This is a genomic window from Pseudomonas lini (assembly GCF_001042905.1).
Taxonomy (GTDB): Bacteria; Pseudomonadota; Gammaproteobacteria; order Pseudomonadales; family Pseudomonadaceae; genus Aquipseudomonas; species Aquipseudomonas lini.
In genome coordinates, this window is the sequence record NZ_JYLB01000011.1 from 1 (window position 1) to 54,978 (window position 54,978).

A 54,978-nucleotide genomic window follows, 5' to 3' on the forward strand; every position below is an offset into this window, starting at 1 on the left:
CGTTACACGCTGCTGTCAACACCTCTTTTTCTCCGCTTTCGACCGAGATGATCGAACCGTCAATAAGGCGAAAACACACTGCCTTACCAACTCCTTCTGGCTTCGATGAACTGAAGCGTAACCGCTGTCGAAAACTGCGTAACTCTTTGTTTACCAAGGAGTTTTCCGTTTCGACTGCGCCGGAAGTGGGGCGAATTATAGACTTCCAGAATCTGCCGTCAACCCCTGATTACGCTTTTCTATCAATAACTTGCGGAAAGCCGGAAAACTGCGCATCCCCTCTATATAGGAGAGCAAAAACAGCCCTCCTATATAGAAGGAATACTCAGAGCACTCCAGACGCCTTGAACCCAGCAACGACGCTGGCATCCAGACCCAACACCCGCTGCAGAACCTCCAGCGTGTGCTCACCCAACAAAGGAGGCGCACTATGGTACTCCACCGGAGTCTCGGACAGACGTATCGGGCTCGCAACCTGCGGCACCATCCCGGCCAAGGCATGAGGCAGCTCAATGGCCAACCCCCGCGCCTGAACCTGAGGATCGGCAAACATCTGAGCCAGATCATTGATCGGTCCGCATGGCACGCCTGCCTGCTCCAGCTGCGCCACCCATTCGGCAGTAGTCTTGAACACGGTCGCCTGGCGGATAAGCGGAATCAATACTGCTCGGTTAGCCACCCGCAATTTGTTGGTCGCAAAACGTGGATCATCCGCCCACTGCGGCTGACCAGCCACCTGCGCAAACTTGCGGAACTGCCCATCGTTACCCACGGTGAGGATGAAATCGCCATCGGCCGTAGGAAAGTCCTGATAAGGCACGATATTCGGGTGAGCGTTGCCCAGGCGTTTAGGCGCAACGCCTGTAGTCAGGTAGTTCATCGCCTGATTGGCCAGACACGCCACCTGAACATCCAGCAATGCCATGTCTATATGCTGACCGCCACCGCCCTGGTCCCGATGAGCCAAGGCCGCCAGGATCGCTACCGTTGAGTAGAGACCGGTCAAAATATCTGTCAGCGCCACGCCGACTTTCACCGGGCCCGCGCCTTCATCTCCTTCGGGACGACCGGTCAGGCTCATCAGGCCGCCCAAGCCCTGGATCATGAAGTCGTAACCCGCACGCTTGGCATACGGACCTGTCTGACCGAATCCAGTGATCGAGCAATAGATCAGCTTCGGATTAATCGCCTTGAGCGATTCATAGTCCAGCCCGTAAGCCGCCAGACCACCGACCTTGAAGTTTTCAATGAGGATGTCCGACTTCGCCGCCAGCTCACGCACGAGCTGCTGCCCCTCTGGCCGCGTGAAGTCGATGGTCACTGATTGCTTATTGCGATTGGCGGACAAGTAATAGGCCGCCTCGCTGGTGTTCTCGCCATAGGCGTCTTTAAGGAACGGAGGCCCCCAGGCGCGCGTGTCATCGCCATTGCCCGGGCGCTCGACCTTGATGACTTCGGCGCCAAGGTCCGCCAGGATCTGCCCGGCCCAAGGCCCGGCAAGCACCCGCGACAAATCCAGTACCCGTAGATGCGAAAGCGCGCCCATGGCCGTACTCCTATTAATAGAACGCCTGGATGCCGGTCTGCGCGCGACCGAGGATCAGCGCGTGGACGTCATGCGTACCTTCATAGGTATTCACCACTTCCAGGTTGACGAGGTGCCGAGCGACACCGAACTCATCGGAGATGCCGTTGCCACCCAGCATGTCGCGCGCCATGCGGGCGATATCGAGGGATTTGCCACAGGAGTTGCGCTTCATCATCGAAGTAATCTCGACGGCAGCAGTGCCTTCATCCTTCATACGACCCAGACGCAGGCAGCCTTGCAGCGCCATGGTGATTTCAGTCTGCATGTCAGCCAGCTTCTTCTGGATCAACTGTGTGGCCGCCAATGGACGACCAAACTGCTTACGATCCAGGGTGTACTGGCGAGCGGTGTGCCAGCAGAACTCGGCAGCGCCCAGTGCGCCCCAGGAAATGCCGTAACGCGCTGAGTTAAGGCAGGTAAAAGGGCCTTTCAAGCCACGGACATCCGGGAAAATGTTCTCTTCAGGGACAAACACGTTGTCCATGACGATCTCGCCGGTGATGGATGCACGCAGACCAACCTTACCGTGAATCGCCGGAGCGCTAAGGCCTTTCCAGCCCTTCTCCAGAACAAAACCACGAATATCGCCCGCGTCGTCCTTGCCCCAAACCACGAACACATCGGCGATCGGGCTGTTGGTGATCCACATTTTGCTGCCGGTGAGGCTGTAGCCGCCTTCCACTTTGCGTGCACGAGTAATCATCGCGCCCGGGTCGGAACCGTGGTCAGGCTCGGTCAGACCGAAGCAACCGATCCATTCACCCGAGGCCAGTTTCGGCAGGTATTTCTGCTTTTGTGCTTCGGTACCGAATTCGTTGATCGGCACCATGACCAGCGAGGACTGCACGCTCATCATCGAGCGATAGCCAGAGTCGACACGCTCGACCTCACGGGCAATCAGACCGTAATTGACGTAGTTAAGGCCGCTGCCACCGTATTGCTCAGGAATGGTCGCACCCAACAGACCCACTTCACCCATCTCGCGGAAGATCGCCGGGTCGGTCTTCTCATGACGGAAAGCTTCGAGAACACGCGGCGCGAGCTTCTGCTGAGCGAATTGCTGAGCGGTGTCGCGAATCATGCGTTCTTCTTCACTGAGCTGTTGATCCAGCAGCAGGGGATCGATCCAGTTGAAGCTAGCTTTACCGCCCATGAGTGAGTCCTCTCGAATCGGGTCAAATAACGTGGAGTGATCCTAGGCCGGGTTTGGCTTCACGACAAACGAGGATTTTGCATACTGTTGTGCTAATTTCTCACTCCGTAACGTCGCAAAATGGCTTATATGCGATGTATTAGTGAGGTTGACGTACATGCGCAGGAAGATCCCCAGCACTACCGCCCTGATCAGCTTTGAGGCGGCAGCGCGCCATGAGAGCTTTACCAAGGCCGCCCAGGAACTTTCCCTCACGCAAGGAGCAATTTGCCGACAGATCGCCAGCCTGGAGGAGTTCCTCAGCGTCGAACTATTCCGACGCTCCCGGCGCGGAGTGAAGCTGACGGAGGCCGGGCTTTCCTACAGCCGCCGAGTAGCCACCCAACTCGATGCGGTTGAACGCGACACTTTGTCAGTGATGGGCCAGCAAGGCGCCAACATGATCGAGTTGGCGGTGGTGCCAACCTTCGGCACTCAATGGCTGCTACCGCGACTCAAGGATTTTCAGCAGAAACACCCGGAAGTGACGGTCAACCTTACCAACCGCACGCGCCCCTTCCTGTTCGCCGACACCGACTTCGACGCCGCGATCTATTTCGGCGACGCAGACTGGCCAGGTACCGAATCCCACAGGCTAATGGGCGAAAATCCGATGCCGGTGTGCAGCCCCACGTTACTGGGCAAAAAAACCAATCTGAGCCCTAGTGAAATCGCCGAACTGCCCCTGCTGCAGCAGACCACACGTCCTTATGCCTGGCGCCAGTGGTTCAACTCCCAAAACCTGAATATCCCGCGAGACATGACAGGGCCGCGTTACGAGCTATTCTCCATGCTTGCTCAGGCTGCGATGCACGATATGGGGATCGCGCTGATTCCACCGTTCCTGATTCAGCGCGAATTGGCAGAGAAGCGCCTGGTGATTGCCAACGCCCAGGCACTATCGAGCATTAAGGCCTATTACCTGATGATTCCCGAGCGAAAGATCGAATCTGCGTCTTTAAGGGCATTTCGCGATTGGCTGGTGATTCAGGCACAAGGCTACAGCCTAGAAGGATAAAGGCTTGCACTTATTAGCTGACCCCGTAGTCAGCAAAACAAAAGCACTACAGATATAAGTATTTGTCGCATATTGGCAGACTGTACTGAGGAGTAGCACAAACGTCCTACAAAGGCCTGAATACGTGGCCTTGAGCCTCTATTGGCAGGCAATGACGACTCATTCACCGTGCCGATGTGTAAATTCTTGAATTTTGGACAGAATCCTCACAAGCCACGGCCTACAAGGGATTGCGCCGATCACTGCGACATTCGGTCACGGGGTGACTTGTAGTTAATTTTCCGTCACCCGTCATAATCCCTTGAAGGGCACAAAGTTCGCCTGCAAAATGCCGCGCCCCGCCCTGATTTGGCGGGATCGTGCTGATCGGCCACCCCAGACGCACCATCCGAAGTGCCTGGGTTTACTCAACAAGATCACGCAGGAGATTTGACGTGCACATTGGTGTTCCTCTCGAAACCCAGACGGGTGAAACACGGGTTGCTGCAACCCCGGAAACCATCAAGAAGCTGATCGGCCAGGGTCATAAGGTCACTGTGCAAAGCGGCGCCGGCATTAATGCCAGCGTTGTCGACAGTGCTTATGAAGCGGCAGGCGCAAACATTGGCAGCGCCAATGATGCATTTGGCGCAGAGCTGATTCTCAAGGTGGTCGCCCCCAGCGACAGCGAGCTGACACTGATAAAGAGCGGCACCGTTGTGGTGGGCATGCTCAATCCGTTCAGCAATGAAACCATCGCAAAAATGGCCGAGTGCGGCATTACCGCGTTTGCGCTGGAAGCCGCGCCGCGTACCTCCCGCGCCCAGAGCCTGGATGTGCTGTCGTCCCAGGCCAACATCGCCGGCTATAAAGCCGTGTTGCTGGCCGCTCACCACTATCCACGCTTCATGCCGATGCTGATGACTGCTGCGGGCACCGTGAAAGCGGCGCGCGTGCTGATTCTTGGCGCTGGCGTAGCCGGTTTGCAGGCGATTGCCACGGCGAAACGTCTGGGAGCAGTCATCGAAGCGTCCGACGTGCGTCCTGCCGTGAAGGAACAGATCGAATCCCTGGGTGCGAAATTCGTCGATGTGCCGTACGAAACCGATGAAGAGCGCGAATGCGCCGTCGGTGTCGGCGGTTACGCACGCCCCATGCCGGCCAGCTGGATGCAGCGCCAGGCCTTGGCCGTGCACGAACGCGCCAAGCAGGCTGACATTGTCATCACCACCGCACTGATCCCGGGCCGCAAGGCGCCGACGCTATTGAGCGCCGAAACCGTGGCGCAAATGAAGCCAGGCTCGGTGGTCATCGACCTCGCGGCAGCCCAGGGCGGCAACTGCCCGCTGACCGTGGCCGATCAGGTGGTCGTCGAAAATGGCGTGACCATTTGCGGCCCGACCAATCTGGCCGGCGCAGTCGCGGCCGATGCCTCGGCTCTGTACGCGCGCAACCTGCTGGACTTCCTGAAGCTGGTCTTCAACAAAGAAGGCCAGTTCGAAGTGAACCTCGAAGACGACATCGTCGCCGCGTGCCTGATGTGCCGCGACGGCCAAGTCATCCGCAAAAACGCCTAAGCAGGGATTCAGACGATGGAAGAGCTTATCTCCCCCGGTATCTACAACCTGATCATCTTCGTGCTGGCGATTTATGTCGGTTATCACGTGGTGTGGAACGTTACACCTGCACTGCATACGCCGTTGATGGCGGTGACCAACGCCATTTCGGCGATTGTGATCGTCGGCGCCATGCTGGCGGCAGCTTTGACCGTGACCCCACTGGGCAAGACCATGGGCACCCTGGCGGTGGCTCTGGCGGCAGTGAACGTGTTCGGTGGCTTCCTCGTGACTCGCAGAATGCTTGAGATGTTCAAGAAAAAAGCCCCGAAAGCCGTAAAAGAAGAGGCGCCCAAGTAATGAGCATGAATCTGGTAACGACGCTCTACCTGATCGCGTCGATCTGCTTCATCCAGGCCCTCAAAGGCCTGTCGCACCCAACCACGTCGCGGCGTGGCAATGTCTACGGCATGCTTGGCATGGCGTTGGCGATCCTCACTACCGTGGGCCTCATCTATAAGCTGGGCGCTGAGCTTGCTACTGCCGGCAGCGGTTACGTCATCGTGGGTCTGTTGGTCGGCGGCACTGCCGGCTCGATCATGGCCAAGCGTGTTGAAATGACCAAGATGCCGGAACTGGTCGCCTTCATGCACAGCATGATCGGTATGGCCGCAGTGTTCATCGCGATCGCTGCGGTGGTCGAGCCGCAATCCCTGGGCATCGTCAAGCAACTGGGTGATTCCATTCCTGCCGGTAACCGCATGGAGCTGTTCCTCGGCGCGGCCATCGGTGCAATCACCTTCTCCGGTTCGGTGATCGCGTTCGGCAAGCTGTCGGGCAAGTACAAGTTCCGCCTGTTTCAGGGCGCACCGGTACAGTTCGGCGGTCAGCACAAGCTGAACCTGCTGCTGGGCCTGGCGACACTGGCTCTGGGCATCACCTTCATGCTGACCGGCAACCTTAGCGCTTTCGCCCTGATGCTAGCCCTGGCCTTCGTGCTGGGCGTGCTGATCATCATCCCGATCGGCGGCGCAGACATGCCCGTCGTGGTGTCCATGCTGAACAGTTACTCCGGCTGGGCAGCAGCGGGTATCGGCTTCTCGCTGAACAACTCGATGCTGATTATTGCCGGCTCGCTGGTCGGTTCTTCCGGTGCGATCCTCTCGTACATTATGTGCAAGGCGATGAACCGTTCGTTCTTCAACGTGCTGCTCGGCGGTTTCGGCAACACCGCAGATGCCGCTGGCCCGGCAGGTTCGAAAGAAGCCCGCCCGGTGAAATCCGGTTCGGCTGACGACGCCACCTTCCTGCTGACCAACGCCGACACCGTGATCATCGTTCCGGGCTATGGCCTGGCGGTGGCCCGTGCGCAGCACGCATTGAAAGAGCTGACCGAGAAGCTGACCCACCGTGGTGTGACCGTGAAGTATGCGATTCACCCGGTTGCGGGCCGGATGCCTGGCCACATGAACGTATTGCTGGCCGAGGCCGAAGTGCCTTACGACCAGGTGTTCGAGATGGAAGACATCAACTCCGAGTTCGGTCAGGCCGACGTGGTGCTGGTGCTCGGCGCCAACGACGTGGTTAACCCGGCGGCCAAGAACGATCCGAAATCGCCGATTGCCGGCATGCCTATTCTGGAAGCGTTCAAAGCCAAGACCATCATCGTCAACAAGCGCTCGATGGCCAGCGGCTATGCCGGTCTGGACAACGAACTGTTCTACCTGGACAAGACCATGATGGTTTTCGGCGACGCCAAGAAAGTCATCGAAGACATGGTTAAAGCCGTCGAGTAATACCCTTCGGCAACCTGAACGCCCCGACTCGTCGGGGCGTTTTTGCTTGTGGCTGTTACGGATCCTGTAACGGTGTTTTGTCTGAAAGACCCAGAATAGACGCCTCGAATGCGACCTTGGTAGCGGGACGCAGGCTCATCAAATTCACTAGACTGCGCACCTTGCTTCCGTTGCCCCGAGAAAATAATTATGTACCGTGACCGTATTCGCTTGCCTTCGTTGTTGGACAAGGTGATGAGCGCCGCCGACGCTGCCGCTCTGATTCAGGACGGCATGACCGTCGGCATGAGCGGCTTTACCCGAGCCGGCGAAGCCAAGGCTGTGCCTCATGCACTGGCCGAGCGCGCCAAGGTCACGCCGCTGAAAATTACCCTGATGACCGGTGCCAGCCTGGGCAACGACCTCGACAAACAACTGACTGAAGCCGGCGTACTGTCGCGACGCATGCCGTTCCAGGTGGACAGCACCCTGCGCAAGGCGATCAATGCCGGCGAAGTCATGTTCATCGACCAGCACCTGTCGGAAACCGTGGAGCTATTGCGCAACCAACAACTCAAGCTACCGGACATCGCGGTGATCGAAGCCGTGGCAATTACCGAGCAGGGCCATATCGTGCCGACCACCTCGGTAGGCAACTCGGCCAGCTTCGCGATTTTCGCCAAACACGTGATCGTCGAGATCAACCTGGCGCACAACCCGAATCTCGAAGGTCTGCACGACATCTATATCCCGACCTACCGGCCGACCCGCACGCCTATTCCGCTGGTGAAGGTCGACGACCGCATCGGCAGTACCGCCATCCCGATACCGCCCGAAAAAATCGTCGCGATCGTGATCACTAATCAGTCCGACTCGCCGTCCACTGTCTTGCCGCCTGACAGCGACACACAGGCCATCGCTGATCACCTGATCGATTTCTTCAAACAAGAAGTGGCTGCCGGGCGCATGACCAACAAGCTAGGCCCGCTGCAAGCCGGTATCGGCACTATTGCCAATTCGGTGATGTGCGGCTTGATCGATTCGCCGTTTGAAGACCTGACCATGTACTCCGAAGTGCTGCAGGATTCGACTTTCGACCTGATCGACGCTGGCAAGCTGAGCTTTGCTTCGGGCAGTTCGATCACCCTGTCGAGCCGGCGCAATGCCGATGTGTTCGGGAATCTGGAGCACTATAAGGACAAGCTGGTGCTGCGCCCTCAGGAAATCTCGAACCATCCCGAAGTGGTGCGGCGCTTGGGCATCATTGGCATCAACACTGCCCTGGAGTTCGACCTGTACGGCAACGTCAATTCCACCCACGTCTGCGGCACACGAATGATGAATGGCATCGGCGGCTCCGGCGATTTCGCGCGCAATGCGCACCTGGCCATCTTTGTCACCAAGTCGATTGCCAAGGGTGGCGCGATTTCCAGCGTGGTTCCCATGGTCAGCCACGTCGACCACACAGAACATGACGTCGACATTCTCGTGACCGAAATAGGCCTGGCCGACCTGCGTGGCCTGGCACCGCGTGAGCGCGCGCGGGTCATCATCGACAACTGCGTTCACCCGGACTATCGACCTGCCTTGAATGACTACTTCACTGCCGCTTGCGCAGTCGGCGGGCATACCCCGCACATCCTTCGCGATGCCCTGAGTTGGCACATAAACCTGGAAGAAACCGGGCGCATGCTCGCGGTGTAATTGATACAGATTGCAGCTGACGCAAACACAGTTTCGTCAGCTCGCGGTGATAACACCCAACGCCGCAAAAAACTGTACTGCTGTACCGGTCTTTTCCTACGGTATTTTCCTATCTTTTGCGCTGTATTGAGCAGAAATGCACCGTATTAGTGCAGACAGGTACAGTTGCCTCAATTTCGACCAGTACACTGCCTTTTAACAGTTAACTGGTCTCTCACAATACAGGTGAACTGTATCTACAGAGACTGGCCAAACGAGAGGATCATTGGCATCAGTTAAACCACTACCTAATCCCGCCATAAGCGGAAGGATGTCAACCATGGAACGTACACTCAGTTCCGAACTGTTCTTCGAAGATACTGCTGCAAAAACCCAGGCTTCCATGCCTCTGCGCGTTATCGCCAACCTGATGCTGTGGCAGCGCCGCATCACCAGCCGCCATCAACTGGCTCGTCTGGATTCGCGTCTGCTGGCTGACGCCGGGATTAGCGAAGCACAACGCTACGAAGAGCTGAGCAAGCCGTTCTGGCGCTAAGTTAGCGTCGCTGGCTCTGATCCTCCGGATCCACCGCCAGCACCCCGAATTGAACAAACAAAACCCGTCGTGGGAAACCACGACGGGTTTTGTCGTTTTGGAGCTTTCATTTGGGCCTTACAGAAGAGATAACCGCTAACAGGTACAGTTTATAATTTATACAAAATGAACCAGTACAATTTCATCAGAGTGTGTCTGTGCCCACAGGCGAAAGGGGGTCACCATTGAATCCCGACACGTTGGCAAAAGGACCGCGCCCATGAATAACTTACTAAATGTTTCCATCGTCACACCGCAAGCGAAGCCCCGCTTGGCCAGGCTTCGAGGATTACTGAGAGCGTTTGCCGCTGGAAAGGGCTCGCACCCGACGGTTACTGGGCCAACTCAATGATCAACAGCTCTCGGATCTGGGCATCAGCCATGCCGAGCGCCTCAATGAAGTGGACAAACCGTTCTGGCGCTAACTTTCCCCATTAACAGACGGGGACTGTTCTAACCGAGGTGCACAGGCCTAATATCCAGCTAGAACGTGGCGAACGCTTTACGACAGGCGTCTGATCCTGAGCCACCTCTAAATCGGTCTATCCAAAGGAGCTACCCCATGTCCCGTCTACGTCTGCTCAGCGCTGCCGCCCTGCTTGCCGTTGCTGCCAATTCCCACGCCACCAGTTTTATCGTGACCACCGATTCCATTGTTGGTGGACTGAAGGCGTCCTCTGACGCAACGTCGGATGTCTCGTCTTCCTTTCGCGACGACAAAATCGTCCGTGCTGCTCGTGACGATGCCGCCAGCTTCGTCGCCAGCGAAGGCGCTATTCGTGGTGTGAAACTGGAAAGCGCTCTCGACCATATCCGCCAACAGACTCCACAACTGAATGCGACCGACGCACAGCTGGCCCAGGCCATCCTGACAATCTAAGCGACAGCTCTGACGCGGGACACGCCCGTCGTGTCCCAATGTTTCGGCGCTGGCTCTAGCCCGGGCATTGCGCTAGCCTTGGGACTCGCTTTCAGCTATCGAGTCTCATGCGTTTTCTTTCCAATCTGTCGATCACTGCGGTTTTTCTTGCGGCTTGCTGGTCGGGTTCGGCCCACGCCTTCGATGCTTTCAACCTTTCTACGCAAGGCACCGTGGCCAGTGGTTATGCCTCCAGCATGGTGACCTCCGCGCCCTTCGACCATAAACTGCTGATCGCCGCCCGGGATGACGCTGCCGCGTTCGTTGCCAGCGACGGTCAGCTGCGTGGATCGCAACTGGAGTCCGCCTTGATTTACCTGCGTCGGACCCAGCCAAAACTTCATGCCAGCGACCTTGAACTGGCGCAGGCAATTCTCGTCCAATAGTTATCCCTTGTTCCTCCGGAGTCGTTCCATGCGTAGCCCTCTGATTGCTGCCACCCTTGGCCTGCTGTTGTTGGCCGACGTGGCCCAGGCGCACACCCTGGTAGCCACCAGTAACATCCTCATCAACGCCACCCAGCGCACACTTGATTTCACGTCCGATACCACCACGTCCATCCGTGATTCGAAGATTGTCCGTGAAGCCCAGGACGATGCGGCCAGTTTCGTCGCCAGCGACGGTGAAATCCGCGGTGCGCACCTGGAAGCGGCCTTCGACACCTTGCGCACCCGCGTACCGGAAGCCCGCGACGCCAGTGATCAGGTTCTCGCCGAAGCCATCCTCGCACTGTGAAGTCGCTAGGCGCCTGGCTGTTGGCCGGGGTTGTATTGCTGCTCGGCAATACGGCTCAGGCCGGCCTGCAACTACGGCTCAAGACCGACGGTCTGAGCCCCGCGCAACAGCAGGCCAGTCAGGCACTGCTTGATGAAGCCATGCAGGCGTTACCGCCGCGCTTCATCGAGCAACTGGACCGGCGCATTGATGTCGGCTGGACCGACGACATGCCGAGCGATGCTTACGGTCAGGCGTCGCTGGTGTCCGAGCTGGACCTGAATCGCAATCTGCTCGCCAGCCTCACCAACGGCAGCGCCGCGACCCAAAAAACGTATCGTCCCCACGGTACCGTGCGCCGGGAAATGCTCGCCACGGTGTTGCACGAACTCACCCATATTTATGACCGTGCGCGCCTATGGCCAGCTGCCGAGCGCACACTGATCCAGCGTTGCATGCAACGTAACAGCAGCTCCGGGCTGATCGGTATCCCCGATCAATGCCGTGGTCAGACGGAGCGACGCTGGACCCTCAGCGATGACCCTCGTCTGCTAGATTTGGCCGGCTGGCCGCAATACGTCGGTCGACGCGGCGAGCGCGAACAGCACAACCGGCAGATTGCCCGCAGCCCGGACATCTACGAGACGAGCAGCCCGAAGGAGTTCGTCGCGGTCAACATGGAGTACTTCCTCCTCGACCCAAGCTATGCCTGCCGTCGCCCCGCGCTGTATCGCTACTACAAAGAACATTTCGGCTGGGCTCCTGCCGCAAAAGATACGTGCGGCAAGTCCTTCGCGTTCCTCAATGCGGGTAACGACTTCGCCAAGCAGCCCCTGGGCCAGGTCGATCCGGAGCGGGTTTACGCTGTTGACTATCTACTGGCAGAAGCCAACCAGAACTGGGTCAGCCGCTGGGGTCACAGCATGCTACGACTGGTGATCTGTGCACCGGGTCGGCCTCGCGGGCCGGATTGTCGACTGGATCTGGATCAGCATCTGGTGTTGTCCTACCGCGCCTTCGTCGGTGACCTACAGCTATCGAGCTGGGATGGGCTGGTGGGTAAATACCCGTCGCGCCTGTTTGTCTTGCCGCTGGCCCAAGTGATCGACGAATACACCAAGACCGAACTGCGCAGCCTGGCCTCAGTGCCGCTGAACCTGTCGCAAAGCGAGATCGAAGACGTGGTGGAACACGCCGCGGAAATGCACTGGAGTTACGACGGCAACTATTTTTTCCTGTCCAACAACTGCGCAGTAGAAGGCCTGAAATTACTGCGCAGCAGCACCAACAATGCGCAACTGGTCGGCCTCGACAGCATCATGCCCAACGGTTTGCTGGAAGTGCTCAAGGGCCGCGGACTGGCGGACACCAGCGTATTGGATGATCCCCGTGAAGCACTGCGCCTGGGCTATCGCTTCGACTCCTTCCGCGAGCGTTATCAAGCGATGTTCGAAGTGCTGAAAAAGCATTTGCCGATCAAGCAGGACAAGGTCGAGGACTGGCTGTCCTTGAAAGCTGATGAGCGCCGCAAATGGATTGACCAGGCTGATTTGCGCACCAGCGCAGCGTTGCTGCTGCTGGAGCAGGCCAGTTTCCGTCAGCAGATGGTGCTGGCTCAGGACGAAGTGAAGCAACGCTATCTGGGCGCTCGGGAATTGAAGGATGGCGGCATGGATAAGGCCAATGCGACCTTGCAGGAGATTCTCGCTAACAGCGGCTTCCTCAGTCGGCCGGCCGAACTGCTCGGCACCGGTGGTTATGGTTTGCCACAACCAAACGAGTGGACCCGCCTGGAGTCGGAAAGCAGCCTGCGTCAAAAGCAGCTTCAAGCGCTGACCGGGGATCTCGACAAAGAGGTCAGAGCACTGCTCGAGCCGAGCCGTGCCGCCGAAATGGCCGCCAACGAAGCCAATCTGAAGCAGGTTGGCGAGCATCTGAGGAAGTTACACAAGGCTGCGGGTGGGTTGGAATTGCCCTGAAAGCATAAGATCGTCCGAACGCGGCCCGAACCTTTGGCGGCGCCTGGATCACTTCCCTATGGAGCTGCGGCCGCCGCGATCGCGATCGGCGCGCTGATCGGCGCTAGCATGCAGCAACGGGGTCGCACTGAGCATCAGCACGCCCAGGCTGGCAATCAGACGTTTCGGCATTTTCATCAAGTCTTTCCTCACAGCCATACAGCAAAAAGGGCTTCAGAACGTAGTCCTGAAGCCCTCGGTCTTGCTGTTTAGTCTGTGCCGCGAGGCTCTAATTCCTCTGGATCAGGAACTTTACCTTCAGCTGACCCGCGCTTTACGCACGCCGTTGGACAAGGCCGCGCACAGGCTGAGTACACCCTCCACAGCCTGATCCGGCGTCGAGGCATTGGCGATGTGATCGATCAGCGCCGACCCCACCACCACACCGTCGGCCAGACGCGCGATGGACGCTGCTTGCTCCGGTGTACGGATACCGAAACCGATGCTGATCGGCAGATCGGTATGGCGACGCAGACGGGTGACGGCTTCTTCGACATGTTCCAGAGTCGCCGCGCCCGCACCGGTCACACCCGCCACCGACACGTAGTAAACAAAGCCGGAACTGCCGTTCAATACAGTCGGCAAGCGCACGTCATCAGTCGTCGGAGTGGTCAGACGAATGAAGTCCAGGCCCGCCGCCTGTGCCGGGTCGCACAGCTCGCCGTTATGCTCGGGCGGCATGTCGACCACGATCAAGCCATCGACACCGGCCTCTTTGGCTTCAGCGATGAAACGCGGCACGCCGTACATGTGAATCGGGTTGAAATAACCCATCAGCACCAGCGGAGTCTCGTTATTGCCTTCGCGGAACTCGCGAACCATTTGCAGGGTTTTCGCCAGGTTCTGTTTGGCGCCCAAGGCACGAATGTTGGCCAGTTGAATCGCCGGGCCATCGGCCATTGGATCGGTGAAGGGCATGCCCAACTCGATCACGTCGGCACCCGCTCCCGGCAAGCCTTTGAGGATCGCCAGAGACGTGTCGTAGCTCGGGTCGCCGGCGGTCACGAAGGTCACCAGGGCGGCGCGGTTCTGTTCCTTGAGTTCGGCAAAACGCGTTTGCAGGCGGCTCATCAGTGTTTCTCCTGCTTGGATTGCTCTTGTTGAGAGTGTTCCATGTGGTGCATCACGGTCTGCATGTCTTTGTCGCCACGGCCGGACAGGTTGACCACCATCAGGTGATCTTTCGGCAGCGTCGGTGCGCGTTTGAACACTTCGGCCAGGGCATGGGCGCTTTCCAATGCAGGAATAATCCCTTCCAGACGGCAGCATTTGTGGAACGCGTCGAGGGCTTCATCGTCGGTCACCGAGGTGTACTGGACGCGGCCGATGTCATGCAACCAGGCGTGTTCCGGGCCGATGCCCGGATAGTCGAGGCCGGCGGAAATCGAATGAGCGTCGATGATCTGGCCGTCGTCGTCCTGCAGCAGGAAAGTACGGTTGCCGTGCAGAACACCCGGTACGCCGCCGTTCAGGCTGGCCGCGTGCTTGCCGGTTTCGATGCCATAACCGGCAGCTTCGACGCCGATGATCTCAACGCTCTTGTCATCGAGGAACGGGTGGAACAGGCCCATGGCGTTGGAACCACCGCCAATGCACGCCACCAGGCTGTCGGGCAGACGGCCTTCCTGGGCTTGCAACTGCTCGCGGGTTTCCTTGCCGATCACAGCCTGGAAGTCGCGAACCATGGCGGGATACGGGTGCGGGCCGGCCACGGTGCCGATCAGGTAGAAGGTACTGTCGACGTTGGTCACCCAGTCACGCAGGGCTTCGTTCATCGCATCTTTGAGGGTGCCGGTACCGGCGACCACCGGGATCACTTCGGCGCCCAGCAGCTTCATGCGAAACACGTTGGCTTGCTGACGTTCGATGTCGGTGGTGCCCATGTAGATCACGCAATCGAGGCCGAAACGCGCAGCCACGGTGGCGGTCGCCACGCCGTGCATGCCAGCGCCAGTCTCAGCGATGATGCGCTTCTTGCCCATGCGCCGCGCCAGCAGGATCTGGCCGATGCAGTTGTTGATCTTGTGCGCGCCGGTGTGGTTCAGCTCTTCGCGCTTGAGGTAAATCTTCGCGCCGCCGCAGAACTCTGTCAGACGCTCGGCGAAATACAGTGGGCTTGGACGTCCGACGTAATCTCGCTGGAAGTAGGCCAATTCTTCTTTGAACGCCGGATCTTCCTTGGCCGCTTCGTATTCGCGGGCCAGATCGAGGATCAACGGCATCAGGGTTTCGGCGACGTAACGGCCACCGAACGCGCCGAACAGGCCGTTGGCGTCGGGGCCGTTGCGCAGATTAGTCTGGGTCATGGGTCGCTCCAGTTGTATTCGAGAGGTGACGATGGGGTTCACTCTACCCCTGACATCTCGCACTGAAAACCGATAAGATCGCCACAATCTGTCAGGAAAACTCACATATCCCATGAGCCACGACCTTCCGCCGCTGAACGCCCTTCGCGCCTTCGAAGCCACTGCCCGCCTGAACAGCGTCAGTCAGGCCGCCGAACAGCTGCACGTCACTCATGGTGCGGTCAGCCGACAACTCAAGGTGCTGGAAGAACACCTCGGCGTGAGTCTGTTCATCAAGGATGGACGCGGCCTGAAACTCACAGATGCCGGTGTTCGTTTGCGCGATGTCAGCGGCGAAGCCTTCGAGCGATTGCGCAGCGTTTGCGCCGAACTGACCCAAAGCACCGCCGATGCGCCGTTCGTGCTGGGTTGCTCGGGCAGCCTGCTGGCGCGCTGGTTCATTCCGCGTTTGGGGCGGCTCAATGCAGACCTGCCGGATCTGCGTTTGCACCTGTCGGCTGGCGAAGGCGATCTCGATCCACGGCGGCCCGGCCTGGATGCTTTGTTGGTATTTGCCGAGCCGCCATGGCCGGCGGACATGCAGGTCTACGAATTGGCCAGCGAACGCATTGGCCCGGTCATGAGCCCACGATTCGTCGGCTACGAAAGGCTGCAGAACGCACCGGCAAACGCACTGTTGACCGAACCCTTGCTGCACACCACCTCACGCCCGCAAGCCTGGCCGAGTTGGGCACAGCAAAGCGGCCTCGACTCCAAGGCGCTGAAGTACGGTCAGGGGTTCGAGCATTTGTATTATTTGCTGGAGGCGGCAGTGGCCGGGCTGGGTGTGGCCATCGCTCCTGAGCCGCTGGTGGCCGAGGACTTGAAAGCCGGCCGCCTGGTTGCGCCATGGGGTTTCTGTGAAACCCCGGCGCAACTGGCGTTATGGCTACCCAAGCGCGCCGCGGACGGGCGCGCTCGGCAATTGGCGCAGTGGCTTAAAAACGAACTGCGCCAAGCATCTTAATTACCGCGCTTGCACAGCAGATAGGCCGCGAGCAGGCCCAACGCACCAACGGCGACGCCGGCTGTAGTCCAAGGATGTTCCTGGGCGTAGTCACGCGTCGCGATCCCGGTTTCACGGGTTTTGACCTTGACCTCTTCATAGGCATCGGAGAGCAGATGACGCGAATGCTTCAGCGCGTTCTCGGCGTTGATTTTCAGCGTTTTAAGGGTTTTACGCGACTCGTCCGAGGCGTCGTCCTTCAGGCTTTCCAACGATTTCAGCAGACTCTCGATCTCGGCTTCCATGCTTTGCAATGAGGCTTTGCGTAACGAGGTATTGGCCATGGTGGCTCTCCTGCATTGTTGATGAGTGGCGTGTGTTGGTTGGGACTTCAAGGGTTCGGGAAAGTGCAGTAAATCTGAACTTCCCCCCGGATTAGTCGACAGAAGAAATAAGAAAAATCACTGCTAGGCTGTATTTCACACCCTTAGGAGAACGCCATGACTGATCATCACACCTACAAAAAAGTCGAGCTGGTTGGCTCATCCACCACCAGCATTGAAGATGCGATCAACAACGCCCTGGCCGAAGCCAACAAAAGCCTCAAGTACATGGAATGGTTTGAAGTGACCGAAACCCGTGGGCACATCAAGGACGGCAAAGCGGCACACTTTCAGGTGACGCTCAAAGTCGGATTCCGGATTGCCAGTAGCTGAGCTTAAGCTAGTCTTCTGAACTTGCGCGCCGGCCGAATGCCATAGGGAATGGCAAAGCGCTACGTGGTGAGTGCGTCCGGTCGATAGCTGGATGCCCTCCCCCTATTGATCCGACCAGGGAGTGCAACCCATGAAGAAGTTTATTTTGGCGATAGGTTTGTTGAGCCTTGCGGGAACAGCCTTTGCCCAGGGCAAGTCATGCGACGAGCTGAAAGCCGAAATCGCAGCGAAACTGGATGCCAAGGGCGTTTCCAATTACACACTGGAGATCATCGACAAAGGCGCTGCTGCTGACGGAAAAGTCGTCGGCACCTGTGAAAAAGGCTCCAGGCAAATCGTCTACAAGCAGGGCTGACCGCCCTCGAAAATGAAAAAGCCGACGCAATGGCGTCGGCTTTTTTGTGGGTGCGGTTTGCGCTTCAGCCCTTCATGAGCTGCGCCAGCAACTCATAGGAGTGCAGGCGATCGGCATGTTCGTACAGGTCACAGGTAAAAATCAGCTCATCGGCCTGAGTCTGTTCGATCAGCACTTCCAGCTTGGCGCGGATTTTCTGCGGGCTGCCGACCATGGCCAAGCCCAGGAAATCACCGACCGCTTCTTTCTCATGGGGCAGCCACAGGCCTTCCATGGTCTTCACTGGCGGGCGTTGCACCAGGCTCTGGCCACGCATCAACGCGAGGATTCGCTGATAAACCGAAGTGGCCAGGTAGTCGGCTTGCTCATCGGTGTCTGCAGCCACCAGTGGCACGCCGAGCATCACGTAAGGCTTATCCAATACCGCTGAAGGCTTGAAGTGGTTGCGGTAGACGCGAATTGCCTCATGCATGAAGCGCGGTGCGAAATGTGAGGCGAAGGCGTAGGGCAAACCGCGCTCACCGGCCAACTGCGCACTGAACAGGCTCGAACCCAATAACCAGATCGGAACGTTGGTGCCGGTACCCGGCATGGCAATGATCCGCTGATCCGGCGTGCGTGGGCCGAGGTAGCGCATCAGTTCGGTCACGTCTTCCGGGAAGTCGTCGGCGCTGCCGGAGCGCTCACGACGCAAGGCGCGGGCGGTCATCTGATCGGAGCCGGGGGCGCGCCCCAGGCCCAGGTCGATCCGTCCCGGGTACAGACTTTCAAGGGTACCGAACTGTTCAGCGATCACCAGCGGCGCGTGGTTGGGCAGCATCACGCCACCCGAACCGACACGAATGGTCGAAGTGCCGCCAGCCAAATAGCCCAGCAGCACCGAGGTCGCCGAACTGGCGATCCCGTCCATGTTGTGGTGTTCGGCAACCCAGAAGCGGTTGTAGCCGAATTTTTCGACGTGCTGCGCCAGGTCCAGGGAATTGTGCAGGGACTGGGCCGCACTGCCGTTCTCCCGCACGGGCACCAGATCGAGGGTCGAGAACTTGATATCGGATAGTCGTTTCATAAACCTGCTTCTCCAATGGGTAAGCAGGTTTTTTCACGAACGAAAACCTGCCGAGTCTATAAGCGTGTTCTATGCAATGAGGGCATATACCCGAGTTTCAATAGGAGAGACAAAATTCCTACACGATTAGCGGATCAATCAGATGAGGTGAACTTTGGCTGACGGTCTATCCTCAGAACCCTGGTAACCGAAAACCACGAAGGCGCGACGTTTCGCGCCGGATCTTGAGGAGGCAGACATGGCTATCACAAAGAAAGCATCGGCTCATTGGGAAGGTGATCTGAAAACCGGTATCGGCTCGATTTCCACGGAAACCGGCGTCCTCAGAGAAGCGCCCTACGGCTTCAAGGCCCGTTTCGAAGGGGGTAAAGGCACCAATCCGGAAGAGCTGATCGGCGCGGCTCACGCGGGCTGTTTTTCCATGGCGTTTTCAATGATTCTCGGCGAGGCCAACCTTAAGGCCGACAGTATCGATACCAATGCCGAAGTTACCCTGGACCAGGTAGACGGTGGCTTTGCAATCACAGCGGTAAAACTGATTCTCAAGGCGAAAATCCCCGGGGCGACCCAAGCCCAATTCGAGGAACTGAGCAACAAAGCCAAAGAAGGCTGCCCGGTCTCCAAAGTGTTGAATGCGAAAATCAGCCTGGATGCGACGTTGGTCAGCTGATAATGGGTTGATACGTTAGCGGGTAAAAGATCGCAGCCTTCGCGGGCTCCCTTCCGCAGGTTGCGGTCTTTTTTGCCCTGGAACATAACCTGACAGACAAAATTGTGGTCGAATAAATGACAGCAGCTTCAGCGCATCACCCTGCGCGCTGCCTTAAGGGAGCTTCAACCATGAAACGTTTTGCCTTGGCGGTTATCTGTTGCACGCTGGCCACATCGGCCCTCGCGGCACCGAAATCCTGTGAGGAACTCAAGGCCGAGATCGAAGCCAAGATCCAGGCCAATAACGTCTCGTCCTACACCCTGGAAATCGTCACCAATGACGAAGTGCACGATCAGAACATGGTCGTCGGCTCATGCGAAGGCGGCACCAAGAAAATCATCTACCAAAAAAATGACCGTTAATTCGTCTCACATGACGCAGTTGGTCAGTCGATCCTCGGCAACAATCTCCCGCTTGGCGTTGTACAGCCGGGCGCTGGGGGTGAACGCTATGGAACGCGCTTCCAGCAGGTAACGCTGGCCGGCCTCGAAATGGTCGTAGTTGATGGTCAAGTAGCACAGCCGCTCCAGCGGAGCGTTCATCAAGCCCGAGCCACCACCAAGCACTTCAAAATCGAAACGTACTCTCAGTTCATGGCTTCCCGGGGTGACCTGGAAGTAACGCCCGTCGCTCAGCCGCTGGTTGTCCAGCCGTTCGGCCATCAGTAGTTTCCCGCCGGGGCTCGGCGTAGCGAAGTCGACCCAGGCCATCTGCGGATCGACCGCCGGCAACGGACTCGTGCAACCGACAAAGGCGCCTGCAGCGAGCAACAGCAACAACCTGCGCATGATGAATTTCCCAAGGACTGATCATTCAGCATAGCGTCGATCAAGTACGTTGGCAGCCTGCCGGTGTGCCCTGCCCAATCACTTTTCGCTGTTGATCATAGAGCTTCGCCCACGGCCGAAAGCCGATATAGCCCGCTTGCAGCTGATATCGCTGACCGGCGTTGAAGTCCTTGAATTTCACATTCAGCTGGCAGTCGCGCCACAGCGGCTCGGCGTCGGGGCCAATGTTGGTCGGCTGGACTGCGAACAAGTAGCGAACCGTCAGCTCATGACTGCCCGGCTGTACCTCGAAGTAGCGCTTATCGATGGAAGCCTTGTCATCGACTTCCACCGCTTGCAGCGCGGTGTCTTCCTGCCGTGAATCCAGATCGATCCATGCCTGCGAAGGATCAGGGGTGGGCAGTCCAGCACAACCGGCCAGCATCAGCAGGCCTCCCGTCAGCATCAACTTGCGCATAGCGGAGCTCCAATAGGCGGGATAGTCTTGCGGGCAGACTTTCCAGGGATGATTCATTTTGATCAGGCCGCGTCCAAGCCTTGGGTTACTTGATCGCGTTTTACGCATTTTGTTTCCGGGGATGCTTCTTTTGTTATTTAACGGCTGCACCAGCATCAGCTATTACGGCCAATTGGCCAGTGGTCAGCTGCACTTGCTGCGGGCACGGGAGCCGGTTTCCAGTGTGATTGCCGATCCCGGTCGCGATCAGCAACTGCGCGCGCATTTGGCCCAATCACAAAAGGCCCGGACATTCGCCAGCCAACGTCTGCACCTGCCGGACAACCAGAGCTACCGCCTGTACGCCGACATCGGCCGACCGTTTGTAGTCTGGAACGTCTTTGCCACGCCGGAGTTTTCGCTGAAGCCGCAGAACCATTGTTTCCCCATCGCTGGCTGCGTCGCCTATCGCGGGTATTACAGCCAGAGCGCTGCCCGCGGTGAGGCCGCGTTGCAACGATTGCAAGGTATGGACGTGTCGATTGGCGGCGTCGAGGCCTATTCGACGCTCGGTTGGTTCAACGACCCGATCATGAGCTCGATGATGGGTTGGGGCGACGAACGGTTGGCCACGCTGATTTTCCACGAACTCGCCCATCAACGTTTTTATGTGAAAGACGACACCGAGTTCAACGAGTCCTTCGCCACCTTCGTCGAGCAGGAAGGCACTCGCCAATGGCGCGCATTCCGAGGCATGCCGCCGGACAACGGAGCTTTGGAGCAGCAACGCGACCAGTTCATCCAATTGATTCTGGACGCCCGCAAGAGGCTGGAACGGCTTTACGCCCTGCCGCTGCCTGCCGGGCAAATGCGCGAGCGAAAAGCGGCAGAGTTCGAACAATTGCGCCGTGAGTACCGGACGTTACGCGACAGCCAATGGGCCGGGAACAAACGCTACGATGCCTGGATCAACACCCCGATGAACAATGCTCGACTGCTCCCGTTTGGTTTGTATGACCAGTGGGTGCCGGCGTTTGCCGTGCTGTTCGGGCAGGTCGATGGGGATTGGGTGAGGTTTTATGCGGCGGTGGAGAAATTGGGCGCGTTACCGGTTGAGGAGCGTAAGGTGGCGTTGAAGGTGTTGGCGGGATCAAAGAGCCCCGGCGGCTGAGCGGGCCTCTTCGCGGGCAAGCCTCGCTCCTACAGGGGCCTTCGATCATCTGTAGGAGCGAGGCTTGCCCGCGAAGGCGTCTTTGAATGTCACAACCAAATTGCATCCCACAACGGATAATCCCCAATCTTCCCCACCAGCCCCGCTCGCAACGGATTGGCGACGATATATCGAGCAACTGCCTGCAAGTCTTCTTCCTTGCGAATGGCGCGATCATGATAGCCATGCTGCCAAACCGGACCTTGACGTCGAATCGAGCGATTGACTGTCACCGCAACCCGGGATTTGGTACGGGCCATCAATGTGGATAGTTGAGTGTTCTTTAACTCAATCAGCCAATGAAAATGATCGGGCATTACAACCCAGGCTAACGATGTTGCAAACTCTTCTCGCTCAGCCGTCCGAAAAGCATCGACCACCAGACGCCCATTCTTGAAGTTGCCAAACAACGGTTCTCGATTCAATACCACCGCAGTCAGCAGGTAAATCTGCCCTGCCTCCGAATATCGCCCGGTACGTAATCGATGAGCATGTTTTAGCTCCGGCATCGATGATCCTCCTTGATCGTGGCCTCAGTCTTTGAGGCTAGGACGATTAGAAGGGATTGGTATGAGAACAGTTGCTCAGGATGTGTCTGGGGACGCCTTCGCGGGCAAGCCTCGCTCCTACAGGGGCCAGGGACCTTCGATCATCTGTAGGAGCGAGGCTTGCCCGCGAAGGCAATTCAACTAACGCTGCAAAAATGCCTGATGCATCTCCTCCAGCGTTTCAAAGTGATACGCCGGTGCTTCGGCGCTCAACTCTTCCCGGCTGCCAAACCCGTATCCCACCGCTGCCGCATCCAGCCCATTGCTGCGAGCGCCGATCAGATCGTGTTTACGGTCACCGATCATCAGCGTATTGGCCGGGTCCAGGCCTTCTTCGCTCATCAAGTGCGCAATCAGCTCGACCTTGTTGGTCCGCGTACCATCCAGCTCGCTGCCGTAAATCACTTTGAAATGCCTGGCGAAGTCGAAGTGACGGGCGATTTCCCGGGCGAAAACCCACGGCTTGGAAGTCGCGATGTACAGCTGTCGCCCTTGCCCACCGAGGGTTTCCAGCAATGGCATGACGCCATCGAACACGCGATTTTCATACAGGCCGGTGACTTTGAAACGCTCGCGATAGAAGTTCACCGCTTCCCACGCCTTGGGCTCGTCGAAGTCGTAGAACTGCATGAACGCCTGCAACAACGGTGGGCCGATGAAGTGCTCGAGCCTGGTCAGGTCCGGTTCATCGATGCCCAGTTTGCTCAGGGCGAACTGGATGGAACGGGTGATGCCTTCGCGCGGGTCAGTCAGCGTGCCATCGAGGTCGAACAGTACGGTTTGATAATGCATGAAAATTCCTGAGCAATAGCGAGACGCTTTTCGTTATGAAAAGGCTTAGAGCTGGTCGTAGCCTTCGGCCAGATGCAGATCCTTGAGCTTCACGTAGTTCGCCGCGCTATAGGTGAAAAAGGCTTTTTCCTTGTCAGTCAGCGGACGGATCTGTTTCACCGGGCTACCGACGTAGAGGAATCCGCTTTCCAGGCGCTTGCCCGGGGGTACCAGGCTGCCAGCGCCGATGATCACATCGTCCTCGACCACCGCACCGTCCATGACGATGCTGCCCATGCCGATCAGAATCCGGCTGCCCACGGCGCAACCATGAAGCATGACTTTATGCGCGATGGTCACATCGTCACCGATCAGCAGCGGGAAGCCATCGGGGTTGAAGGGTCCGGCGTGGGTAATGTGCAACACGCAGCCGTCCTGCACGCTGGTGCGTGCACCGATTCGGATGCGATGCATGTCGCCGCGGATCACTGTCAGCGGCCAGACGGAGCTGTCTTCGCCGATTTCGACGTCGCCGATCACCACTGCCGAGCCGTCGACAAAGGCGCCTTTGCTCAACAGCGGCGTGTGGTTCTGATACTTGCGGAGGGTCACGATAGGCTCTCTCTCTTTTGCTGATAGCTGCGGTGAGCGTCGATTGTAATTAAGATGGGGCCATGTTTCTTCCCGCATGTTTTCCAGCCAAGGTGCCAACCGTGAGCGTGAACAACCCTCTTCTGCAGTCCTACGACCTGCCGCCGTTCTCGGCGATCCGTGCCGAACACGTACAACCGGCCATTGAACAGATCCTGGCTGACAACCGCGCCGCCATCGTCGATATCCTCAAAACCCAAGGTACACAACCGACCTGGGCCGGCCTGGTACTGGCGATGGATGAGCTCAACGATCGTCTGGGCGCCGCCTGGAGCCCGGTCAGCCATCTCAATGCCGTGTGCAACAGCGCCGAGTTGCGCGAAGCCTACGAGTCCTGCCTGCCGGCCCTGAGCGCCTACGCCACCGAGCTGGGCCAGAACCGTGAACTGTTCCAGGCCTATGAAGCACTGGCCAACAGCCCTGAAGCCGCCGGTTTCGACGTGGCGCAGAAAACGATCCTGGAACACGCCCTGCGTGACTTCCGTCTGTCGGGTATCGACCTGCCTGCGCCTGAGCAAAAGCGTTACGCCGATGTGCAGAGCAAACTGTCGGAGCTGGGCAGCCGCTTCTCCAATCAATTGCTCGACGCCACCCAGGCCTGGACCAAGCACGTCACCGACGAAGCTGCCCTCGCCGGCCTGACTGAATCGGCCAAGGCGCAAATGGCCGCCGCCGCGCAAGCCAAAGAGCTGGATGGCTGGTTGATCACCCTGGAATTCCCGAGTTACTACGCGGTGATGACCTACGCCCAGGACCGCGCCCTGCGTGAAGAACTCTACGCCGCCTACTGCACCCGTGCGTCGGACCAAGGCCCGAATGCCGGTCAGAATGACAACGGCCCGGTCATGGAAGAAATCCTCGACCTGCGTCAGGAACTGGCAAAACTATTGGGCTTCACCAGCTTCTCGGAGCTGAGCCTGGCCACCAAAATGGCCGAGTCCAATGATCAGGTGCTGAGTTTCCTACGCGACCTGGCCAAACGCAGCAAGCCGTTCGCCGCCCAGGATCTGCAACAGCTCAAGGCCTACGCCGCCGAGCAAGGTTGCCCGGACCTGCAAAGCTGGGACAGTGGTTTCTACGGTGAAAAACTTCGCGAGCAGCGCTACAGCGTCGCCCAGGAAACCCTTCGCGCGTACTTCCCGATCGACAAGGTTTTGGGTGGGCTGTTCAGCATTGTCCAGCGCCTGTACGGCATCGAGATCGCCGAGCTGAAAGGCTTCGATACCTGGCACCCGGACGTTCGCCTGTTCGAAATCAAGGAAAACGGCCAGCACGTCGGCCGGTTCTTCTTCGACCTGTATGCCCGCGCCAACAAGCGCGGCGGTGCCTGGATGGACGGCGCTCGCGATCATCGCCGCACGATCAATGGCGTGCTGCAAAGCCCGGTGGCGAATCTGGTGTGCAACTTCACCCCCGCCGACAGCGGCAAGCCAGCCCTGCTGACCCACGATGAAGTGACCACCCTGTTCCACGAATTCGGTCATGGCCTGCATCACCTGCTGACTCGCGTCGAGCATGCTGGCGTGTCCGGCATCAATGGCGTGGCTTGGGATGCGGTCGAGCTGCCAAGCCAGTTCATGGAAAACTGGTGCTGGGAGCCGGAAGGTCTGGCGCTGATTTCCGGTCACTACGAAACCGGCGAGCCGTTACCCCAGGATTTGCTGGAGAAAATGCTCGCGGCGAAGAACTTCCAGTCCGGCCTGATGATGGTCCGCCAGCTGGAATTCTCGCTGTTCGACTTCGAATTGCACGCCACTCACGGCGACGGTCGTAGCGTGCTGCAAGTGCTCGAAGGTGTGCGCGACGAGGTCTCGGTCATGCGTCCGCCGGCCTACAACCGTTTCCCCAATAGCTTCGCCCACATCTTTGCCGGCGGTTACGCGGCGGGTTACTACAGCTATAAATGGGCTGAAGTATTGTCGGCCGATGCCTTCTCGAAATTCGAAGAAGAGGGCGTGCTCAATGCCGAGACCGGTCGCGCCTTCCGCGAAGCGATCCTGGCACGGGGCGGTTCCCAGGAACCAATGGTGCTGTTCGTCGACTTCCGTGGCCGTGCCCCATCGATTGACGCACTCTTGCGTCACAGCGGCCTGAGTGAGGACGCGGCAGCATGAGTGAGGGACCTGTGATTACCAAAAAACGCTTTATCGCGGGGGCGGTCTGCCCGGCCTGCAGCGAGCCGGACAAGTTGATGATGTGGAGCGAAGATGCCGTTCCGCATCGCGAGTGCGTGGCCTGCGGTTATTCCGACACGCTGAATGAACAAGGTCTATCGGTGCCCAAGGAATTGGGCACGCGGGTCAATACTTCGGCACTCAAGGTGCCGGACGCCAAGGTCCAGGCCGTGCAGTTTTTCCCGAACCCGAAGTTGAAGAAGAAGCCAGACGAGCAACACTGAGTGCTGGAAACAACCTTCCACTGCGCAATGCAGTGGGAGGTATTACTTACTCGACATGGGCCGATTTGAACCAGTTCTTCATCGAGCAACTGGCAAATGGACTCGTGCTGCAATCACCGTTGGCCAGGGCCGTACGAAGTTTGTCGACATCGACCTGCATCATGTAACGCACTCCTTCCTTGAAATGGGTGCTGTCACCAAAGCCGCCTTGGGTCATTTCATTCAGAGCGTCTTCCTTGCTCCAACCCTGCACAACCACCCGGTACATTGCAGCCATCAGGCCGGTGCGATCAGAGCCGTGCTTGCAGTGCATAAGCACAGGACCTTTGGTTTCGGCGGTCTGAATCGTGCGGAGGGCCTTGAGCACATCCGCATCATCCACGTGATTGGTGCGATAAGGCAGCTGTACCTGTGCGATACCTGGCGTGGATAACCAGCGTGAATCCGATTCGGGCAGGAAGTTGATAACGGTTGCGACCTTGAGCCTTTCCAGTAACGGCACCGCTCCCTGATCCGGCAATGCGCTGCGATAGAGCGTCGGGGACATTTGATAGAGGTTGTATTGCACCTCGACTGATTGAGCCCACTCTGCCGGGCGAGGCAAAGCAGTGTCGTCAGCGAATACCGGTGTCAGGTTGAAAAATGCGATCAGCGATAGGCCCATCACAGAGATATAACGCGGTAGGGGCATGCTCGGGACCGTTCAGGGAGAGGCTGGATATTGGCGTCGAGTTTGCGCCCTGAACGGTCAAAGGGCTGTGAGGGAGGTGTCAATGAAACGTGAAACGATTCTGCCGGATTGTCTGACAGCCAATGAGCGTCGAATTCTGGTTCTTCACCATCTTCCAGATCCAGTAATTCAATTCGCCGAACGGCACTAGCCCGCCGACATTCCTCGAGATACTGTATGCACATACAGCAATCAGGATCTCTCCCATGAATGCGCCATTGCCCCCTCGCGGCCGCGGCACCGCCACCAACCCGCATAACCGCTTCGCGCCTAACCGTTCAGTGGCCGAGGACGACGGCTGGTATCAGGAAGCGCCGATAACCCAAGGCACCGAAGTGCGCATTGAGACGGCAAAAACCATCATCACCCGCAACAACTCGCCAGACTTGCCCTTCGATCGTTCGATCAATCCCTATCGCGGCTGCGAGCACGGCTGCATCTATTGCTACGCACGGCCCAGCCACGCCTATTGGGACCTGTCACCGGGGCTGGATTTCGAAACCAAACTGATCGCCAAGACCAACGCCGCCGATGTGCTGGAAGAACAACTGTCCAAGCGCGGCTATCAATGCGCGCCGATCAACCTGGGCTCAAACACTGATCCTTATCAGCCGATCGAACGCGAACACAGAATCACCCGCAAGACACTCGAAGTGCTGCTGCGTTACCGCCATCCGGTGACCATCATCACCAAGGGCTCGCTGATTCTTCGCGATCTGGACTTGCTGGCCGAACTCGCCGAACAAAGGCTGGTGGCGGTGATGATCAGCCTGACCACGCTGGATGATGAACTCAAACGCATCCTCGAACCGCGCGCCGCAGCACCCAAGGCACGACTGCGAGCGATCCGGGTGATGCGCGAAGCCGGGATTCCGGTGGGCGTTTTGTGCTCACCGATGATTCCAATGATCAACGACTGCGAACTCGAAAGCCTGCTGACCGAAGCCCATGCGGCCGGCGCGCAAAGTGCGGCCTACATGATGTTGCGCCTGCCGCTGGAAGTGGCGCCGCTGTTCGAAGAGTGGCTGGCCGCCCACTATCCTCAGCGCGCAGCGCATGTGTTGAGCCTGATCCGCCAAAGCCGTGGTGGCGAACTCTACGACAGCCGGTTCGGTGCCAGAATGCGCGGTGAAGGACCGTTTGCCGATCTGTTGGCGCAGCGCTTCGCCAAAACCATCAAGCGCCTGGGGCTCAATCGTCGGGAAGGTTTCAATCTGGATTGCGAAGCCTTTTGTCCGCCGGGTCGCCAAATGTCGTTGATTTAAGGACAATCGAACCTATGGTTTAGAAGAGAAAACGATACGCCGCGTTTAGGCTGGTCACGTTTTTGGTGACCTGGAACACTCGTTCTAGAGCGTTTTATTCAGTTTGAGTTAAGTTTCAACGGCTACCTTGTTCATCGAGTGACTGATGGGTCTGGCTTTTCGACCTGGATGTTTTTTAAACAGCCACTGGCTTCATATCGGACAAAACGGGAAAATTCCCTGACTCCGCCAAAGAGGATGAATTATGAGTGACAAGGATAAACAGCCGTTGGCTGTGTCGGCTTCAGCCCAACCCGAGGCGGAAACCGCCGATGCAGCGCTGCAGCATATCGTTGACGGCTTTTTGCACTTTCATCACGAGATCTTTCCGCAGCAGGAAGAACTCTTCAAAAAACTCGCCACGGCCCAGCGGCCTCGGGCGATGTTCATCGCGTGTGCCGATTCACGCATTGTTCCCGAACTGATTACCCAAAGCGCCCCTGGCGACTTGTTCGTAACCCGCAACGTCGGCAACGTCGTACCGCCCTATGGGCAAATGAACGGCGGTGTTTCCACGGCTATCGAATATGCAGTGCTGGCCCTCGGCGTGCAGCACATCATTATCTGCGGGCACTCTGACTGTGGCGCGATGCGCGCAGTACTCAACCCGCAGAGCCTGGAAAAGATGCCGACGGTAAAGGCCTGGTTGCGTCATGCCGAAGTGGCGAAAACCATGGTTCAGGACAACTGCCATTGCACTGACGAAAACGAGAGCATGCATATCCTCACCGAGGAGAATGTGATCGCTCAGTTGCAGCATTTGCGCACACACCCGTCGGTGGCCTCGCGCATGGCCAATGGTCAGCTGTTTATCCATGGTTGGGTCTACAACATCGAAACCAGCGAAATCAAAGCTTACGACGCGGATCAGGGTTGTTTCCTGCCGCTCGATGGCAGCCATCCGATTCCGGTGGCGACGCCCAAAGCGCGCTTCTAAATCCTCCGTGTGGTTTAGCCGAGGCTGCTGATCCAGCAGCCTGGCTTTGCCATGCCTGAAGAAAACTTTGGGAGAGTCACCATGCGTGCTACTCAATTAAAAGCTGTTCTGCCACGGGAGCTACTGGCTTCGGTGGTTGTGTTTCTGGTCGCCCTGCCCTTGTGCATGGGTATCGCCATCGCCTCGGGGCTGCCACCGTCCAAAGGACTGATCACTGGCATCATCGGTGGTCTGGTGGTCGGCTGGCTTGCCGGATCACCGCTGCAAGTCAGCGGCCCGGCAGCGGGTCTGGCGGTATTGGTGTTCGAACTGGTGCGCCAGCATGGTATTGCCATGCTCGGGCCGATCCTGCTACTGGCGGGTTTTCTGCAGTTGGTTGCCGGACGTTTGAAGCTGGGGTGCTGGTTTCGGGTCACCGCGCCAGCGGTGGTGTACGGCATGCTCGCCGGGATTGGGGTGCTGATCGTGCTGTCACAAGTGCATGTGATGCTCGATGCCGTTCCCAAGCCGTCGGGGCTGGATAACCTGGCGGCCTTCCCCGCTGCAGTGATTCAGGCTTTGCCGTCGTTTGGCTGGCAAGCGGGTTTGCTCGGGCTGTCGACCATTGCCGTGATGTGGCTGTGGGAAAAATTCCGCCCGCACTCCCTGCGTTTCGTTCCTGGAGCATTACTGGGGGTTGGTCTGGCAACGGTCGCCAGCCTGATGCTCGCCTTGCAGGTCAAACGTGTAGAGGTCCCGGCCAACCTGGCGGAAGCCATCGATTGGCTGCGCCCGGCAGACTTGCTCAATCTCGCCGACCCGACTCTGCTGATCGCTGCCTTCGCCGTGGCCTTTATCGCCAGCGCCGAAACCCTGCTCTCGGCCGCGGCTGTGGACCGCATGCACAGCGGCCAGCGCTCGGACTTCGACCGCGAATTATCGGCGCAAGGCGTGGGCAACATGCTGTGTGGTCTGCTCGGCGCGCTGCCGATGACCGGGGTGATCGTGCGCAGTTCGGCCAACGTCCAGGCCGGCGCCACCACTCGACTGTCGACGGTGTTCCATGGTCTGTGGTTGCTGGCTTTCGTCCTGCTGCTATCGAGCGTGCTGCAAAGCATTCCGGTGGCAAGCCTGGCGGGGGTTCTGGTTTACACCGGTTTCAAACTGGTAGACCTCAAGGCCTTTCGCGGTCTGGGTCGTTATGGCCGGATGCCGATGTTCACCTATGCGGCGACCGCACTGGCAATCATCTTCACTGACCTGCTGACCGGCGTGCTGATCGGCTTCGGCCTGACACTGGCCAAACTGGCCTGGAAGGCTTCGCGCCTGAAAATCAGCCTGATCGATCTGCCGGCGGACGGCGAGATGGAGTTGCGACTGGTGGGGGCGGCGACCTTTCTCAAGGTACCGGCGCTGACCCAAGTGCTGGGGAGCATTCCGGCAGGCGCAACGGTGCATGTGCCGCTCAATAACCTGAGCTATATCGATCACTCATGCCTTGAGTTGCTGGAGGAGTGGGGTCGGGCCAATGCGGCCAAGGGTTCGAAGCTGTTAATTGAAGCACGGGGGTTGAAGCGCAGGCTTGAAGGACGGTTACGTACCACAACCGGAGTAGGCTCAGCCGCTTAAAAACAATGTGGGAGCAACTGTGGCGAGGGGGCTTGCCCCCGTTCGGCTGCGAAGCAGTCGCAAAGCTTTTGGGGCCGCTTCGCGACCCAACGGGGGCAAGCCCCCTCGCCACAGAAGCCCGCTCCCACAGGTGTTCAATTGCTACCGTTGAATCAAGCCGCTGGCTGATCCAGCTCAAGGCCCACGCCCAATTGGCGCGACAGGCACGGCCAGCGCTTCCACGCGGCGCCGGTGTCCGGGCTGTTGAGTTTCTCGCGGTAGGCCTCTACCGACTCCAGCGCGAAACTTTCATCGTTAAGCATCTCGTCCACAGCGTGATGCACTGCCTCATCCAGTTGATTGGCAAACTCTTCGCCAATCAGTTGGTGGGCAATCAGGTTGGCAACAGTCATGTCCAAGGGGATCAATGGCTGGCCAAAATGCTTGATGTACAGGTCGTTGACCTCTTCGACCAACCGATGCGCCAGATAAGCTTCGTCCAGCAGGCCGTCCAGGCCGATATGACCGGCCATGATCGCTGGCGGCTGGAGAAAGAACTGCTCGGCGATTTTCAATACCGGCTTGATCTGCGATTCAATGCCCGCTTCCCTGGCGACTTCATTGGCTGCATCCAGCAGGTCCGGCACTTGTTCTATATACGCGGCCACAAAACGCGTCATTACGCCATTGGCATCGACATCCGGCAATTGGATGGCGGAGTGAAGGTGTGGCAGTTGGGTTTCCAACTGACGAGTCAACAGGCCGGTCTCGGCCTCATGTTGTTGGGCTTTTTGGATCTGCTCGCGCAATGCGGCGGTGTTCATGAAAACTCCAGGAAACGAAGGCAATGAAATAGGGAAGACATAACTTAGCTGGCTTACGAAAAAGGCTAAGACGCATTTGTCATAATTATTTCATCCTTGAGACATCCACGTTATATCGATTTGCCACCACTCGTCTGCATCCTTCTCCATTCGTGACCTGGAACGCAAGTCCAACCTGTTTCAGTCGATTTACGCCATCGCATTGCGAGGTGGCAGTCGCTGTCTATACTCGGTTCTGAATGGAGTTAGCTGATGACGCCCGACTGCATATGCAGCAAGGCTCGGCGATTCAAGTTCGTAGTCTGAAAAAGCCGCTCCCTTGCCGCAGGTGAAAGCCGGCGGGATAAAAAGAACTATAAGGGGAACCCGCAATGATGCGACATCCACATGTCTGGATGGGCCTCCTGTTGTGGTCGATTTTCAGTCAGGCGCAAGCGGCCTGGACTGTGAATATGGCGCCTGGAGCGACTGAAATCAGTCACGCAGTATTCGATCTGCACATGACCATTTTCTGGATCTGTGTAGTGATCGGCATCATCGTCTTCGGCGCCATGTTCTGGTCGATGATGGTCCACCGCCGCTCTACCGGGCAGGTGGCCGCAAAATTTCATGAAAGCACCACCGTCGAAATTCTCTGGACCATCGTGCCCCTGCTTATTCTGGTGGCCATGGCGGTCCCGGCAACCGCCACCCTGATCCAGATGTACGACAACACTGAGCCGGATATCGATATCCAGGTCACCGGTTACCAGTGGAAGTGGCACTACAAATACCTGGGTCAGGACGTCGAATTCTTCAGCAACCTGAGCACTCCCTCCGATCAAATCAACAACAAGGAAACCAAGGGCGAGCATTACCTGCTGGAGGTCGACAAGCCGTTGGTGTTGCCGATCGGTGCCAAGGTGCGCTTTCTGGTGACCTCCGCCGACGTCATCCACTCCTGGTGGGTGCCGGCCTTCGCGGTCAAGCGCGATGCGATTCCGGGCTTCGTCAATGAATCCTGGACCCGTGTCGAAAAACCCGGCATCTACCGTGGCCAGTGCGCCGAGCTGTGCGGCAAGGACCACGGCTTCATGCCGATCGTGGTCGAGGTCAAGGAAAAGGCCGATTACGAAACCTGGCTGGGCGAGCGCAAGGCGGAAGCTGCGCAGCTCAAAGAGCTGACCAGCAAGGAATGGACCCTCGACGAACTCAAGGAGCGCGGCGACAAGGTCTATCACACCACCTGCGTGGCCTGTCACCAGGCCGAAGGTCAGGGTCTGCCGCCGATGTTCCCGGCACTCAAAGGCTCGAAAATCGCCACCGGACCGATCAAGGATCACTTGAGCATCGTCTTCCACGGCAAACCCGGCACCTCGATGGCAGCGTTTGGCAAGCAGCTCTCGGAAGTCGATATCGCAGCGGTCGTGACCTACGAACGTAACGCCTGGGGCAACAATAAAGGCGACATGGTCACCCCTAAAGAAGTGCTGGAGCTGAAACAGGCGGAAAGCAAATGACCCGGTTAATTGCGCATGTAAGGAACCGCTCGGGGCATGACGCCCCGGCCCGCCCAGCCCATCCGTTTGCAGGAGACAGGACATGACTGCTGTAGTCGATGACCATGTTCATACCGGCACCGCCCACGCCCACGGCCCCGCCAAAGGCCTGATGCGCTGGGTGCTGACCACCAACCACAAAGATATCGGCACGCTGTACCTGTGGTTTGCGTTCTCCATGTTCCTGCTGGGCGGCTCGTTCGCCATGGTGATTCGTGCCGAGCTGTTCCAGCCGGGACTACAAATCGTCCAGCCGGAATTCTTCAACCAGATGACCACCATGCATGGCCTGGTAATGGTGTTCGGTGCGGTGATGCCGGCCTTCGTCGGCCTCGCCAACTGGATGATCCCGTTGATGATCGGCGCGCCGGACATGGCCTTGCCGCGGATGAACAACTTCAGCTTCTGGCTGTTGCCGGCAGCGTTCCTGCTGCTGGTATCGACCCTGTTCACCCCCGGCGGCGGGCCGAACTTCGGCTGGACCTTCTATGCCCCGCTGTCGACGACCTACGCGCCGGAAAGCGTGACGTTCTTCATCTTCGCCATCCACTTGATGGGGATCAGTTCGATCATGGGGGCGATCAACGTGATCGCGACCATCCTCAACCTGCGCGCCCCCGGCATGACGCTGATGAAAATGCCACTGTTCGTCTGGACCTGGCTGATCACCGCATTCCTGCTGATCGCGGTGATGCCGGTATTGGCCGGCTGCGTGACCATGATGCTGATGGACATCCACTTCGGCACCAGTTTCTTCAGTGCCGCCGGTGGCGGTGACCCGGTGTTGTTCCAGCACGTGTTCTGGTTCTTCGGGCACCCCGAGGTGTACATCATGATCCTGCCGGCCTTCGGTGCCGTCAGCTCGATCATTCCGGCCTTTTCGCGCAAGCCATTGTTCGGCTACACCTCGATGGTCTACGCCACGGCGAGTATTGCGTTCCTGTCGTTCATCGTCTGGGCGCACCACATGTTCGTGGTCGGCATTCCGCTGGTGGGCGAGTTGTTCTTCATGTACGCCACGCTGCTGATCGCGGTGCCCACCGGGGTCAAGGTGTTCAACTGGGCCAGCACCATGTGGCAAGGCTCGCTGACTTTCGAGACGCCGATGCTGTTCGCCGTGGCGTTCGTCATCCTGTTCTCCATTGGCGGGTTCTCCGGGTTGATGCTGGCGATCGCCCCGGCGGACTTCCAGTACCAGGACACCTACTTCGTGGTCGCGCACTTCCACTATGTGCTGGTGCCGGGAGCGATCTTCGGGATCTTCGCCTCGGCCTACTACTGGATGCCGAAATGGACTGGCCACATGTACGACGAAACCCTCGGCAAGCTGCACTTCTGGCTCTCGTTCATCGGCATGAACCTGGCGTTCTTCCCGATGCACTTCGTGGGCCTGGCGGGCATGCCGCGGCGGATTCCGGACTACAACCTGCAGTTCGCCGACTTCAACATGGTGTCGTCGATCGGCGCGTTCATGTTTGGGGCCACGCAGATCTTCTTCCTGTTCATCGTGATCAAGACCATTCGTGGCGGCGAGCCGGCACCGGCCAAGCCGTGGGATGGCGCCGAAGGCCTGGAATGGAGCATTCCGTCGCCCGCGCCGTATCACACCTTCACTACGCCGCCGGAAGTGAAATGAAACGCCTCGGTCTTGTGGGAATTCCTGTGGGAGCTGGCTTGCCTGCGATGCATGCGGCGCGGTGTGTCAGACATATCGCTATCGCGGGCAAGCCCGCTCCCACAGGGTTCCGCGTAGAGGGCTCGTGCGATGGCTGATTCGATTTCGATGAAAAAACTGGTCACCCGCCTGTTGCTGGTGGTGATAGCAATGTTTGTCTTCGGTTTTGCCCTGGTGCCGATCTACGACGTGATGTGCAAGGCGTTCGGCATCAATGGCAAAACCTCCGGGCAGTATGAAGGCGAGCAAACGGTCGACGCCTCGCGGCAGGTTCGCGTGCAGTTTCTGTCGACCAACGCCGCCGACATGACCTGGGATTTCTATCCCAAGGGCGACGAATTGGTTGCGCATCCGGGGGCGGTGAACGAGATGATTTTTATCGCCCACAACCCGACTGATCGCCCGATGAGCGCTCAGGCGGTGCCGAGCATCGCGCCCAGCAACGCAGCCGCGTACTTCCACAAGACCGAATGTTTCTGCTTTACCCAGCAAGTGCTGCAGCCCGGTCAGCGAATCGAGATGCCGGTACGGTTCATCGTTGACCGCGACATGCCCAAGGAAGTGAAGCACCTGACGCTGTCCTACACGCTGTTCGATATCACCGCGCGTCATCCGCCCGTGGCTGTTGCAGCAAGCACCGGCGGCTAGGCGTTAAAGCGTGCCCGATAAGGAGAACAATAAATGGCAACTCATGAACATTATTACGTTCCAGCCCAGAGCAAATGGCCGATTATCGCCACGTTCGGGATGCTGATCACAGTGTTCGGCCTGGGCACCTGGTTCAACGACCTGAAGGCTGCGCGTCCGGAATCCCATGGTCCATTGATCTTTTTCGTCGGCAGCCTGTTGCTGGCCTACATGCTGTTCGGCTGGTTCGGTACGGTGATCAAGGAAAGTCGCCAAGGGTTGTACAGCGCACAGATGGACCGCTCGTTCCGCTGGGGCATGAGCTGGTTCATTTTCTCGGAGGTGATGTTCTTCATCGCCTTTTTCGGTGCGCTGTTTTATGTGCGCAACATCACGGGCCCGGCACTGGGCGGTGAAGGCACCAAAGGCATCGCTCACATGCTGTGGCCAGCGTTTGAATTCACCTGGCCGCTGCTGAACAATCCGGACCCGAAACTCTTTCCTCCACCCAAGGAAGTCATCAGCCCTTGGGGCCTGCCGCTGCTCAATACCGTGCTGCTGGTGAGTTCCAGTGTCACGGTGACCATTGCTCACCATGCCTTGAAAAAAGGCCACCGCGGCGCACTGAAAATCTGGCTGGCACTGACCGTGTTGCTCGGTTGCGCGTTCCTCGGTTTCCAGGCCGAAGAATACCTGCACGCCTACCACGAGCTGGGCCTGACTCTGGGTTCCGGCATCTACGGCGCGACCTTCTTCATGCTCACCGGTTTCCACGGCGCTCACGTGACCATGGGCACCATCATTCTGTTCGTGATGCTGATGCGGGTCATGCGCGGGCACTTCGATGCCGACCATCAATTCGGCTTCGAGGCGGCGAGCTGGTACTGGCACTTCGTGGATGTGGTGTGGATCGGTCTGTTCGTTTTCGTCTACGTGCTCTGATCCTTGGCTCTCATGACTACCAAGGCACGTGAGACACCAACTGGCCGCTGAAAAAACCCCAGGCGATCAAGCCGACAGTGGTGGCGGCCAGCGCAACACGAACACTCAAGGCGATGACCAGGCGATTCGAGTGGCTGTCGTCCTTGACCAGAAAAAACAGGCCGCTGAACAGGCTGACGACCGTGGCAATCAGCATCAGGACGATGGCTGCTTTGAGCATGGTGACACTCCGGGGGACAGGCGATGCATTTGAGTATAGCTATCGCAACTACCGACTTTCAGGCGACGCCATGAAACGCTTCCGGCCGGGCCTCGTGCCGACTCTGATGGTCGCGATGCTGCTGCCGTTGCTGGTGTCACTCGGGTTCTGGCAGTTGAGCCGGGGCGCGGAGAAAAGCGCGCTGCTGCAAAGCTACGCCGAGCGCCGGGCGGCCGAACCGATGGCCAGCACTGAACTGCAACACACCGAAGATCCGGCCTTCCGCCGGGTTCGCCTGCATGGCCAGTTCGATGCCGAACACAGTCTGCTGCTGGACAATCGTCAGCGCGACGGCAAGGTCGGGGTCGAGCTGCTGCAACCGTTTCAGGACCGGGCAACCGGGCTCTGGCTACTGGTCAATCGCGGCTGGTTGCCGTGGCCGGATCGGCGCACACCGCCGTCATTCACCACACCGACTCAGGCATTGAGCCTCGACGCCTGGGTCTACGTCTCCCCCGGCGCAACGTTCCAGTTGCACGCCGACCCAGACGCCACAACCTGGCCACAACTGGTCACCGCCATTGAACCGGCCAGGCTCTGGGCGGCGCTTGGTCGTGACGGTTTCGCCTACGAATTACGCGCGCAAAGCGGTCCCGCGACCTACCAGGCCGATTGGCCGGTGGTGGCCATGGGGCCGGAAAAACACTTGGCTTATGCCGTGCAGTGGTTCGCCCTGTCGATAGCCCTGCTCGGCCTTTACCTCTATCTCGGCTGGCACAACGCAAAGGAGAAAAATAATGGGAGCGGCCATGAATCCACCCGGCATGTCTGAGGCGAAAACGCCGGTAAATCGTCGGCGCGGGCGCTTGCAGTTGTTACTGATCCTGTTGGGAGTGATCGGTCCGATGATCCTCGCCACCGGCATGTACAAATTGCAGTTCTGGGTGCCGGAGGGCCGCAGTTATCACGGTGAACTGATCGGCAACGGCCAGACCCGCGCCGACATCGGCGTACCGGCGCAAGAAGACCGCTGGCAGTTACTGGTGACGGCGCCCAAGGACTGTTCGGTGGACTGCCAGCAGCTGGTTTATCTGGCGCGGCAGATCCAGATCGGCCTCGGTCGCGATGCCTCCCGCGCCAGCCATGCGCTGGCCATCGCGCAGCCGCTGAACAGCGATTACGCGACTAAACTTCAACGCGAGTACCCGCAGTTGCAGCGCTATTCGCTGGACCCGCCGACCTACATCAAAGGCGCGCAGAGCAATGACACGCCGCACCTGTGGATCATCGACCCTCACGGCAATTTGGTGCTGCGCTACGACCCGACGGTGAAGGGCAAGGACCTGCTCAACGACCTGCGCCATTTGCTGAAACTGTCGAACATCGGATAAGGGCATCGTCATGGCCAAACCTGGATTTCGCCTCGCGCTGTTTGCCACCTTGCTGGCACTGATTGTGGTGTTGCTCGGCGCCTACACACGCCTGACCCATGCAGGCCTCGGCTGTCCGGACTGGCCCGGCTGCTACGGCTTTATCAGCGTGCCGAACAGCGAAGCCCAACTGGCCCATGCCGAACTGCATTTTCCCGATACGCCGGTAGAAGCCCACAAAGGCTGGAACGAGATGCTTCACCGCTACTTCGCCGGCACATTGGGCCTATTGATCACGGTGCTGGCGGGCCGGGCCTGGACCCATCGTCATCACCCGGGGCAGCCGGTGAAATTACCGTTGTTCTTGCTGGTGGTGGTGTTCGCCCAAGCGGCGTTCGGCATGTGGACGGTGACGCTCAAGCTGTGGCCGCAAGTGGTCACCGGGCATTTGCTCGGCGGCTTTGCGACTTTGAGCCTGTTGTTTCTGCTGACCTTGCGCCTGTCCGGCGTGTTGCCGGCGCTGACCGTGCCACGGCGTTTGCAGCACTGGGCGACCGCCGGGTTGTTGCTGGTGATCCTGCAAATTGCCCTGGGTGGCTGGGTCAGTTCCAATTACGCGGCGGTGGCCTGCATCGACTTTCCGACCTGCCACGGGCAATGGCTGCCACCGGCTGATTTCGCCAACGGCTTTCACCTGACCCAACACATCGGCCCCAATTACCTGGGCGGGCAACTGGACAGCGATGCCCGCACCGCGATTCACCTGACTCATCGCATCGGCGCGTTACTGGTCACCCTCGTTCTGCTCGGTCTGGCCTGGCAACTGAAGGTCGTTGGCATGACGCGCCTGGCCGCCATGGTGCTGATCGCCCTGGCCGCACAAATCACCCTGGGCATCAGCAATGTGGTGTTCCACTTGCCACTACCGGTGGCCGTCGCCCACAACGCCGGTGGCGCAGCGCTGTTGCTGACGATGGTGCTGGTCAATTATCACGCACGAACCAGTCTGGTTCGGGTCAAGCATCAGCCCCCAGTGCGTTGGCGTCTCAGCCTGCGTAAACACTCGGCCGGGCCCATAACAATAAAAGGAGAAATGCCATGGCGACCTTGATCGGCGAACGTCACAGTCAGGCAATCTGGCGCGATTACCTGGAGCTGACCAAGCCGAAAGTGGTGGTGCTGATGCTCATCACCTCGTTGGTCGGCATGTTTCTCGCGACGCGCGCCGGGGTGCCGTGGACGGTGCTGGTGTTCGGCAATCTGGGGATTGCCTTGTGTGCCGGCGGTGCGGCAACGGTCAACCATGTGGTGGACCGGCGCATCGATGCTGTCATGGCCCGGACCCACAAGCGGCCCTTGGCCGAAGGTCGGGTTTCTCCAACCGCTGCGCTGACTTTCGCTCTGGTGCTGGCAGTGCTCGGCCAGTCTTTGCTGCTGGCCTTCACCAACCCGTTGACGGCATGGCTGACCCTCGCATCCTTGCTCGGTTATGCGGTGGTTTACACCGGCTTCCTGAAACGCGCGACGCCGCAGAACATCGTCATCGGCGGCCTCGCTGGTGCGGCCCCGCCGCTGCTCGGCTGGACCGCCGCCACCGGTCATGTCAGCGCCGAACCGTTGCTGCTGGTGCTGATCATCTTCGCCTGGACCCCGCCGCACTTCTGGGCACTGGCGATTCATCGCAAAGAGGAATACGCCAAGGCTGACATTCCGATGTTGCCGGTGACCCATGGCGAGCACTACACCAAAGTCCACATCCTGCTTTATACCTTTGCGCTGCTGGCTGTCAGCCTGATGCCCTACGTAATCCACATGAGCGGCGTGCTCTACCTGATTTGTGCCCTCGCACTGGGCGCGAGGTTTCTGCAATGGGCCGTGGTGCTGTACCGTGGCACTCGGCCGCACGCGGCGATCAACACGTTCAAGTACTCTATTTACTACTTGTTCCTGCTGTTTATCGCGCTGCTCGTAGACCACTACTTACTGTTGAACCTATGACTCGAACCCAGAAAACCGTCTTCATTCTCGTCGCCTTGATCGCGCTGATCCTGGGCCTGACCATTAATAAAGTACTGACCGGAAAAAACCAGGGCGACCCGACGGCACTGATCGATGCGGGGATCATCCTGTTGCCCCAAAGCCGTAACCTGCCAGACGTGAAGATGACCGATCAGGACGGTAAACCGGTGGCGGTCAACGAGCTGAAAGGCAAATGGAGCGTGTTGTTCTTCGGCTACACCTTCTGCCCGGACATCTGTCCGACCACCCTCGCCCAGCTGCGGCAGATCAAGAGCGAACTGCCGGCGGATGCTGTGGACAAGTTGCAGGTCGTTCTGGTCAGCGTCGACCCGAACCGCGACACGCCCAAGCAACTCAAGCAGTACCTGGGCTACTTCGATCCTCAGTTCATCGGGCTGACTGCATCCTCGGTCGAAGACATTCAGAAACTGGCCAATGCAGTGAGTATTCCGTTTATTCCGGCGGACACCAGCAAGCCTAATTACACCGTCGACCACAGCGGCAACCTCGCGGTGATCGGGCCGGACGGGACTCAACGCGGATTTATTCGTGCACCGTTGAACAATCAGAAGCTGGTGGCGCAGTTGCCGGTGATGCTCAAGCGCGAATAACCAACACGAAACCCTGTGGGAGCGGGCTTGCCCGCGATGACGGCCCGACATTCAACATCTGTTTTGGAGCTGATGGCCCTATCGCGGGCAAGCCCGCTCCCACAAGGTCGGTGTTTCAGGCAAAAAAATGGGGCGCATTCAATGCGCCCCATTTTTCGTTAAAGCTTCAAATCAGAACGCCGGCAATACCGCGCCTTTGTACTTCTCAAGAATGAAGGCTTTCACTTCCGGGCTGTGCAGGGCAGCAACCAGTTTCTGCATCGCGGCGCTGTTCTTGTCGTCCGGACGGGCAACGAGGATGTTCACGTACGGCGAGTCGCTGCCTTCGATGACCAGCGCATCCTTGGACGGATCAAGCTTGGCTTCCAGCGCGTAGTTGGTGTTGATCAGCGCCAGGTCGACCTGAGTCAGCACGCGCGGGATGGTCGCGGCTTCCAGTTCACGGAATTTCAGGTCCTTGGTGTTCTCGGTGATGTCCTTCACGGTCGACAGGATGTTGTGCGAATCCTTCAACTTGATCAGGCCAGCCTTCGCCAGCAGCAACAGCGCACGACCACCGTTGGTGGCGTCGTTCGGGATCACCACGTTGGCGCCGCCCGGCAGCTCGGTCAACGCTTTGTACTTGCTGGAGTAAGCGCCCAGCGGCTCCAGGTGCACACCGGCAACGCTGACGAGGTTGGTGCCCTTGGCCTTGTTGAACTCATCCAGGTACGGCTGGTGCTGGAAGAAGTTGGCGTCCAGACGCTTCTCGGCCACCTGCACGTTCGGCTGGATGTAGTCGGTGAAGACTTTGACCTTCAGGTCCACGCCTTCTTTGGCCAGGGCCGGTTTAACAAACTCGAGGATTTCCGCGTGAGGCACCGGGGAGGCCGCGACGGTCAGGGTGTCGGCAGCGTGTGCGGAAAAGGCTGCAACAGCAGCGAACGCGACGAGTAGTTTTTTCATTCAGCTAACTCCTTGTGAGGCGCCCGTTTGGCGCCTGCCAGCGAATGGCCGGCTCATGTCTTATTTACGTGAGAAGTGGACAACCAATTTATCGCCAACGGTTTGCAGCACTTGAACCAGCATCAGCAGCAACACCACCGTCACAACCATCACATCCGTCTGGAAACGCTGGTAACCGAAACGGATCGCCAGGTCGCCCAGCCCGCCAGCGCCGACCACACCGGCCATAGCCGTGTAGGACACCAGTGTAATCGCTGTCACCGTTATCGCTGCGAAGATGCCCGGGCGGGCTTCCGGCAGCAAGGCGTTGGTGATGATCTGACGTGTCGTCGCGCCCATGGCCTGGGTCGCTTCGATGATGCCGCGATCCACTTCACGCAAAGCGGTTTCCACCAGTCGTGCGAAAAACGGAGTCGCGCCCACCACCAGCGGTGGAATCGCACCGGCAACACCCAAGGAGGTACCTGTGATCAACACGGTGAACGGAATCATCACGATCAGCAGAATGATGAACGGCAGCGAACGCAGAATGTTCACCACCAGCGACAGCATCGCGTACACACCTTTGGCTTCCAGCAACTGGCGCGGGCTGCACAGGAACAACAACACGCCCAGCGGCAGGCCCAACAGCACGGTGAACAACAGCGAACCGCCGAGCATCAGCAGGGTGTCGCAGGTAGCCAGCCAGATTTCGTACCAGTCGATATTGGAAAAGAAACTCATCAGGACTTCCATCAGCGCAGCACCTCCATGTGGACGTCAGCTGCAGTGAAGTGAGCAAACGCCGCTTCCATATCGCCACCGGTGACGGCCAGGGTCAATTGCCCATAAGGGACGTCTTTGATGCGGTCGATACGACCGGCCAGGATGCTGTAGTCCACCCCCGTTTCCCGGGCGACGGTACCCAGCAATGGCGCGTAGGTCGCTTCGCCCTGGAAGGTCAGACGCACGATACGCCCCGGTACATGGGCGAAGTCGTCGCGCTGTTCGCTTTCGTCGATTTGCTCGTCTTCCTGCACGAAGCGCTTGGTGGTCGGGTGCTTGGGGTGCAGGAACACCTCGGCCACCGGACCCTGCTCGACGATCTTGCCGGCATCCATTACCGCCACCTGATCGCAGACCCGACGGATCACATCCATTTCGTGGGTGATCAGGACGATGGTCAGTTTCAGCTCACGGTTGATCTCGGCCAGCAGTTGCAGGACCGACGCCGTGGTTTGCGGGTCCAGGGCACTGGTGGCTTCATCGCACAGCAGGATTTTCGGTTTGGTTGCCAGGGCGCGGGCGATGCCGACACGCTGCTTCTGACCACCAGACAGTTGCGCCGGGTACTTTTTCGCATGGTCAGACAGGCCGACCCGCGCCAGCAACTCCGCCACACGCCGGTCGATTTCGCTACGGGACAGTTCACCGGCGAGGGTCAACGGCAGCGCGACATTGTCGGCCACGGTTTTGGACGCCAGCAGGTTGAAGTGCTGGAAAATCATCCCGACCTGCTGACGGAAGCGCCGCAGGCTATTGGCGTCCAGCGCGGTGACTTCTTCGCCATCGACGATGATCTTGCCGCCACTGGAGTTCTCCAGGCGATTGATCAGACGCAGCAGGGTACTTTTTCCCGCGCCGGAATGGCCGATCAAGCCAAAGACCTGACCATTCTCAATCGTCAGACTGGTTGGATGCAGGGCGGGAATATCCTTACCGGCGACGCGGTAAGTTTTGTGGACGTTTTGAAACTCGATCACGTAGCGAACCTTGTGGGGCGCGTTAGAAAAGGATCAGCGGTTAGCCGGGCGCGCATTTTAGCCTGTCCGTATAGAGGTTCTTAGCATTTATTTCGCATTCAACCAGCGATTTGGCAATAACGCGATCAAAGGTCAGAAAAAAGGAACGGCGCCAACTCCCCATCGGTCACTGATTAAGCAACTCGAGAATGCCTGGATGCCGTGGCTGGGCAATGGCTCAGAAGCCTTGGCCCGACGGGAATCGCAACGAGGAGTTTACGTCTGATGAGTACTAAAAAGCCTGCCGCCCCCAAAAGCGCACTGGCCGGGACCGATACCCTGGACCGCAGCAACACCAACGCCAAGCTCGACAGCCTGGAAAAATTTCGCTCCGATGCCTCCGAGCAGGCCTTGCGCACCAACCAGGGCGTAAAGGTCGCGGACAATCAGAACACGTTGAAGGGCGGTGCCCGCGGGCCGTCGTTGCTGGAAGATTTCATCATGCGTGAAAAGATCACGCACTTTGACCATGAACGCATTCCCGAGCGCATCGTCCATGCCCGTGGTACCGGCGCCCATGGTTACTTCCAGGCGTATGAAACCCATTCGGTACTGACCAAGGCCGGATTCCTACAAGACCCACTTCAAAAGACTCCGGTTTTTGTGCGCTTTTCCACGGTGCAAGGCCCACGCGGGTCAGGCGATACCGTCCGGGACGTACGAGGTTTCGCGGTGAAGTTTTTCACCGATGAAGGCAACTTCGATCTGGTGGGCAACAACATGCCAGTGTTCTTCATTCAGGATGCGATCAAGTTTCCTGACTTCGTACATGCGGTAAAACCCGAGCCCCACAATGAGATTCCTACCGGCGGTTCGGCCCACGATACGTTCTGGGACTTTGTTTCTCTGGTGCCGGAATCCGCGCACATGGTGATGTGGACCATGTCTGACCGGGCGATCCCCAAAAGCCTGCGCACCATGCAAGGCTTCGGCGTGCACACGTTTCGCATGATCAATGCCGAAGGCAAGGCGCGCTTCGTAAAATTCCACTGGCGCCCCGCCGCCGGTACCTGCTCGCTGGTGTGGGATGAAGCGCAGAAGCTTGCCGGTAAAGACACCGACTTCCACCGTCGTGATCTTTGGGAGTCCATCGAGATGGGGGACTACCCGGAATGGGAATTGGGCGTACAGGTCATCGAGGAGGAAAACGAACATGCCTTCGATTTCGACCTTCTCGATCCAACCAAAATCATTCCCGAGGAAGTCGTGCCGATCACTCCGCTGGGCAAGATGGTGCTCAACCGCAACCCGGACAACTTCTTCGCCGAAACCGAGCAGGTTGCCTTCTGCCCCGGGCATATCGTGCCGGGGATCGACTTCTCCAATGATCCGTTGCTGCAAGGTCGGTTGTTTTCCTACACCGATACGCAGATCAGCCGACTGGGTGGGCCGAATTTTCATGAGATCCCGATCAACCGTCCGGTTTCACCATTCCACAACGGCCAACGAGATGCGCAGCACCGCACCACCATCGACAAGGGACGCGCCTCCTACGAGCCGAACTCTATCGACAGCGGCTGGCCGAAGGAAACCCCACCAGCCGCGCAGAACGGTGGCTTCGAGACTTATCCGGAGCGCATCGACGCTGCGAAAATCCGCCAGCGCAGCGAGTCGTTCGCCGACCACTTCTCTCAGGCGCGGCTGTTCTTTCACAGCATGAGCAAGCACGAACAGGAACACATCATCGCGGCCTACAGCTTCGAGCTGGGCAAGGTCGAACGCGAATTTATTCGTGCGCGGCAGGTGAATGAGATCCTGGCCAATATCGATCTGGAACTGGCCAAACGCGTGGCGCAGAACCTGGGCTTGCCGGTACCGAAGGCCGGAACGGTCGAGGTGCGCAAAACTTCACTCGACCACTCCCCCGCCCTGAGCCAGGCCAACCTGCTGTCGGGGGATATCAAAACCCGAAAAGTGGCCATTTTGGCGGCCAACGGGGTGGATGGCGCAGCGGTTGATGCGATGAAAAAGGCTCTGATGGCCGAAGGCGCGCACGCCAAACTGCTCGGCCCGACCTCGGCCCCCGTGACAACCGCCGATGGCAAAGCGCTGCCGGTGGATGCGTCGATGGAAGGTTTGCCTTCTGTAGCCTTCGACGCGGTGTTCGTGCCGGGTGGCGCGGCCTCGATCAAGGCGCTGAGTACCGATGGAGTAGCGCTGCATTATCTGCTGGAGGCGTACAAGCATTTGAAGGCCATCGCGTTGCATGGCGAAGCGAAGCAGTTGCTGGATGTGTTGAGACTGGAGGCTGATGCCGGGTTGATCGTGGGGACGGATGCCAAGCTGTTCAAGGCGTTTTTTGCCGCGATCGGGCAGCATCGGGTTTGGGAGAGGGAGCCAAAGGCCAAGGCGGTTCCGGCTTAAGGATTTTTATCGAATAGGAGGACGCCTTCGCGGGCAAGCCTCGCTCCTACAGGTTTTTTACGTCGAATCTGTAGGAGAGAGGCTTGCCCGCGAAGCTTTTAGGGCTTACGCGGACTCAAAACCATCTGCGCCGGAATGTTGCGCAAAATCTGCTTTTCCAGCTTCAGATCAAACTCCGAATCCAGCTTCTTCACCCGTTTGGTCAGCAGCGTGGCCAGCCATGGGTAATCCTGGGTGCGCGGCGCCTGAATGCTCACATCGCACTGATAATTCACCACGTCGGCGGCAATGGCATCCAGTTGACGACGAAGCTTGCTCATATCGGTGAGGTTCAACGCCACCGTAGTGCTTTCAGCCGTCGGGTCGATCACTTTGGCCTGAGGTTTGGCTTCAGCCGCCATGAGAGCCGCTTCGGCTTTATCCAGTTCGGCCTTGCGCGCATGGACAATGGCGCTGTTGACGCCACCGGTCAGCGCCGGAGCCTTAGGCATCAATACCCGGGCACGGCTCAGCGCCGTGGCCGCGGCATTCACATCACCTTTCTGCAGCACGATCCGGCTGCGCAGCAAATAAGCTTCGGCCAATTGCCGCTGGTATTGCTCGAGGGATTGATCGTTGGGTGACTCGGCTTGCAAGGCCGCCAATTGCCCTTCGGCGGTGGCCAGTTCGCTGCTGGCCAGGCTTTGTTCCAGCTGTGCGATAGCCGTGGCCCGCGCATCGGGGGCCTCGGTGGCCGCCGGTGGCGTGCTTTGGCAAGCGCCCAGCAGCAGCGAAAATGCGACAAGGAGCAGATAACGGGAGGCGAACAGCTTCATTCCTGCGACTCTCTATTTGCGCAAAAAACGAGCAAGTCTACACCCCTCGACGGGGCAGGACAAAACTCAGCAGAAACAGCGCGGCGGCCGTCACCACAATCGACGGGCCAGCCGGGGTGTCCTTGAACCAGGACAACGCCAGCCCGCCACACACCGCGAGCATGCCCAGCAGGCTCGCGCCCAATGCCATCTGCTCCGGCGAGCGGGCGTGACGCTGTGCCGCAGCCGCCGGAATAATCAGTAACGAAGTAATCAGCAACACGCCGACGATTTTCATCGCCACCGCAATCACCACAGCGATCAGCAACATCAGCGCCAGGCGCAACGCCGCCACGGGCAAACCTTCCACTTTGGCCAGTTCTTCGTGCACCGTGATCGCGAGCAACGGTCGCCACAGCGTGACCAGCAATGCCAGCACCGCCGCGCTACCGCCGAGGATCCAGGCCAGATCGGTCGGACTGATCGCCAGCAGGTCGCCGAACAGATAGGCCATCAGGTCGATCCGTACTTCATGCATGAAGCTTAGTACCACCAGGCCAAGCGAGAGCGTGCTCGGTGCGAGAATTCCCAAAAGCGTGTCGGACGCCAGTGGCTGCCGTTGTTGCAACGTCACCAGCAATACCGCCAGCAACAAGCAACCGACCGTGACGGCAACGGTCGGGCTGACATCCAGCAGAAAACCCAGTGCCACGCCGAGCAATGCGGCATGGGATAGCGTGTCGCCGAAATAGGCCATCCGCCGCCAGACCACGAACGAACCCAACGGGCCCGCGACCAGCGCCAAGGCCAGACCTGCAAGCAGGGCATAGAGCAGAAAATCAGCCATGCTTGCAGCTATCTCCATGAACGTGAGTCGACGGGACCGCGATGACCACCGAGCCATGCAGGTCGTGGGCGTGGTCGTGATGGTGGTGATAAATCGCCAGGCTTTGTGCGTTTTTTCCGAACAGCTCGACGAATGCCGGATCGCCGCTGACCTGCTCGGGATGTCCAGAGCAGCAGACGTGGCGGTTCAGGCACACCACCTGGTCGGTGGTGCTCATCACCAGATGCAAATCGTGAGAGACCATCAAAACGCCGCAACCATGCCGGTCGCGCAAGCGTGTAATCAGGCTATAGAGCTCGGCTTGACCGGCCACATCGACGCCTTGCACCGGCTCATCAAGCACCAGCAGTTCCGGCTCACGCAACAATGCCCGCGCCAGCAGCACTCGCTGCATTTCGCCACCGGAAACACTTTGCACCGGGCTGTCGATGACCTGTTCGGCACCGACTTCCTTGAGGGCCGCCAAGGCCCGAGCGCGATCCACGCCCGGAACCAGACGCAAGAAGCGCAGCACCGACAGCGGCAGGGTCGGATCGACGTGAAGTTTTTGCGGCATGTAACCGACCCGCAACTTCGGCTTGCGCCAGACGCTGCCGCTGTCCGGTTTCAGCAAACCGAGCACCGCGCGCACCAGCGTGGTTTTGCCGGCACCGTTGGGGCCGATCAAAGTGACGATCTGCCCCGGTTCGACGCTTAGCTCGATATTGTCCAGCACGTTTTGCCCGGCAAAGGTGACAGCCACCTGCTCGAGGCGAATCAGCGCGTTGCTCATCAAGCCCCCTGGCAACCCGAGCAGAGACCGATCACTTCAACGGTCTGGGCCTCGACGATAAATCCGACATCTTTGGCGCTATTGATGATCGCGTCGCTGATGGATTTCTGTTCGAGTTCGATGGCGGCGTGGCATTCGCGGCAGATCAGGAACTGGCCTTGGTGAGCGTGTTCCGGGTGATTGCACCCGACGAAGGCGTTCAGCGAAGAGATCCGGTGTACCAGGCCGTTTTCCAGCAGGAAATCCAGCGCGCGGTACACGGTTGGAGGCGCGGCGCGGCGGCCGTCCTGCTCGCTGAGCACCGCCAGAATGTCGTAGGCACCCAATGGTTTGTGGCTTTGCCAGACCAGTTCCAGCACTCGCCGGCGCAATGCGGTCAGGCGCAGCCCCTGACGTGCGCACAAGGCATCGGCCTCAGACAATGCGCTATGCACACAATGAGAGTGGTCGTGGGGACGGCTGGCAATCGGTGTTTTAGGCATGAGCGCGACGAGTTTTGTGAGAGACGTTATTATGTTACCCGTTCTCGCCTCTTCGAGTGGTCATCGTGTCCCGACTTTTTTCCATCTTTGTCGCATTTATCGCAAGTTTTCTGCTGATCGGCTCAGCTCAAGCCGAGGTCAAAGTCCTCACCAGCGTCAAACCCCTGCAGCTGATTGCCGCGGCGGTGCAGGACGGCATAGCAGTTCCGGAAGTCTTGCTGCCGCCCGGCGCCTCGCCCCATAACTATGCCTTGCGCCCTTCCGACGTACGGAAAGTGCAATCGGTGGATCTGCTGTACTGGATCGGCCCGGACATGGAAGGTTTCCTGCCTCGCGTGCTGAAAGGTCGTACGTTGCCCAACGTCGCGGTACAGGATTTGCCTAGCCTGAAACTGCGACATTTCGCCGGAGATAACCACTCCGACGCAGAAGAAGCCGACGAGCATGACCACGATCACCGTCCCGGCAGCCTGGATGCACACTTGTGGTTGTCACCGATCAACGCCCGAGTGATCGCCACCAAAATGGCCACCGATCTGAGCGCTGCCGATCCGGCCAACGCGGCACGCTACCAGAGCAACCTCAAGGCATTCGATGAGCGACTGGATGCTTTGGACCTGCGCCTGAAGACCCGTCTGGCGGGTATCGCGGGCAAGCCTTACTTCGTGTTCCACGAAGCCTTCGACTACTTCGAAGACGCTTACGGCCTCAAGCACACCGGCGTGTTCAGTGTCGCTGCCGAAGTGCAGCCCGGTGCCCAACACGTGGCAGCGATGCGCACGCGGTTGCAGGAAGTCGGCAAGACCTGCGTGTTCAGTGAACCTCCGTTGCGCCCACGCCTGGCAGAAACCCTGGTGGCCGGGTTGCCGGTGAAATTGGCGGAGCTGGATGCATTGGGCGGGTACACGCCAGCGACCGCTCAGGGGTATGAGCAGTTGCTGGAAAAGCTGGGGAATGATTTGGCGGGGTGTCTGGAGTCGTTGTAGTTCCGAAAATTGTGTCGCCCCCAATCGCGGGCAAGCCACGCTCCCACAGAGTTTGTATCGTTCGCCAATATTATGAACGACACAAACCCTGTGGGAGCGTGGCTTGCCCGCGATGCTTTTAGAGGGCGAACGGCAGCGGCGTACTGACCTTCTGCCGCTGCGCCAACCGCAGCTGAAACTCCATCGGATCGTGAATCAACACGTCCTGCCCGGCGAAAGACTCCGCGGCAATCAACCGCGACAACCAGAACCGTACGCACGCCACGCGCAGCATGGTCGGCCATAGCTCGGCTTCGGCAGCGGTAAACGGTCGCAGCGCGGCATAAGCGCCCAGCAATGCCCGCGCCCGAGCGCCATCAAGCTGTCCTTGTTCGTCCGAACACCAATCGTTCAAGGCAATCGCCACGTCATAGAGCATCGGTCCCGAACAGGCGTTGTAGAAGTCGATCAACCCGGTCAGGTGCGTGCCTTCGAACATCGCGTTGTCGCGGAACAGGTCCGCGTGGATGTTGGCTCGCGGCAGTGCCAGAATTTTCGTCTTCTGTTGTGTGATTTCATCCAGCGCCCGTTGCAGCAAATCGCTTTGCTCGGCATTCAGGTGCGAAAGCAACTGCGTGCCCTCCTCCAGCATCCAGTCCAGGCCGCGATCGGTCTTGCGTTTGATCATGTTGGCCTGGGTCGCCAGGTGCAGATGAGCCAGCAACTCGCCGACCTGAGCGCAGTGCTGCGCGTTGGCGTCCTTGATGTGCTTGCCCGCCAGACGTGGCTGCAACAGCGCAGGTTTTCCGGCCAGCTCGCGCAAGGCGACGCCGTCGGTGGTACGCAGTGCATAAGGCACCGGCAGGTTGGCATCGTGCAGCACGTCGAGCAGCTCGATGAAGAACGGCATCTCCTGCACCGGACCACGCTCGACCAGGGTCAGGACAAATTCGCCCTGCTCCAGGCTGATAAAGAAATTGGTGTTTTCGCTACCGGCGGCGATCCCCTGGAAATCAAGCAGGCGGCCAAGCCCGTAAGGGGCGAGAAAGGTTTCCAGCTCGGGCCGAGCCAGGGGGGTGAACACAGACATGGTTAAAACTGCCAGTACGGGCGCCGCGACTGCCGGCGCCGATTTAAGTTAGGAGCGGTTTACCACTCGAATATTTTCCACGACGGAATCAGCATATCCGGCTGGTCCGAGCGAATGAAGTTACCGTCCGAGCCATCAGCGCGCACCAGGAAATACGGTTTACCGACTTTCGGGGTCACCTTGATGGCGTACAAAAAGCCATTTTGCCGATATTCCTGAATGGTTTTATCGCCTTCCGTGCGGATTGTTACATCCGGGTCTGCCGAGGGCGCATCGTCCGCCGCCATGACAGCCAATGGAGTGATTGCAAACAAGCCAGCCAGCAACAAGCGATTTAGTGTGCGCATGATAACCTTGTCCCTTTGTCGTCAACGGTCCCGCTATTCTAGCGCCGGACCCGCCGAAAAGGTTGATCCTGCTCATGAGCCAAGCCCCCCTCGTCCTGGTGGACGGTTCTTCTTATCTGTACCGCGCCTTTCACGCGCTGCCACCGCTGACCACGTCCAAAGGCCTGCCGACCGGTGCGGTCAAAGGCGTATTGAACATGCTCAAGAGTCTGCGCAAGCAGTACCCGGACAGCCCGTTCGCCGTAGTATTCGACGCCAAGGGCGGGACCTTCCGCGACGCGATGTTCGCCGAATACAAGGCCAATCGCCCAAGCATGCCCGACGACATGCGGGTACAGATCGAACCGTTGCACGCCAGCGTCAAAGCCTTGGGCTTTCCATTGCTGTGCGTGGACAACGTCGAAGCGGACGACGTGATTGGCACTCTGGCCCGCAGCAGCGCGGCCGCCGACCGTCCGGTGGTGATCTCCACCGGCGACAAGGACATGGCGCAACTGGTCGACGGGCACATTACCTTGGTCAATACGATGACCGGTAGCGCGCTGGACGTGGAAGGCGTGAAAGAGAAATTCGGCGTCGCACCCGAGCAGATCATCGATTATCTGGCGCTGATGGGCGATTCGTCTGACAACATCCCGGGCGTTCCGGGTATCGGCCCCAAGACTGCTTCTGGCCTGCTGGTCGGCGTGAACGGCGGCCTGACCGAGCTCTATGCGCAGCTCGACATCGTCCCGACCCTGCCGATTCGCGGCGCCAAGACCCTGCCGGCCAAGCTCGAAGAGCATAAGGAGATGGCGTTCCTCTCCTATCAACTGGCAACCATCAAGATCGACGTGCCGCTGGACATCGGTCTCGATGACCTGCAAATGGGCAAGCCGGATCACGACAAGCTCGCCGAGCTCTACACCCTGCTGGAATTCAAAAGCTGGTTCGAAGAGAACCAGCGCGACGCGAAGCGCTCGGGTCAGGAAATTGTCGAGGTCGCCCAGGAATTGCCGGGCGCCGCCGAAGCGAAGTACGAAACCATCCTCGACCAGAAGCGCTTCGAGACCTGGCTGGACAAGCTCGATAAGGCACCGCTGATCGCCTTCGTCACCGAAACCAATGGCACCGATGCTCAACATGCACAACTGGTGGGCCTGGCGTTTTCCGTCGCGGCCAGCGAAGCGGCCTACATTCCGCTGACCCATTCCTACATGGGCGTGCCGGAGCAACTGGATCGCGACACCGTGCTGCTGGCACTGAAGCCGCTGCTGGAAAATCCGAACAAACTGAAAGTCGGCCAGCACGCCAAGTTCGAAACCAATATCCTCGCCAACTGCGCCATCGGTGGCGATCAGAACAACGGGATTATTGTTCGGGGCATTACTTACGACACCATGCTCGAGTCTTACGTCCTGGACTCGACGGCCACCCGCCACGACATGGACAGCCTGGCGCTCAAGTACCTGGGCCAAAGCAAGACCGACATTCAAGGGATCGCAGGCAAAGGCGTCAAACAGCTGACTTTCGACCAGATCTCTCTTGAGCTGGCGGGCCCCTATGCTGCCGAAGATGCCGATGTCACCTTCCAGTTGCACCTGGCTTTGCAGGAAAAACTGGCAGCAACGCCAAGTCTGGGTAAAGTGCTCAACGAGATTGAAATGCCGCTGATGCCGGTTCTGGCCCGTATCGAGCGCCAGGGCGCGCTCGTGGATGCCAACCTGCTGGGTATCCAGAGCGTCGAACTGGGCGAGAAACTGGTCGCCCTTGAGCGTGAGGCGTTCGCCATTGCCGGTGAAGAATTCAACCTGGGTTCGCCGAAGCAGCTGGGCGTGATCCTCTACGAAAAGCTCGGCTTGCCCGTACTCAGCAAAACCGCCAAGGGTCAGGCCTCGACAGCCGAAGCGGTACTGGCCGAGTTGGCCGAACAAGACTACCCGCTGCCCAAGGTGCTGATGCAATACCGCTCGCTGAGCAAGCTCAAGAGCACCTACACCGACCGTTTGCCAGAGCAGATCAACGCTCGCACAGGGCGCATTCATACGTCTTATCAGCAAGCCGTCGCCGCCACCGGACGCTTGTCGTCCATCGACCCGAACCTGCAGAACATCCCAATTCGCACTGCCGAAGGTCGTCGGATTCGTCAGGCATTCGTCGCGCCGAAAGGCTACAAGCTGCTGGCCGCGGACTACTCGCAAATCGAACTGCGGATCATGGCGCATCTGGCCAAGGACGAAGGCTTGCTGCATGCCTTCCGCAACAACCTCGATGTACACCGGGCAACAGCCGCAGAGGTGTTTGGCGTCGAGCTGGACGCAGTCACTAACGATCAGCGTCGTAGCGCGAAAGCCATCAACTTCGGTTTGATCTACGGCATGAGCGCGTTTGGCCTGGCCAAGCAGATCGGCGTTGACCGTAAACAGTCCCAGGCCTACATCGACCGCTATTTCGCCCGTTATCCCGGCGTACTGGAATACATGGAGCGCACGCGCGCCCAGGCCGCTGAGCAAGGTTTCGTCGAAACCATCTTTGGTCGTCGTCTGTACCTGCCGGAAATCAACGCAAAAAACCAGGCCCTGCGCAAAGCTGCCGAGCGCACAGCGATCAACGCCCCGATGCAAGGCACCGCGGCGGATATCATCAAGAAAGCCATGGTAACGGTGGATAACTGGCTGACATCGTCAGGCCTGGACGCCAAAGTCATCCTGCAGGTACACGATGAATTGGTGCTTGAGGTGCGTGAGGACCTGATCGACCAGGTGCGTGAGGAGATTCGCGTACACATGAGCAGCGCCGCACAACTGGATGTACCGCTTCTGGTCGAGGTAGGCGTGGGCAACAACTGGGATGAAGCGCACTGATCGGCCTGAAAGACGCCTGTGCTGCGGCCTTATGCCGCAGCACAAAATAACGAAGGGCTATAGTGCGGAAAATGACATCGATTATTTCCAATGGTTTTTGAAAATAGTCTGAACTAAATCCGTGATCCGCCACTCAGAGATACTGAATGGCTGGTGAAGCCCTTCGATGCTCCTATGTTGTGTTAAGTGTTGGCAGATATCTGGACCCCGCCCTAGCGGTCCGGAGCTTGAACCCCGGAACTTCTCCCTCCCCATATGAAGTCCGGGGTTTTTTTTGCCTGGCTTTTCACCTGCAAAGCCTTACTCGGCAGTCTCGCTACCCTTGTCCGCCAGCTCCATCCAGCCCGCCAGTACAGTGTAGGCGTCTTCCAGGCCCATGCGTTTGGGTGCCGAAAAAAGCTGGATAGTGATCGAATCGCCCCAGCCCTTGCGGATTTCCGCCTGAACCTTGAGCAGCGCGTTTTTCGCCGCGCCATAGGTCAGCTTGTCTGCCTTGGTCAGCAAAATATGCATCGGCATGCCGCTGGCGATGGCCCAATCGAGCATCAGCAGGTCGAAATCGGTCATTGGATGACGGATGTCCATCATCAGAATCAAACCTTTCAAACTCTCGCGACCGCCCAGATAGGCTTCGAGGTGACGCTGCCAGTGCAGCTTCAACGGGATCGGTACTTTCGCGTAACCGTAACCCGGCAGGTCGACCAGACGGCGTTCATCGTCTAGCTTGAAGAAGTTCAACAGCTGCGTGCGACCCGGTGTTTTCGAGGTCCGCGCCAGGCTGGCGTGTGTCAGGGTGTTCAACGCGCTGGACTTACCGGCGTTGGAACGCCCGGCGAAGGCCACTTCAAAGCCTTCGTCGTCGGGGCATTGATCGACTTTGGCGGCGCTGAGCATGAAGGTGGACTGTTGGCACAGACCGAGGATGGGGTTCTTGAGTTGCATGGGATTTCCGATGTGGGCGGCGCCGGGAATGGACGCGGCAAGCAGTGTCGTTTCCGTTTCAGTGACGCCAGTATATAATGCCGCAGATTTTGTGTGCGCTTTGTCCCAGCGTAGGATGAAGTTCACGAGAGCGATTGACCTTGATTGCGCATTAGAACGCAGAACGCTCTCAACCCTGAAAAGGTCGTTTTATGACGAAATGGCTGCTAGCTGCCGGTGTCTTGATGCCGCTTTACAGCGCTCAGGCTACACAGGATCCGGAAGCTGTGTACAACCGTGTTTGTGGTGCCTGTCATTCCGGCCAACTACCCATGGCGCCCCGCAAGGGCGATCAGGAAGCTTGGACGCCGAGGTTGGCGAAAGGTATGGAGACGCTGGTGCAACACGTGACCCAGGGTTTCAAGGCGATGCCGCCGCGTGGTTTGTGCAAGGACTGCAGTGCCGAGGATTACCGAGCCATCATC

At 58.7% G+C, this 54,978-nt stretch carries 58 protein-coding genes and 2 pseudogenes (1 of these 60 only partly in view); 35 read left to right on the forward strand and 25 right to left on the reverse strand.

The genetic code is table 11. The features are described 5' to 3' along the window. Positions 1–325: 325 nt before the first annotated feature. Both TU81_RS25825 and TU81_RS25830 read right to left on the reverse strand, forming a co-directional pair. Positions 326–1,546, reverse strand: a complete 1,221-nt coding sequence (locus TU81_RS25825; RefSeq protein ID WP_048397299.1) for a CaiB/BaiF CoA transferase family protein — start codon at positions 1,544–1,546, stop codon at positions 326–328. Positions 1,547–1,559: 13 nt separating this feature from the next. Then, positions 1,560–2,741 carry an acyl-CoA dehydrogenase gene (locus TU81_RS25830; protein WP_048397301.1) on the reverse strand — a complete coding sequence of 394 codons (1,182 nt, stop codon included), beginning with the start codon at positions 2,739–2,741 and terminating at the stop codon, positions 1,560–1,562. A gap of 157 nt (positions 2,742–2,898) precedes the next feature. Here TU81_RS25830 and TU81_RS25835 point away from each other — a divergent pair, with 157 nt between their 5' ends. The 11 genes and pseudogenes from TU81_RS25835 to TU81_RS25880 all read left to right on the forward strand — a co-directional run bounded on the left by TU81_RS25835 (position 2,899) and on the right by TU81_RS25880 (position 12,998). Further along, positions 2,899–3,798 (forward strand): LysR family transcriptional regulator, encoded by a 900-nt coding sequence (locus TU81_RS25835; RefSeq protein ID WP_048397303.1) that lies wholly within the window; start codon positions 2,899–2,901, stop codon positions 3,796–3,798. A 434-nt stretch (positions 3,799–4,232) separates the two neighbouring features. Continuing rightward, positions 4,233–5,354 carry a Re/Si-specific NAD(P)(+) transhydrogenase subunit alpha gene (locus tag TU81_RS25840; protein ID WP_048397305.1) on the forward strand — a complete coding sequence of 374 codons (1,122 nt, stop codon included), beginning with the start codon at positions 4,233–4,235 and terminating at the stop codon, positions 5,352–5,354. Between the two features lie 15 nt (positions 5,355–5,369). Continuing rightward, a complete protein-coding gene (locus TU81_RS25845; protein WP_003187010.1) occupies positions 5,370–5,693 on the forward strand; it encodes an NAD(P) transhydrogenase subunit alpha in 324 nt (107 codons plus the stop codon). Next, positions 5,693–7,129: an NAD(P)(+) transhydrogenase (Re/Si-specific) subunit beta gene (locus TU81_RS25850; protein ID WP_048397306.1), complete on the forward strand. Its 1,437-nt coding sequence runs from the start codon at positions 5,693–5,695 to the stop codon at positions 7,127–7,129. The genes TU81_RS25845 and TU81_RS25850 overlap by 1 nt, the downstream gene beginning before the upstream one ends. A 189-nt stretch (positions 7,130–7,318) precedes the next feature. Then, positions 7,319–8,812: an acetyl-CoA hydrolase/transferase family protein gene (locus TU81_RS25855; RefSeq protein WP_007902745.1), complete on the forward strand. Its 1,494-nt coding sequence runs from the start codon at positions 7,319–7,321 to the stop codon at positions 8,810–8,812. Positions 8,813–9,131: 319 nt separating this feature from the next. Continuing rightward, a complete protein-coding gene (locus TU81_RS25860) occupies positions 9,132–9,347 on the forward strand; it encodes a DUF1127 domain-containing protein (protein ID WP_030129620.1) in 216 nt (71 codons plus the stop codon). 259 nt (positions 9,348–9,606) lie between these two features. Then, positions 9,607–9,811, forward strand: a pseudogene (locus TU81_RS30575) (DUF1127 domain-containing protein). Between the two features lie 137 nt (positions 9,812–9,948). Further along, a complete protein-coding gene (locus TU81_RS25865) occupies positions 9,949–10,266 on the forward strand; it encodes a DUF2388 domain-containing protein (RefSeq protein WP_007902756.1) in 318 nt (105 codons plus the stop codon). A 107-nt stretch (positions 10,267–10,373) separates the two neighbouring features. Then, positions 10,374–10,691, forward strand: a complete 318-nt coding sequence (locus tag TU81_RS25870) for a DUF2388 domain-containing protein (protein ID WP_038980295.1) — start codon at positions 10,374–10,376, stop codon at positions 10,689–10,691. A gap of 28 nt (positions 10,692–10,719) precedes the next feature. After that, positions 10,720–11,040 carry a DUF2388 domain-containing protein gene (locus TU81_RS25875; RefSeq protein ID WP_038980296.1) on the forward strand — a complete coding sequence of 107 codons (321 nt, stop codon included), beginning with the start codon at positions 10,720–10,722 and terminating at the stop codon, positions 11,038–11,040. After that, entirely contained in the window at positions 11,037–12,998 is a 1,962-nt protein-coding gene (locus tag TU81_RS25880) for a DUF7844 domain-containing protein (protein WP_038980297.1), read from the forward strand. Before TU81_RS25875 ends, TU81_RS25880 begins: the two co-directional genes overlap by 4 nt. Positions 12,999–13,067: 69 nt before the next feature. On the opposite strand, the pseudogene TU81_RS30980 reads toward TU81_RS25880, so the two are convergent. The 3 genes and pseudogenes from TU81_RS30980 to trpB all read right to left on the reverse strand — a co-directional run. Further along, positions 13,068–13,175 (reverse strand): annotated as a pseudogene (locus tag TU81_RS30980) (anti-virulence regulator CigR family protein); the annotation flags it as partial. 120 nt (positions 13,176–13,295) lie between these two features. Next, positions 13,296–14,108: a tryptophan synthase subunit alpha gene (trpA, locus tag TU81_RS25885; protein WP_038980299.1), complete on the reverse strand. Its 813-nt coding sequence runs from the start codon at positions 14,106–14,108 to the stop codon at positions 13,296–13,298. After that, complete coding sequence (gene trpB / locus TU81_RS25890; protein WP_007902766.1) at positions 14,108–15,343, reverse strand: tryptophan synthase subunit beta; 1,236 nt, start codon at positions 15,341–15,343, stop codon at positions 14,108–14,110. Before trpB ends, trpA begins: the two co-directional genes overlap by 1 nt. Positions 15,344–15,455: 112 nt before the next feature. Here trpB and TU81_RS25895 point away from each other — a divergent pair, with 112 nt between their 5' ends. Beyond that, positions 15,456–16,349, forward strand: coding sequence for a LysR family transcriptional regulator (locus TU81_RS25895; RefSeq protein WP_048397309.1), 894 nt, complete (start codon positions 15,456–15,458; stop codon positions 16,347–16,349). Here the strand turns inward: TU81_RS25895 and TU81_RS25900 are convergent. Next, complete coding sequence (locus TU81_RS25900) at positions 16,346–16,672, reverse strand: DUF883 family protein (RefSeq protein ID WP_007902771.1); 327 nt, start codon at positions 16,670–16,672, stop codon at positions 16,346–16,348. The two genes, TU81_RS25895 and TU81_RS25900, sit on opposite strands and share 4 nt — an antisense overlap. A 156-nt stretch (positions 16,673–16,828) precedes the next feature. Here TU81_RS25900 and TU81_RS25905 point away from each other — a divergent pair, with 156 nt between their 5' ends. Continuing rightward, positions 16,829–17,044, forward strand: a complete 216-nt coding sequence (locus tag TU81_RS25905) for a dodecin (RefSeq protein WP_007902773.1) — start codon at positions 16,829–16,831, stop codon at positions 17,042–17,044. Positions 17,045–17,174: 130 nt separating this feature from the next. After that, on the forward strand, positions 17,175–17,399 hold the full coding sequence (locus tag TU81_RS25910; RefSeq protein ID WP_048397311.1) for a DUF1161 domain-containing protein: 225 nt from the start codon (positions 17,175–17,177) through the stop codon (positions 17,397–17,399). Positions 17,400–17,463: 64 nt separating this feature from the next. On the opposite strand, the gene TU81_RS25915 is transcribed toward TU81_RS25910, so the two are convergent. Beyond that, the gene (locus tag TU81_RS25915) at positions 17,464–18,465 is read right to left on the reverse strand and encodes an LLM class flavin-dependent oxidoreductase (protein ID WP_048397313.1); all 1,002 of its coding nucleotides are present in this window, start codon (positions 18,463–18,465) and stop codon (positions 17,464–17,466) included. Between the two features lie 238 nt (positions 18,466–18,703). On the opposite strand from TU81_RS25915, the gene TU81_RS25920 reads away from it, so the two are divergent. Then, a complete protein-coding gene (locus TU81_RS25920) occupies positions 18,704–19,135 on the forward strand; it encodes an OsmC family protein (protein ID WP_038980307.1) in 432 nt (143 codons plus the stop codon). Positions 19,136–19,305: 170 nt separating this feature from the next. Then, positions 19,306–19,539: a DUF1161 domain-containing protein gene (locus TU81_RS25925; RefSeq protein WP_048397315.1), complete on the forward strand. Its 234-nt coding sequence runs from the start codon at positions 19,306–19,308 to the stop codon at positions 19,537–19,539. Between the two features lie 6 nt (positions 19,540–19,545). On the opposite strand, the gene TU81_RS25930 is transcribed toward TU81_RS25925, so the two are convergent. Next, the gene (locus tag TU81_RS25930; protein ID WP_038980311.1) at positions 19,546–19,965 is read right to left on the reverse strand and encodes a PA0061/PA0062 family lipoprotein; all 420 of its coding nucleotides are present in this window, start codon (positions 19,963–19,965) and stop codon (positions 19,546–19,548) included. A 40-nt stretch (positions 19,966–20,005) separates the two neighbouring features. Next, positions 20,006–20,422 (reverse strand): PA0061/PA0062 family lipoprotein, encoded by a 417-nt coding sequence (locus TU81_RS25935; RefSeq protein ID WP_008008024.1) that lies wholly within the window; start codon positions 20,420–20,422, stop codon positions 20,006–20,008. Between the two features lie 58 nt (positions 20,423–20,480). Here TU81_RS25935 and TU81_RS25940 point away from each other — a divergent pair, with 58 nt between their 5' ends. Further along, positions 20,481–21,572: an aminopeptidase gene (locus TU81_RS25940; protein ID WP_082157885.1), complete on the forward strand. Its 1,092-nt coding sequence runs from the start codon at positions 20,481–20,483 to the stop codon at positions 21,570–21,572. Between the two features lie 89 nt (positions 21,573–21,661). Here the strand turns inward: TU81_RS25940 and TU81_RS25945 are convergent, their stop codons facing one another. The 3 genes from TU81_RS25945 to TU81_RS25955 all read right to left on the reverse strand — a co-directional run bounded on the left by TU81_RS25945 (position 21,662) and on the right by TU81_RS25955 (position 23,542). After that, positions 21,662–22,120: an REP-associated tyrosine transposase gene (locus TU81_RS25945; RefSeq protein ID WP_038980315.1), complete on the reverse strand. Its 459-nt coding sequence runs from the start codon at positions 22,118–22,120 to the stop codon at positions 21,662–21,664. A gap of 180 nt (positions 22,121–22,300) precedes the next feature. Continuing rightward, positions 22,301–22,951, reverse strand: a complete 651-nt coding sequence (locus tag TU81_RS25950; RefSeq protein WP_048397317.1) for an HAD family hydrolase — start codon at positions 22,949–22,951, stop codon at positions 22,301–22,303. 45 nt (positions 22,952–22,996) lie between these two features. Then, entirely contained in the window at positions 22,997–23,542 is a 546-nt protein-coding gene (locus TU81_RS25955; protein WP_038980318.1) for a gamma carbonic anhydrase family protein, read from the reverse strand. A 62-nt stretch (positions 23,543–23,604) separates the two neighbouring features. Here TU81_RS25955 and prlC point away from each other — a divergent pair, with 62 nt between their 5' ends. After that, positions 23,605–25,695 carry an oligopeptidase A gene (gene prlC / locus TU81_RS25960; protein WP_167344828.1) on the forward strand — a complete coding sequence of 697 codons (2,091 nt, stop codon included), beginning with the start codon at positions 23,605–23,607 and terminating at the stop codon, positions 25,693–25,695. Then, entirely contained in the window at positions 25,692–25,979 is a 288-nt protein-coding gene (locus TU81_RS25965; RefSeq protein WP_048397319.1) for a YheV family putative zinc ribbon protein, read from the forward strand. The genes prlC and TU81_RS25965 overlap by 4 nt, the downstream gene beginning before the upstream one ends. A gap of 46 nt (positions 25,980–26,025) precedes the next feature. Here the strand turns inward: TU81_RS25965 and TU81_RS25970 are convergent, their stop codons facing one another. Then, positions 26,026–26,670 (reverse strand): phosphatase domain-containing protein, encoded by a 645-nt coding sequence (locus tag TU81_RS25970; RefSeq protein ID WP_038980322.1) that lies wholly within the window; start codon positions 26,668–26,670, stop codon positions 26,026–26,028. Between the two features lie 245 nt (positions 26,671–26,915). On the opposite strand from TU81_RS25970, the gene TU81_RS25975 reads away from it, so the two are divergent. From TU81_RS25975 to TU81_RS25985, 3 genes are all read left to right on the forward strand, one after another. Then, complete coding sequence (locus TU81_RS25975; RefSeq protein WP_038980323.1) at positions 26,916–27,974, forward strand: PA0069 family radical SAM protein; 1,059 nt, start codon at positions 26,916–26,918, stop codon at positions 27,972–27,974. A gap of 244 nt (positions 27,975–28,218) precedes the next feature. Next, positions 28,219–28,950, forward strand: coding sequence for a carbonic anhydrase (locus tag TU81_RS25980; protein ID WP_038980324.1), 732 nt, complete (start codon positions 28,219–28,221; stop codon positions 28,948–28,950). A gap of 81 nt (positions 28,951–29,031) precedes the next feature. Next, complete coding sequence (locus tag TU81_RS25985; RefSeq protein ID WP_048397322.1) at positions 29,032–30,558, forward strand: SulP family inorganic anion transporter; 1,527 nt, start codon at positions 29,032–29,034, stop codon at positions 30,556–30,558. Positions 30,559–30,710: 152 nt separating this feature from the next. On the opposite strand, the gene TU81_RS25990 is transcribed toward TU81_RS25985, so the two are convergent. Continuing rightward, a complete protein-coding gene (locus tag TU81_RS25990) occupies positions 30,711–31,361 on the reverse strand; it encodes a hypothetical protein (RefSeq protein ID WP_048397324.1) in 651 nt (216 codons plus the stop codon). A 371-nt stretch (positions 31,362–31,732) separates the two neighbouring features. Between TU81_RS25990 and coxB the strand changes: the two genes are divergently transcribed. From coxB to TU81_RS26010, 4 genes are all read left to right on the forward strand, one after another. Further along, entirely contained in the window at positions 31,733–32,860 is a 1,128-nt protein-coding gene (coxB, locus tag TU81_RS25995; protein ID WP_038980326.1) for a cytochrome c oxidase subunit II, read from the forward strand. A gap of 82 nt (positions 32,861–32,942) precedes the next feature. Beyond that, positions 32,943–34,535, forward strand: a complete 1,593-nt coding sequence (gene ctaD, locus TU81_RS26000; protein ID WP_008076217.1) for a cytochrome c oxidase subunit I — start codon at positions 32,943–32,945, stop codon at positions 34,533–34,535. 129 nt (positions 34,536–34,664) lie between these two features. Next, entirely contained in the window at positions 34,665–35,222 is a 558-nt protein-coding gene (locus TU81_RS26005; protein ID WP_048397326.1) for a cytochrome c oxidase assembly protein, read from the forward strand. A gap of 33 nt (positions 35,223–35,255) precedes the next feature. Further along, on the forward strand, positions 35,256–36,143 hold the full coding sequence (locus tag TU81_RS26010) for a cytochrome c oxidase subunit 3 (protein WP_038980328.1): 888 nt from the start codon (positions 35,256–35,258) through the stop codon (positions 36,141–36,143). A gap of 16 nt (positions 36,144–36,159) precedes the next feature. Here the strand turns inward: TU81_RS26010 and TU81_RS26015 are convergent, their stop codons facing one another. After that, entirely contained in the window at positions 36,160–36,363 is a 204-nt protein-coding gene (locus TU81_RS26015; RefSeq protein ID WP_030129650.1) for a twin transmembrane helix small protein, read from the reverse strand. 70 nt (positions 36,364–36,433) lie between these two features. Here TU81_RS26015 and TU81_RS26020 point away from each other — a divergent pair, with 70 nt between their 5' ends. Genes TU81_RS26020 through TU81_RS26040 form a run of 5 tightly spaced genes read left to right on the forward strand, consistent with a single transcriptional unit; the run spans position 36,434 to position 40,342 of the window. Further along, positions 36,434–37,174, forward strand: coding sequence for an SURF1 family protein (locus TU81_RS26020; protein ID WP_048397328.1), 741 nt, complete (start codon positions 36,434–36,436; stop codon positions 37,172–37,174). Further along, positions 37,140–37,733: a hypothetical protein gene (locus tag TU81_RS26025; protein WP_038980330.1), complete on the forward strand. Its 594-nt coding sequence runs from the start codon at positions 37,140–37,142 to the stop codon at positions 37,731–37,733. Before TU81_RS26020 ends, TU81_RS26025 begins: the two co-directional genes overlap by 35 nt. A gap of 10 nt (positions 37,734–37,743) precedes the next feature. After that, positions 37,744–38,823 (forward strand): COX15/CtaA family protein, encoded by a 1,080-nt coding sequence (locus TU81_RS26030; protein WP_038980331.1) that lies wholly within the window; start codon positions 37,744–37,746, stop codon positions 38,821–38,823. Next, complete coding sequence (gene cyoE, locus TU81_RS26035) at positions 38,811–39,710, forward strand: heme o synthase (protein WP_038980332.1); 900 nt, start codon at positions 38,811–38,813, stop codon at positions 39,708–39,710. Before TU81_RS26030 ends, cyoE begins: the two co-directional genes overlap by 13 nt. Further along, on the forward strand, positions 39,707–40,342 hold the full coding sequence (locus tag TU81_RS26040; RefSeq protein ID WP_048397331.1) for an SCO family protein: 636 nt from the start codon (positions 39,707–39,709) through the stop codon (positions 40,340–40,342). The genes cyoE and TU81_RS26040 overlap by 4 nt, the downstream gene beginning before the upstream one ends. Before the next feature lie 171 nt (positions 40,343–40,513). On the opposite strand, the gene TU81_RS26045 is transcribed toward TU81_RS26040, so the two are convergent. The 3 genes from TU81_RS26045 to TU81_RS26055 are packed head-to-tail and all read right to left on the reverse strand — an operon-like array spanning position 40,514 to position 43,029. Beyond that, the gene (locus TU81_RS26045) at positions 40,514–41,287 is read right to left on the reverse strand and encodes a MetQ/NlpA family ABC transporter substrate-binding protein (protein ID WP_048397332.1); all 774 of its coding nucleotides are present in this window, start codon (positions 41,285–41,287) and stop codon (positions 40,514–40,516) included. Positions 41,288–41,347: 60 nt separating this feature from the next. After that, positions 41,348–42,022, reverse strand: a complete 675-nt coding sequence (locus TU81_RS26050) for a methionine ABC transporter permease (RefSeq protein ID WP_038980335.1) — start codon at positions 42,020–42,022, stop codon at positions 41,348–41,350. Further along, positions 42,022–43,029, reverse strand: a complete 1,008-nt coding sequence (locus TU81_RS26055) for a methionine ABC transporter ATP-binding protein (protein ID WP_038980336.1) — start codon at positions 43,027–43,029, stop codon at positions 42,022–42,024. The genes TU81_RS26050 and TU81_RS26055 overlap by 1 nt, the downstream gene beginning before the upstream one ends. Before the next feature lie 264 nt (positions 43,030–43,293). Here TU81_RS26055 and katE point away from each other — a divergent pair, with 264 nt between their 5' ends. After that, the gene (katE, locus tag TU81_RS26060) at positions 43,294–45,432 is read left to right on the forward strand and encodes a catalase HPII (RefSeq protein ID WP_048397333.1); all 2,139 of its coding nucleotides are present in this window, start codon (positions 43,294–43,296) and stop codon (positions 45,430–45,432) included. A 98-nt stretch (positions 45,433–45,530) separates the two neighbouring features. Here the strand turns inward: katE and TU81_RS26065 are convergent, their stop codons facing one another. The 4 genes from TU81_RS26065 to zur are packed head-to-tail and all read right to left on the reverse strand — an operon-like array spanning position 45,531 to position 48,327. Beyond that, on the reverse strand, positions 45,531–46,247 hold the full coding sequence (locus TU81_RS26065) for a PA5502 family lipoprotein (RefSeq protein WP_038980338.1): 717 nt from the start codon (positions 46,245–46,247) through the stop codon (positions 45,531–45,533). Between the two features lie 37 nt (positions 46,248–46,284). Continuing rightward, positions 46,285–47,073, reverse strand: a complete 789-nt coding sequence (gene znuB, locus TU81_RS26070) for a zinc ABC transporter permease subunit ZnuB (RefSeq protein WP_030129661.1) — start codon at positions 47,071–47,073, stop codon at positions 46,285–46,287. Further along, positions 47,066–47,845 carry a zinc ABC transporter ATP-binding protein ZnuC gene (gene znuC / locus TU81_RS26075; RefSeq protein WP_048397334.1) on the reverse strand — a complete coding sequence of 260 codons (780 nt, stop codon included), beginning with the start codon at positions 47,843–47,845 and terminating at the stop codon, positions 47,066–47,068. The genes znuB and znuC overlap by 8 nt, the downstream gene beginning before the upstream one ends. Continuing rightward, positions 47,845–48,327: a zinc uptake transcriptional repressor Zur gene (gene zur, locus TU81_RS26080; RefSeq protein ID WP_007902861.1), complete on the reverse strand. Its 483-nt coding sequence runs from the start codon at positions 48,325–48,327 to the stop codon at positions 47,845–47,847. The genes znuC and zur overlap by 1 nt, the downstream gene beginning before the upstream one ends. A 65-nt stretch (positions 48,328–48,392) precedes the next feature. Here zur and TU81_RS26085 point away from each other — a divergent pair, with 65 nt between their 5' ends. Next, positions 48,393–49,313: a zinc ABC transporter substrate-binding protein ZnuA gene (locus TU81_RS26085; protein ID WP_048397335.1), complete on the forward strand. Its 921-nt coding sequence runs from the start codon at positions 48,393–48,395 to the stop codon at positions 49,311–49,313. Positions 49,314–49,431: 118 nt separating this feature from the next. Here TU81_RS26085 and TU81_RS26090 read toward each other — a convergent pair whose 3' ends face one another. Beyond that, positions 49,432–50,382, reverse strand: a complete 951-nt coding sequence (locus TU81_RS26090; protein ID WP_038980340.1) for a homoserine kinase — start codon at positions 50,380–50,382, stop codon at positions 49,432–49,434. Positions 50,383–50,441: 59 nt separating this feature from the next. Further along, positions 50,442–50,729: a DUF2782 domain-containing protein gene (locus tag TU81_RS26095; RefSeq protein WP_008076254.1), complete on the reverse strand. Its 288-nt coding sequence runs from the start codon at positions 50,727–50,729 to the stop codon at positions 50,442–50,444. Positions 50,730–50,803: 74 nt separating this feature from the next. Here TU81_RS26095 and polA point away from each other — a divergent pair, with 74 nt between their 5' ends. Continuing rightward, complete coding sequence (polA, locus tag TU81_RS26100) at positions 50,804–53,572, forward strand: DNA polymerase I (RefSeq protein WP_048397336.1); 2,769 nt, start codon at positions 50,804–50,806, stop codon at positions 53,570–53,572. A gap of 300 nt (positions 53,573–53,872) precedes the next feature. Here polA and yihA read toward each other — a convergent pair whose 3' ends face one another. Next, complete coding sequence (gene yihA, locus TU81_RS26105; RefSeq protein ID WP_038980342.1) at positions 53,873–54,514, reverse strand: ribosome biogenesis GTP-binding protein YihA/YsxC; 642 nt, start codon at positions 54,512–54,514, stop codon at positions 53,873–53,875. Between the two features lie 191 nt (positions 54,515–54,705). Here yihA and TU81_RS26110 point away from each other — a divergent pair, with 191 nt between their 5' ends. After that, positions 54,706–54,978, forward strand: the 5' portion of a protein-coding gene (locus TU81_RS26110) for a c-type cytochrome (protein ID WP_048397338.1). Its footprint extends 18 nt past the window's final position; 273 of the gene's 291 nt are visible here — the first part of the coding sequence; the start codon lies at positions 54,706–54,708; its stop codon lies off the right edge, out of view.

Bases quoted from the DNA above. Each gene is read 5' to 3' on its own strand.
- TU81_RS26015 (WP_030129650.1), bottom strand. From the start codon at position 36,363: ATGCTCAAAGCAGCCATCGTCCTGATGCTGATTGCCACGGTCGTCAGC.
- TU81_RS25860 (WP_030129620.1), top strand. From the start codon at position 9,132: ATGGAACGTACACTCAGTTCCGAACTGTTCTTCGAAGATACTGCTGCA.
- TU81_RS25850 (WP_048397306.1), top strand. From the start codon at position 5,693: ATGAGCATGAATCTGGTAACGACGCTCTACCTGATCGCGTCGATCTGC.
- TU81_RS25930 (WP_038980311.1), bottom strand. From the start codon at position 19,965: ATGCGCAGGTTGTTGCTGTTGCTCGCTGCAGGCGCCTTTGTCGGTTGC.
- TU81_RS25985 (WP_048397322.1), top strand. From the start codon at position 29,032: ATGCGTGCTACTCAATTAAAAGCTGTTCTGCCACGGGAGCTACTGGCT.
- TU81_RS25835 (WP_048397303.1), top strand. From the start codon at position 2,899: ATGCGCAGGAAGATCCCCAGCACTACCGCCCTGATCAGCTTTGAGGCG.
- TU81_RS25855 (WP_007902745.1), top strand. From the start codon at position 7,319: ATGTACCGTGACCGTATTCGCTTGCCTTCGTTGTTGGACAAGGTGATG.
- TU81_RS25935 (WP_008008024.1), bottom strand. From the start codon at position 20,422: ATGCGCAAGTTGATGCTGACGGGAGGCCTGCTGATGCTGGCCGGTTGT.
- TU81_RS26030 (WP_038980331.1), top strand. From the start codon at position 37,744: ATGGCCAAACCTGGATTTCGCCTCGCGCTGTTTGCCACCTTGCTGGCA.
- yihA (WP_038980342.1), bottom strand. From the start codon at position 54,514: ATGCAACTCAAGAACCCCATCCTCGGTCTGTGCCAACAGTCCACCTTC.
- TU81_RS26090 (WP_038980340.1), bottom strand. From the start codon at position 50,382: ATGTCTGTGTTCACCCCCCTGGCTCGGCCCGAGCTGGAAACCTTTCTC.
- TU81_RS26050 (WP_038980335.1), bottom strand. From the start codon at position 42,022: ATGGAAGTCCTGATGAGTTTCTTTTCCAATATCGACTGGTACGAAATC.
- prlC (WP_167344828.1), top strand. From the start codon at position 23,605: ATGTTTCTTCCCGCATGTTTTCCAGCCAAGGTGCCAACCGTGAGCGTG.
- TU81_RS25975 (WP_038980323.1), top strand. From the start codon at position 26,916: ATGAATGCGCCATTGCCCCCTCGCGGCCGCGGCACCGCCACCAACCCG.
- TU81_RS25870 (WP_038980295.1), top strand. From the start codon at position 10,374: ATGCGTTTTCTTTCCAATCTGTCGATCACTGCGGTTTTTCTTGCGGCT.
- TU81_RS25925 (WP_048397315.1), top strand. From the start codon at position 19,306: ATGAAACGTTTTGCCTTGGCGGTTATCTGTTGCACGCTGGCCACATCG.
- TU81_RS25905 (WP_007902773.1), top strand. From the start codon at position 16,829: ATGACTGATCATCACACCTACAAAAAAGTCGAGCTGGTTGGCTCATCC.
- znuC (WP_048397334.1), bottom strand. From the start codon at position 47,845: ATGAGCAACGCGCTGATTCGCCTCGAGCAGGTGGCTGTCACCTTTGCC.
- TU81_RS25865 (WP_007902756.1), top strand. From the start codon at position 9,949: ATGTCCCGTCTACGTCTGCTCAGCGCTGCCGCCCTGCTTGCCGTTGCT.
- TU81_RS25845 (WP_003187010.1), top strand. From the start codon at position 5,370: ATGGAAGAGCTTATCTCCCCCGGTATCTACAACCTGATCATCTTCGTG.
- TU81_RS26010 (WP_038980328.1), top strand. From the start codon at position 35,256: ATGGCAACTCATGAACATTATTACGTTCCAGCCCAGAGCAAATGGCCG.
- TU81_RS25950 (WP_048397317.1), bottom strand. From the start codon at position 22,951: ATGCATTATCAAACCGTACTGTTCGACCTCGATGGCACGCTGACTGAC.
- TU81_RS26095 (WP_008076254.1), bottom strand. From the start codon at position 50,729: ATGCGCACACTAAATCGCTTGTTGCTGGCTGGCTTGTTTGCAATCACT.
- TU81_RS25900 (WP_007902771.1), bottom strand. From the start codon at position 16,672: ATGGCCAATACCTCGTTACGCAAAGCCTCATTGCAAAGCATGGAAGCC.
- TU81_RS25965 (WP_048397319.1), top strand. From the start codon at position 25,692: ATGAGTGAGGGACCTGTGATTACCAAAAAACGCTTTATCGCGGGGGCG.
- TU81_RS26045 (WP_048397332.1), bottom strand. From the start codon at position 41,287: ATGAAAAAACTACTCGTCGCGTTCGCTGCTGTTGCAGCCTTTTCCGCA.
- coxB (WP_038980326.1), top strand. From the start codon at position 31,733: ATGATGCGACATCCACATGTCTGGATGGGCCTCCTGTTGTGGTCGATT.
- trpB (WP_007902766.1), bottom strand. From the start codon at position 15,343: ATGACCCAGACTAATCTGCGCAACGGCCCCGACGCCAACGGCCTGTTC.
- znuB (WP_030129661.1), bottom strand. From the start codon at position 47,073: ATGGCTGATTTTCTGCTCTATGCCCTGCTTGCAGGTCTGGCCTTGGCG.
- TU81_RS26005 (WP_048397326.1), top strand. From the start codon at position 34,665: ATGGCTGATTCGATTTCGATGAAAAAACTGGTCACCCGCCTGTTGCTG.
- TU81_RS25875 (WP_038980296.1), top strand. From the start codon at position 10,720: ATGCGTAGCCCTCTGATTGCTGCCACCCTTGGCCTGCTGTTGTTGGCC.
- katE (WP_048397333.1), top strand. From the start codon at position 43,294: ATGAGTACTAAAAAGCCTGCCGCCCCCAAAAGCGCACTGGCCGGGACC.
- TU81_RS26025 (WP_038980330.1), top strand. From the start codon at position 37,140: ATGGGAGCGGCCATGAATCCACCCGGCATGTCTGAGGCGAAAACGCCG.
- TU81_RS25990 (WP_048397324.1), bottom strand. From the start codon at position 31,361: ATGAACACCGCCGCATTGCGCGAGCAGATCCAAAAAGCCCAACAACAT.
- TU81_RS25945 (WP_038980315.1), bottom strand. From the start codon at position 22,120: ATGCCGGAGCTAAAACATGCTCATCGATTACGTACCGGGCGATATTCG.
- TU81_RS25910 (WP_048397311.1), top strand. From the start codon at position 17,175: ATGAAGAAGTTTATTTTGGCGATAGGTTTGTTGAGCCTTGCGGGAACA.
- TU81_RS25825 (WP_048397299.1), bottom strand. From the start codon at position 1,546: ATGGGCGCGCTTTCGCATCTACGGGTACTGGATTTGTCGCGGGTGCTT.
- TU81_RS25830 (WP_048397301.1), bottom strand. From the start codon at position 2,741: ATGGGCGGTAAAGCTAGCTTCAACTGGATCGATCCCCTGCTGCTGGAT.
- cyoE (WP_038980332.1), top strand. From the start codon at position 38,811: ATGGCGACCTTGATCGGCGAACGTCACAGTCAGGCAATCTGGCGCGAT.
- TU81_RS25970 (WP_038980322.1), bottom strand. From the start codon at position 26,670: ATGCCCCTACCGCGTTATATCTCTGTGATGGGCCTATCGCTGATCGCA.
- zur (WP_007902861.1), bottom strand. From the start codon at position 48,327: ATGCCTAAAACACCGATTGCCAGCCGTCCCCACGACCACTCTCATTGT.
- trpA (WP_038980299.1), bottom strand. From the start codon at position 14,108: ATGAGCCGCCTGCAAACGCGTTTTGCCGAACTCAAGGAACAGAACCGC.
- TU81_RS26020 (WP_048397328.1), top strand. From the start codon at position 36,434: ATGAAACGCTTCCGGCCGGGCCTCGTGCCGACTCTGATGGTCGCGATG.
- TU81_RS25895 (WP_048397309.1), top strand. From the start codon at position 15,456: ATGAGCCACGACCTTCCGCCGCTGAACGCCCTTCGCGCCTTCGAAGCC.
- TU81_RS26040 (WP_048397331.1), top strand. From the start codon at position 39,707: ATGACTCGAACCCAGAAAACCGTCTTCATTCTCGTCGCCTTGATCGCG.
- polA (WP_048397336.1), top strand. From the start codon at position 50,804: ATGAGCCAAGCCCCCCTCGTCCTGGTGGACGGTTCTTCTTATCTGTAC.
- TU81_RS25915 (WP_048397313.1), bottom strand. From the start codon at position 18,465: ATGAAACGACTATCCGATATCAAGTTCTCGACCCTCGATCTGGTGCCC.
- TU81_RS26065 (WP_038980338.1), bottom strand. From the start codon at position 46,247: ATGAAGCTGTTCGCCTCCCGTTATCTGCTCCTTGTCGCATTTTCGCTG.
- ctaD (WP_008076217.1), top strand. From the start codon at position 32,943: ATGACTGCTGTAGTCGATGACCATGTTCATACCGGCACCGCCCACGCC.
- TU81_RS25980 (WP_038980324.1), top strand. From the start codon at position 28,219: ATGAGTGACAAGGATAAACAGCCGTTGGCTGTGTCGGCTTCAGCCCAA.
- TU81_RS25920 (WP_038980307.1), top strand. From the start codon at position 18,704: ATGGCTATCACAAAGAAAGCATCGGCTCATTGGGAAGGTGATCTGAAA.